At 70.2% G+C, this 56922-nt stretch carries 52 protein-coding genes, 1 tRNA gene and 3 pseudogenes (1 of these 56 running past the window's edge); 40 read left to right on the top strand and 16 right to left on the bottom strand.

The features are described from left to right. The 5 genes and pseudogenes from ssd to ACIA73_RS12760 form a co-directional block, all read left to right on the top strand. Positions 1 to 857: the 3' portion of a septum site-determining protein Ssd gene (gene ssd, locus ACIA73_RS12740; protein WP_399438437.1), read on the top strand. The gene continues 247 nt to the left of window position 1, outside the view; only the last 857 of its 1104 coding nucleotides appear in the window; its start codon lies beyond the left edge, outside the window; its stop codon occupies positions 855 to 857. Next, a complete protein-coding gene (locus ACIA73_RS12745; protein ID WP_399438438.1) occupies positions 854 to 1876 on the top strand; it encodes a TadA family conjugal transfer-associated ATPase in 1023 nt (340 codons plus the stop codon). The genes ssd and ACIA73_RS12745 overlap by 4 nt, the downstream gene beginning before the upstream one ends. After that, a pseudogene (locus ACIA73_RS12750) lies at positions 1873 to 2325 on the top strand (TniQ family protein); the annotation flags it as partial. The gene ACIA73_RS12745 and the pseudogene ACIA73_RS12750, both read left to right, overlap by 4 nt. 126 nt (positions 2326 to 2451) lie before the next feature. Continuing rightward, on the top strand, positions 2452 to 2940 hold the full coding sequence (locus ACIA73_RS12755; RefSeq protein WP_399438603.1) for a hypothetical protein: 489 nt from the start codon (positions 2452 to 2454) through the stop codon (positions 2938 to 2940). A 165-nt stretch (positions 2941 to 3105) separates the two neighbouring features. After that, positions 3106 to 3669: a hypothetical protein gene (locus ACIA73_RS12760; protein WP_399438439.1), complete on the top strand. Its 564-nt coding sequence runs from the start codon at positions 3106 to 3108 to the stop codon at positions 3667 to 3669. Between the two features lie 16 nt (positions 3670 to 3685). Here the strand turns inward: ACIA73_RS12760 and ACIA73_RS12765 are convergent, their stop codons facing one another. The 3 genes from ACIA73_RS12765 to ACIA73_RS12775 all read right to left on the bottom strand — a co-directional run bounded on the left by ACIA73_RS12765 (position 3686) and on the right by ACIA73_RS12775 (position 6176). Beyond that, positions 3686 to 4177, bottom strand: a complete 492-nt coding sequence (locus tag ACIA73_RS12765) for a hypothetical protein (RefSeq protein ID WP_399438440.1) — start codon at positions 4175 to 4177, stop codon at positions 3686 to 3688. Between the two features lie 150 nt (positions 4178 to 4327). Continuing rightward, positions 4328 to 4618 (bottom strand): hypothetical protein, encoded by a 291-nt coding sequence (locus tag ACIA73_RS12770; protein ID WP_399438441.1) that lies wholly within the window; start codon positions 4616 to 4618, stop codon positions 4328 to 4330. A 229-nt stretch (positions 4619 to 4847) separates the two neighbouring features. Then, entirely contained in the window at positions 4848 to 6176 is a 1329-nt protein-coding gene (locus ACIA73_RS12775) for a tetratricopeptide repeat protein (RefSeq protein ID WP_399438442.1), read from the bottom strand. A gap of 119 nt (positions 6177 to 6295) precedes the next feature. Between ACIA73_RS12775 and ACIA73_RS12780 the strand changes: the two genes are divergently transcribed. The 11 genes from ACIA73_RS12780 (at position 6296) to ACIA73_RS12830 (ending at position 15046) form a co-directional block, all read left to right on the top strand. Beyond that, complete coding sequence (locus tag ACIA73_RS12780; RefSeq protein WP_399438443.1) at positions 6296 to 6592, top strand: hypothetical protein; 297 nt, start codon at positions 6296 to 6298, stop codon at positions 6590 to 6592. Then, entirely contained in the window at positions 6589 to 6780 is a 192-nt protein-coding gene (locus ACIA73_RS12785) for a hypothetical protein (RefSeq protein ID WP_399438444.1), read from the top strand. Before ACIA73_RS12780 ends, ACIA73_RS12785 begins: the two co-directional genes overlap by 4 nt. Then, a complete protein-coding gene (locus tag ACIA73_RS12790; protein ID WP_399438445.1) occupies positions 6777 to 7934 on the top strand; it encodes a hypothetical protein in 1158 nt (385 codons plus the stop codon). Before ACIA73_RS12785 ends, ACIA73_RS12790 begins: the two co-directional genes overlap by 4 nt. Before the next feature lie 17 nt (positions 7935 to 7951). Continuing rightward, positions 7952 to 8845, top strand: coding sequence for an NAD(P)-binding domain-containing protein (locus tag ACIA73_RS12795; protein ID WP_399438446.1), 894 nt, complete (start codon positions 7952 to 7954; stop codon positions 8843 to 8845). Next, positions 8842 to 9963 carry a hypothetical protein gene (locus ACIA73_RS12800; RefSeq protein ID WP_399438447.1) on the top strand — a complete coding sequence of 374 codons (1122 nt, stop codon included), beginning with the start codon at positions 8842 to 8844 and terminating at the stop codon, positions 9961 to 9963. The genes ACIA73_RS12795 and ACIA73_RS12800 overlap by 4 nt, the downstream gene beginning before the upstream one ends. Before the next feature lie 115 nt (positions 9964 to 10078). Then, positions 10079 to 10243, top strand: coding sequence for a hypothetical protein (locus tag ACIA73_RS12805; RefSeq protein WP_399438448.1), 165 nt, complete (start codon positions 10079 to 10081; stop codon positions 10241 to 10243). Positions 10244 to 10306: 63 nt separating this feature from the next. After that, positions 10307 to 11878 (top strand): asparagine synthase-related protein, encoded by a 1572-nt coding sequence (locus ACIA73_RS12810; RefSeq protein WP_399438449.1) that lies wholly within the window; start codon positions 10307 to 10309, stop codon positions 11876 to 11878. A gap of 31 nt (positions 11879 to 11909) precedes the next feature. Then, on the top strand, positions 11910 to 12446 hold the full coding sequence (locus ACIA73_RS12815) for a GNAT family N-acetyltransferase (protein WP_399438450.1): 537 nt from the start codon (positions 11910 to 11912) through the stop codon (positions 12444 to 12446). A gap of 576 nt (positions 12447 to 13022) precedes the next feature. Beyond that, the gene (locus tag ACIA73_RS12820) at positions 13023 to 13913 is read left to right on the top strand and encodes a hypothetical protein (RefSeq protein WP_399438452.1); all 891 of its coding nucleotides are present in this window, start codon (positions 13023 to 13025) and stop codon (positions 13911 to 13913) included. 72 nt (positions 13914 to 13985) lie between these two features. Further along, a complete protein-coding gene (locus tag ACIA73_RS12825; protein ID WP_399438453.1) occupies positions 13986 to 14456 on the top strand; it encodes a hypothetical protein in 471 nt (156 codons plus the stop codon). A 131-nt stretch (positions 14457 to 14587) separates the two neighbouring features. After that, positions 14588 to 15046, top strand: coding sequence for a hypothetical protein (locus ACIA73_RS12830; protein WP_399438454.1), 459 nt, complete (start codon positions 14588 to 14590; stop codon positions 15044 to 15046). Positions 15047 to 15292: 246 nt separating this feature from the next. Here ACIA73_RS12830 and ACIA73_RS12835 read toward each other — a convergent pair whose 3' ends face one another. Together ACIA73_RS12835 and ACIA73_RS12840 are read right to left on the bottom strand one after the other, a co-directional pair. Continuing rightward, on the bottom strand, positions 15293 to 16360 hold the full coding sequence (locus tag ACIA73_RS12835; RefSeq protein WP_399438455.1) for a hypothetical protein: 1068 nt from the start codon (positions 16358 to 16360) through the stop codon (positions 15293 to 15295). A gap of 82 nt (positions 16361 to 16442) precedes the next feature. Beyond that, positions 16443 to 16682, bottom strand: coding sequence for a helix-turn-helix domain-containing protein (locus tag ACIA73_RS12840; RefSeq protein WP_399438456.1), 240 nt, complete (start codon positions 16680 to 16682; stop codon positions 16443 to 16445). Positions 16683 to 16713: 31 nt separating this feature from the next. Here ACIA73_RS12840 and ACIA73_RS12845 point away from each other — a divergent pair. From ACIA73_RS12845 to ACIA73_RS12895, 11 genes and pseudogenes are all read left to right on the top strand, one after another. Further along, a pseudogene (locus ACIA73_RS12845) lies at positions 16714 to 17256 on the top strand (TniQ family protein); the annotation flags it as partial. A 156-nt stretch (positions 17257 to 17412) separates the two neighbouring features. Next, on the top strand, positions 17413 to 18549 hold the full coding sequence (locus ACIA73_RS12850) for a hypothetical protein (RefSeq protein ID WP_399438604.1): 1137 nt from the start codon (positions 17413 to 17415) through the stop codon (positions 18547 to 18549). Further along, entirely contained in the window at positions 18546 to 19313 is a 768-nt protein-coding gene (locus ACIA73_RS12855) for a TnsA-like heteromeric transposase endonuclease subunit (protein WP_399438457.1), read from the top strand. Before ACIA73_RS12850 ends, ACIA73_RS12855 begins: the two co-directional genes overlap by 4 nt. Next, positions 19310 to 21400 carry a Mu transposase C-terminal domain-containing protein gene (locus ACIA73_RS12860; protein WP_399438458.1) on the top strand — a complete coding sequence of 697 codons (2091 nt, stop codon included), beginning with the start codon at positions 19310 to 19312 and terminating at the stop codon, positions 21398 to 21400. Before ACIA73_RS12855 ends, ACIA73_RS12860 begins: the two co-directional genes overlap by 4 nt. After that, a complete protein-coding gene (locus tag ACIA73_RS12865; RefSeq protein ID WP_399438459.1) occupies positions 21400 to 22518 on the top strand; it encodes a TniB family NTP-binding protein in 1119 nt (372 codons plus the stop codon). The genes ACIA73_RS12860 and ACIA73_RS12865 overlap by 1 nt, the downstream gene beginning before the upstream one ends. Before the next feature lie 26 nt (positions 22519 to 22544). Further along, positions 22545 to 22933 (top strand): annotated as a pseudogene (locus ACIA73_RS12870) (pilus assembly protein CpaF); the annotation flags it as partial. Then, entirely contained in the window at positions 22933 to 23793 is an 861-nt protein-coding gene (locus ACIA73_RS12875) for a type II secretion system F family protein (protein WP_399438460.1), read from the top strand. The pseudogene ACIA73_RS12870 and the gene ACIA73_RS12875, both read left to right, overlap by 1 nt. Next, positions 23790 to 24575, top strand: coding sequence for a type II secretion system F family protein (locus ACIA73_RS12880; RefSeq protein ID WP_399438462.1), 786 nt, complete (start codon positions 23790 to 23792; stop codon positions 24573 to 24575). The genes ACIA73_RS12875 and ACIA73_RS12880 overlap by 4 nt, the downstream gene beginning before the upstream one ends. Positions 24576 to 24654: 79 nt before the next feature. Next, positions 24655 to 24843 (top strand): DUF4244 domain-containing protein, encoded by a 189-nt coding sequence (locus ACIA73_RS12885; RefSeq protein ID WP_399438592.1) that lies wholly within the window; start codon positions 24655 to 24657, stop codon positions 24841 to 24843. 88 nt (positions 24844 to 24931) lie between these two features. Then, positions 24932 to 25264 carry a TadE family type IV pilus minor pilin gene (locus ACIA73_RS12890; protein ID WP_399438464.1) on the top strand — a complete coding sequence of 111 codons (333 nt, stop codon included), beginning with the start codon at positions 24932 to 24934 and terminating at the stop codon, positions 25262 to 25264. Between the two features lie 143 nt (positions 25265 to 25407). Further along, entirely contained in the window at positions 25408 to 25686 is a 279-nt protein-coding gene (locus ACIA73_RS12895) for an Rv3654c family TadE-like protein (RefSeq protein ID WP_399438593.1), read from the top strand. 145 nt (positions 25687 to 25831) lie between these two features. Here the strand turns inward: ACIA73_RS12895 and ACIA73_RS12900 are convergent, their stop codons facing one another. After that, entirely contained in the window at positions 25832 to 28333 is a 2502-nt protein-coding gene (locus ACIA73_RS12900; protein ID WP_399438465.1) for a DEAD/DEAH box helicase, read from the bottom strand. A 40-nt stretch (positions 28334 to 28373) separates the two neighbouring features. Here ACIA73_RS12900 and ACIA73_RS12905 point away from each other — a divergent pair, with 40 nt between their 5' ends. The 11 genes from ACIA73_RS12905 to ACIA73_RS12955 all read left to right on the top strand — a co-directional run bounded on the left by ACIA73_RS12905 (position 28374) and on the right by ACIA73_RS12955 (position 45171). Then, complete coding sequence (locus ACIA73_RS12905) at positions 28374 to 28727, top strand: STAS domain-containing protein (protein ID WP_003967428.1); 354 nt, start codon at positions 28374 to 28376, stop codon at positions 28725 to 28727. Between the two features lie 166 nt (positions 28728 to 28893). Beyond that, entirely contained in the window at positions 28894 to 29343 is a 450-nt protein-coding gene (locus ACIA73_RS12910; RefSeq protein WP_399438466.1) for an ATP-binding protein, read from the top strand. Between the two features lie 191 nt (positions 29344 to 29534). Then, positions 29535 to 31961: a sodium-translocating pyrophosphatase gene (locus ACIA73_RS12915; RefSeq protein WP_399438467.1), complete on the top strand. Its 2427-nt coding sequence runs from the start codon at positions 29535 to 29537 to the stop codon at positions 31959 to 31961. A gap of 212 nt (positions 31962 to 32173) precedes the next feature. Continuing rightward, complete coding sequence (locus ACIA73_RS12920; protein ID WP_399438469.1) at positions 32174 to 32698, top strand: small secreted protein; 525 nt, start codon at positions 32174 to 32176, stop codon at positions 32696 to 32698. Between the two features lie 210 nt (positions 32699 to 32908). Next, on the top strand, positions 32909 to 34513 hold the full coding sequence (locus tag ACIA73_RS12925; protein ID WP_399438471.1) for a methyltransferase: 1605 nt from the start codon (positions 32909 to 32911) through the stop codon (positions 34511 to 34513). Positions 34514 to 34842: 329 nt separating this feature from the next. Continuing rightward, positions 34843 to 35049, top strand: a complete 207-nt coding sequence (locus tag ACIA73_RS12930; RefSeq protein ID WP_399438473.1) for a hypothetical protein — start codon at positions 34843 to 34845, stop codon at positions 35047 to 35049. A gap of 397 nt (positions 35050 to 35446) precedes the next feature. After that, entirely contained in the window at positions 35447 to 38281 is a 2835-nt protein-coding gene (topA, locus tag ACIA73_RS12935) for a type I DNA topoisomerase (RefSeq protein ID WP_399438474.1), read from the top strand. A 275-nt stretch (positions 38282 to 38556) separates the two neighbouring features. Then, complete coding sequence (gene tmk / locus ACIA73_RS12940; RefSeq protein WP_399438475.1) at positions 38557 to 41805, top strand: dTMP kinase; 3249 nt, start codon at positions 38557 to 38559, stop codon at positions 41803 to 41805. A gap of 207 nt (positions 41806 to 42012) precedes the next feature. Beyond that, positions 42013 to 43218, top strand: coding sequence for a DNA polymerase III subunit delta' (locus tag ACIA73_RS12945; protein ID WP_399438476.1), 1206 nt, complete (start codon positions 42013 to 42015; stop codon positions 43216 to 43218). Between the two features lie 166 nt (positions 43219 to 43384). Beyond that, the gene (locus ACIA73_RS12950) at positions 43385 to 44977 is read left to right on the top strand and encodes an alpha/beta fold hydrolase (protein WP_399438477.1); all 1593 of its coding nucleotides are present in this window, start codon (positions 43385 to 43387) and stop codon (positions 44975 to 44977) included. 120 nt (positions 44978 to 45097) lie between these two features. Then, positions 45098 to 45171: transfer RNA gene (locus ACIA73_RS12955), tRNA-Thr, on the top strand. A gap of 77 nt (positions 45172 to 45248) precedes the next feature. On the opposite strand, the gene ACIA73_RS12960 is transcribed toward ACIA73_RS12955, so the two are convergent. The 10 genes from ACIA73_RS12960 to ACIA73_RS13005 form a co-directional block, all read right to left on the bottom strand. Next, on the bottom strand, positions 45249 to 47288 hold the full coding sequence (locus tag ACIA73_RS12960) for a collagenase (protein WP_399438478.1): 2040 nt from the start codon (positions 47286 to 47288) through the stop codon (positions 45249 to 45251). Positions 47289 to 47568: 280 nt separating this feature from the next. After that, complete coding sequence (locus tag ACIA73_RS12965; RefSeq protein WP_399438479.1) at positions 47569 to 47997, bottom strand: VOC family protein; 429 nt, start codon at positions 47995 to 47997, stop codon at positions 47569 to 47571. A 119-nt stretch (positions 47998 to 48116) separates the two neighbouring features. Continuing rightward, on the bottom strand, positions 48117 to 48968 hold the full coding sequence (locus ACIA73_RS12970) for an ANTAR domain-containing protein (RefSeq protein WP_399438480.1): 852 nt from the start codon (positions 48966 to 48968) through the stop codon (positions 48117 to 48119). Positions 48969 to 48979: 11 nt separating this feature from the next. After that, positions 48980 to 49837 carry an ANTAR domain-containing protein gene (locus tag ACIA73_RS12975; protein ID WP_399438481.1) on the bottom strand — a complete coding sequence of 286 codons (858 nt, stop codon included), beginning with the start codon at positions 49835 to 49837 and terminating at the stop codon, positions 48980 to 48982. 22 nt (positions 49838 to 49859) lie between these two features. Continuing rightward, on the bottom strand, positions 49860 to 51725 hold the full coding sequence (locus tag ACIA73_RS12980) for a CheR family methyltransferase (RefSeq protein WP_399438482.1): 1866 nt from the start codon (positions 51723 to 51725) through the stop codon (positions 49860 to 49862). Between the two features lie 7 nt (positions 51726 to 51732). Beyond that, positions 51733 to 52332, bottom strand: coding sequence for a chemotaxis protein CheB (locus ACIA73_RS12985; RefSeq protein WP_399438483.1), 600 nt, complete (start codon positions 52330 to 52332; stop codon positions 51733 to 51735). Between the two features lie 174 nt (positions 52333 to 52506). Further along, positions 52507 to 53112 (bottom strand): GNAT family N-acetyltransferase, encoded by a 606-nt coding sequence (locus ACIA73_RS12990; protein WP_399438484.1) that lies wholly within the window; start codon positions 53110 to 53112, stop codon positions 52507 to 52509. A 64-nt stretch (positions 53113 to 53176) separates the two neighbouring features. Continuing rightward, positions 53177 to 53806, bottom strand: coding sequence for a DsbA family protein (locus ACIA73_RS12995; protein WP_399438485.1), 630 nt, complete (start codon positions 53804 to 53806; stop codon positions 53177 to 53179). A 104-nt stretch (positions 53807 to 53910) separates the two neighbouring features. Beyond that, positions 53911 to 54432, bottom strand: coding sequence for a DNA starvation/stationary phase protection protein (locus ACIA73_RS13000; protein WP_399438486.1), 522 nt, complete (start codon positions 54430 to 54432; stop codon positions 53911 to 53913). Positions 54433 to 54513: 81 nt separating this feature from the next. Beyond that, entirely contained in the window at positions 54514 to 54819 is a 306-nt protein-coding gene (locus tag ACIA73_RS13005; RefSeq protein WP_399438487.1) for a DUF6479 family protein, read from the bottom strand. A 155-nt stretch (positions 54820 to 54974) separates the two neighbouring features. On the opposite strand from ACIA73_RS13005, the gene ACIA73_RS13010 reads away from it, so the two are divergent. Further along, positions 54975 to 55487, top strand: coding sequence for a SigE family RNA polymerase sigma factor (locus ACIA73_RS13010; RefSeq protein WP_399438488.1), 513 nt, complete (start codon positions 54975 to 54977; stop codon positions 55485 to 55487). Between the two features lie 110 nt (positions 55488 to 55597). After that, positions 55598 to 56890: a hypothetical protein gene (locus ACIA73_RS13015; protein WP_399438489.1), complete on the top strand. Its 1293-nt coding sequence runs from the start codon at positions 55598 to 55600 to the stop codon at positions 56888 to 56890. Positions 56891 to 56922 lie beyond the last annotated feature (32 nt).

Here is a 56922-nt window from a genome sequence, read left to right on the forward strand (position 1 = left end):
TGCTCGTCGGACACGACCAGGACGACCCGTCGGTCTGGCAGCGGGCCGTCGAGATCGGCGCGGACCACGTGCTGCGGCTGCCGGACGCCGAGTCCTGGCTGACCAACCGTATCGCCGACGCGGCGGAGGGCGTCGGCCGTCAGGCGCTCACTGTCGGAGTGATGGGCGGGCGTGGCGGGGCCGGGGCTTCCACCCTGGCCTGCGCGCTGGCCGTCACGGCGGCCCGGGCCGGCCGGCGGGCGATGCTCATCGACGGCGACCCTCTCGGCGGCGGGCTCGACGTCCTGCTCGGCGGAGAGTCAGTGGAAGGCATGCGGTGGCCGGATTTCGCCGGTTCGCGGGGGCGGGTGGCCAGCGCGGCGCTGGAGGAGGCGCTGCCCCGGCTGCACGACCTGAGAGTGCTCAGCTGGGACCGCAGCGACGCGGTGGTGATCCCTCCGGAGGCCATGCGAGCAGTGCTGGCGGCGGCCCGCAGGGCGGGCGGGGTGGTGGTCGTGGACCTGCCGCGCCGGATGGACGAGGGCGTGGCGGAGGCGCTCGCCCAGCTCGATGTGGGGCTGCTGGTGGTGCCGGGGGAGCTGCGGGCGGTGGCTGCGGCGAAGCGGGTCGCGCTGGCCGCCGGGATGGTGCTGGGGGATCTGCGGACCGTCGTACGGGGGCCGTACTCGACAGGGCTGGACGAGGAGTGGGTGGCGAAGGCGCTGAACCTGCCCCTGGTGGGTGAACTGCCCGCCGAGCCGGGGCTGTTGCAGGCGCTCTCGGACGGGGATCCGCCGGGCGGCAGCGCGCGGGGGCCGCTGGCCCGGTTCTGCACCGCGTTCTGGGACCGGGCACTGGTCAAAGGTGCGGCCCGATGAGCGCGAACGTACTGCTCAACGCCGTACGGCAGCGCCTCGCGGAGAGCGGCGCCGAACCGACTCCGGCCAGGGTGGCGGCGGCACTGCGGGCCCAGGGGCGGCTGCTCGGGGACGCGGAAGTGCTGGGTGGCGCGCAGGAGTTGAGGTCCGAGCTGGTCGGGACCGGGCCGCTGGAGCCGTTGCTTGCCGATCCGACGGTGAGCGATGTGCTGGTGTCGGCGCCGGACCGGGTCTGGGTGGACCGGGGTGCGGGCCTGGAGCTCGCCGGGGTGACCTTCCGGGACGCGGCGGCCGTGCGCGGTCTGGCGCAGCGGCTGGCAGCTGTAGCGGGGCGGCGGCTGGACGACGCCCGGCCGTGGGTGGACGCGCGGTTGCCGGACGGGACGCGGATGCATGCGGTGCTGCCGCCGGTGGCAGTGGGGTCGACGTGTCTGTCGTTGCGGGTGGTGCGGCCGAAGGCGTTCCGGCCGGAGGAGCTGGTGGCGGCCGGGACGGTCCCGCCGGGCGGCGACGTACTGCTGCGGGCCCTGGTTGAGGCGCGGCTGTCGTACCTGATCAGCGGGGGTACGGGGGCGGGCAAGACCACTCTCCTGTCGGCGTTGCTGGGGCTGGTCGGGGAGCACGAGCGGATCGTGCTGGCCGAGGACTCGGCGGAGTTGCGGCCCGACCATCCGCATGTGGTGCGGCTGGAGTCACGGCCACCGAATCAGGAGGGCGCGGGACAGGTCACCTTGCAGGACCTGGTGCGGCAGGCGTTGCGGATGCGACCCGACCGGTTGGTGGTCGGGGAGGTGCGGGGGGCGGAGGTGACGGAGTTGCTGGCGGCTCTCAATACCGGCCATGAGGGTGGTGTTGAGCGACGCCGAAGATTGCACTTGCGCGGAGAAGGTTGCACTGGTCTTGCACCTGCGCAGCAAACATTGCACCTGAGGTGTCGGACGGGTCTGAAGAGTTCGTTTCTACCCGTGCCGTCGATCAAGCAAGAGATCATGACGGCATGGCTAAACGGATGCCGATGACCTCCGGCGGCCCGAAGGCACGCCTCCCAGCTGTCCCCTGGCCACTACCCGGTGAAGCGCTCTTCAGCTGGGTCGAAGCGGTCGCCAGGACGTATGACATGGACCTCCGTCGTGCGACTGACGTTCTGGGGCTGCATGTCCGACCGACCCATGCCGTGCACCTCGCAAAGCTGACGTTTTGGCTGCCCGACGTTCAAGCGGACAGGGTCAGGGAGGCCAGCGGGTTACCTCTCAGCGTCATCCATGACATGACTCTCCGGCGGTTCCTCAAAGCAGGAGTGGACCACGGCGGCGGCAGTGGAAGACCGGCGGCAAACTCCGAGCTGGCCCGTACGCGGGCACGGAGCCTCTACGTCAGGAACTCACCTGCCTACTGCCCGAGCTGCCTCAACGAGAACGGCATGAGATGGCCACTCACCTGGCTGCTGAAGTCGACGTCGACATGCCCCGCTCACCAAGGCGGCCTCTGGCCGGGAAGTCCCGGCCGGTGGAGTACCTACCGATACCCGACCGCTCGACCGGCATTCTCTGCGAGCAGCGAACTCATCGCCCATCAGGAAGAGTTGAATTCCCTGTTGATCTCCGACAACGGAGCCTGGGCCACCAAGCGTCACACCTTCGGAGACCTCCACGCCCTCGCATACCTGGCGTGGATCTACGGCGACGCACATGCTCACCTTGCGAACGCAGAACCGCCGCTCCGCCGAGCATTCGCCGCCTTCGTAGCCTTGGCTGACCTCGAAGGGAAGCGCGGGACACGAGACATGCAGGGCCCTGGAAGGGCGCTCGAAGCCTTCTCTCTTGACGACCACTACCGCCACCTCGCGCAGGCAGCGGCTTACCGCATCGCGGCCCGCCTGATGAAGGAGCCCTCCGGGAAGTGGGACTTCGAGCCCGTCGTGACAGATGGAGGCGAGGAGTGGCCGCTCCAGCACACTCCCTACAGCCACCGGCATCTAGTCCAGGCCAGCCCGACGATCCACCCATTCCTCAGACGTCATCTGACTCCCGAGTGCTTCGAGCGTGTGACAACGTATCGAGCTGCCCACAGCCCACGGTGTTAAAGGATCAGGGCGTAGCACCAGATGGAACGCGGCCCTGCAAGGGGCGCTGGTCGTTGCCGCAGGTACCGAGCCGGGAAGCCCACTACATGGCAGTCGCCTGATGGTCCACCGGCACGTCGCGTACGCCCATGGCCTGTGGGTCGACCTGAAAGAAGGTGAGCCCGGGTGAAGTTCGCGTCGGGGCCCGAGCGGCACACCGTGCGCCTGCGGGCGGATCTGGCAGCTCTCGGGTGGGCGGTGAGCGTGGTGGAACCGGTCGCGCCGTCGACTACGGTCAGAGTCGAAGCGGTCCATCCCGGCGGGGCGGTGATTGTGCTCCTGACCCGGCCGACGATCCGCCCGCCCGCGCCGGTCCGCTGGAAGACGAAGAACGTGCGGATCTCCTGCCGGACGGCCAGGGGTGCGACCTGGTACCGGCTGCCGAACACCACGTGGACACTGCGGTTCGCGGCCGAACCGGACATGGTGCTTCCGCCGGAGTCCGGGGCGTATCCGGTCCACGGACCCACTGCGGCGACCCGCCGCGCATCGCGTCCGATCGCACCGACATGCCCATGCGACAAGGTGGCGTTCCCCAGCCAGGAACGGGCCGTGGTCGCCCTCGGAGACGTCCAGCGCAAACGGCTGGCCACGACCGGGCACATCACAGAACGGCGCGTCTACCTGTGCCCGGACGTCCCCGGGATTTGGCACATGACGTCCAAGAAGGGCGGCGGCCGGAGCCCGTAGAGACCCCTGCCGGGGGCTAGTTGTCGTCCTCGTCGATCAGGAACCCGCGCTGGGGCGAGGGGGCCGCCGCCGTGCGTACAGGGGCCAACCGTGGACCGGGGCCGGGTGCGGCCGGGGAAAGGGCACCGTGGCCCCCTGCGGGTCCTCCTGGGCGGCGGGAGACCGTGACGGCCTCGTCGAGAACGACGTCGACCTGGTAGCGGTCCTGGGCAGCCGCGAGGCTGCCGATCGTCTGGTGCATGAACCGGCGGGCGTCCCGGTGCAGCCGGGAGGCCGGACCACACGGGCGGGCCTCGTGCTGCTCGACGGCGGCGGCCTCTCGGGTCGCGACAGCCGCGAACCACTCCACGGTGGCCCGGTCGTCGCCATGGGGGGTGATCACGAAGCCGACCGCGCGGGCCCGCTCCGTGGTGTCGGCTGCGGAGAGGCCCACACCGGCCAGCAACCGGCGCAATTCCGAGGGCAGAGACTCAGGTTGGGGGTTGTGGCGGCGAAGGGTGGCGTTCATGCGGTGCGAGGCTACCGGCACGGCCGGAGCCCCGGGCCTCGGACCCGGAATGTACGGCGGCACCGTCTGCTCGCGGAGGGCGAGACAGAGCACTCGGGCCGGCGAAGGTGCTTCTCCTCACCTGCCGCGGACGGACGGTGCCATGCCCTGCTACCGGGTGGCCGGGCTCCGGTGGTCGTGAGGGCACCGCCAGCAGTCCTCCACGACCCACCCGTCAGTCTGGAATCTGATCCAGCCAGCGGCTACGAGTTCGTCCAGGAGACGCCACAGATCAGCGGTGAAAATCCGTCGGTTCGCTGCCTTGATGGCGAATTCCGTGACGGGTGAAATGTCCTGGGCGAGTGTGGCCAGCACCATGAACATGCCGCCCGCTTCCCAGCTGAGCTGCCCCTCCATCATCGCAGCGGTCAAGGCGTCGGGGATGCACGTGACCTCGTGCATCGCCGGTGGTTCCGGAGATGTCCGGCCCCGCACCACCACTGCCGTATCCAACCCGTCCACGCTGCCTCCAAGTTCCAGTCATCCCAACGTCGAATGGCCGACCGTAGGGTCTGGGAGGAACGGGCAGGCAGCGCCACCCACGACAACGCGTATCTGTCATCAGATCGGGCGTGCACCGCTGTGTGTGGCGCACGGTCGGGTCCCGACGACCGGCGTGTGCTCGATGCAGTCAGGTGGCGATCTGTGAGGCTCGCTGGCGGAGTTCTTGGGCGGCCGGGATGCCGTCGAAGCGCCGCAAACGTACGCGGAGGTCTCGCAAGGCAGCTTCGACCTTCACAGAGCGGATGCCGTCCGCGCAGTCCAGGAAGTCGCCCCAGGTGGCCATGGCTCCGTCGACGTCGCCGCGTCGCAGGCGTACGCCGCCCAGGTCGGCGAGGACGATCGCACGGGTGCGGCGGCGGTCCAGGCCGTGGATGTCCAGTGCCAGGTGAAGATGCTCTTCGGCGGCGTCCAGGTCGCCGAGTCGGGTGAGGATCATGCCGGACTCGTGGGCCCACCGGCCGGGCGAGTAGTGGGCGGCCCAGGATTCCCCGGACACGGCCGCCCCGCTCTTCCCGATCGCCGACTCCGACATGGCCAGGTGCCGGGTGGCCAGGTGCCGGTCGTCGTCCTGTGCGGCGGCGTTCGCCAAAGTGGCCTCGTAGTAGGCCACGGCGCGGGGATTCTCCAGATGGCGGCCGTACTGCACGCAAGCCTCGCCGAGCTGAACCGCTTCGGCCCGGTACCCGAGGTCGATGCTCTGTACGGCGAGGCCGCGTAACGCGGTCGCGGCCAGCTCGGGGTCGTCCGCTTCGGCGGCGAGCCGGAAGGCGTGCGCGTAGTACCCCTGGGCCAGGCCCCGCAGCCGGGGGGTGTCGCCTTCGTCCTGGGCCATCCACCCGGCGAGGTGGACCAGTTGAGAGGTCGCGGCGAACAGGTCGCGGCCGGTGGCCTCGGTGAACGAACCGTTGAGCCAGGGTGCCACGTCGTTGGCGAGGTAGCGCACGGCGAGATGGCGTGCGTGACCGCCGCCGAGCTCGGAGGCGGCGTCGCCGAGCACCTTGACCATCTGCCGCACGGCTGCGACCTCGCCGCTGCCGACACGGACGGCCCCGGCCGGGGCGGTCTTCGTGCGGCGAGTGATCGACTCGGGGTCGGGCAGCCCGAGGGCCGTGAGGGCATAGCCGCTGGACGCGGTGATGAAGTTCCTCCGGTCCACGTCCAGATCGTCCTTCCCGAGCCCGATGACTGATGCCACGGTATCGCCGCTGATCGTGGGGGGCCCGCTGGATTTGGGGAGACCTTCGGGAACCCGGTCCAGGCCAAGGACGGCCACCACGTAGGGCCGCCAGTAGGTGGGTGCCCGCCCGCCGGTCATCCACCGCCAAGCGGACTTGCGGTCGACTCGGTCGGCACGGCCGCACTCCGCCATGCCGACTGCGCGGGCGAGCTTGGCCGGGCCCCACCCACGGCGTTCGCACTCGGTGCGGATGAGCTGTGCGAAGTCGTCGTCGCTCATTCCCGCCCCTCCTCACGGCTGGCCCACGCTGGCCCACACTGGCCCACAGTCTGGCCCCTCCCCACGGTCTGTGCCCGGTCGTTGACTGAACATCACCTTCCGGACCATGGAGAGAGGCGATGACGATGCAGATCAAGACGTGCCCCCGCGAGGTGATGCAGAGCACCGAGGCCGGCGGGGTGCTGCCGGTCACCTCGGCGCCGACGGCCCCGTTCGTGAGCGAGGTCGTCCCGCAGCGGCAGGACATCGCGTACGACCACCGCACCGGTCTGGCTTCCCTGCCCGTGGACGTGTGGTTCCGGGACGGGACGACGGCGGCGGCCGTGATGTTGATGGACCCGGGGCAGCTGGAGCGGTCCTACGCCCAGATCGGTCGGGCCCTGGACGCTCGCGAGAAGGGCCAGGGGCTGACGTGAGGGTCCGGTTAGCCGACCCGGTCGGCACTGTCCTGACGTGGCTGTGGGCCGTCGGCTCGGTGACGGCCGTGGTCGGGCTCGGTGCCCTGGTCCACGACGAGCTGGCCGCCGACCGCGACGGCCTCGCCTCACCGGCGCTGACCGCACCGGACACCAGCCCGGACGACATGCAGGGGGCCGCATCATGACCGTGTCCACGATGACCACACCGGCCGGGACGCTGTTCGCTTACGCGGACGAGCTGGTGGAGAAGGCGGCGGCCTCCCAGTGGCCCGGTGCCCCGGTGACGCTCGGTGCCCATGTCCCGAGCGTCACCGGTTACGTCCGCCGCATCGAGGTGGGACGGCGGACCCTGTTCGCGAAGGTCTCGTTCCTGGGCGTCTCGCTGGTCTCCGCGCTGCGGGGCACGTGCGGGTCCTGGGAAGCCGTCCAGGCCGCACAGGCGGCATACACGGCTTCCCCCGGTGCCCTTCTGGAACGGGAGGCGGCACAGCTCGGACTCCTCACAGCGGCGGGCCTGCGGGCCGCCCACGTCGCCGCCTACCGGGGCGGGGTGCTGTTCACGGAACCGGTGGAGGGGCCCACGCTCGGGGACCTGGTGGCCGACCAGCCGCACCGCACCGCCGACCTGATGACCGCCGTCCGGCGCGAACTGGCCCTGTTGCAGCGGCCGGACATCGCGGACCGTGCCGACGCCCTGGCGATACGGGAGAGGTCGATCGACGCGACGTTCGGCCGGAAGTTCAACGGGATCAGCGGCACCACCTATCTCGCCCAGGCCGGAGAGCTGGGGCCAGTACTGACGGCCGTTGTCTCCCGGCTGCGGCGACTGCGGCTGGCCCCGGCCGGGCAGCGAGTCGTCGCGTTCGGCGACCTGAAGCCCGAGCACGCCGTGTTCCCCGACGGGGCCGGGGGGCGGCCGGTGTTCCTGGACCCCGGCCTGTCCCTCACCCACCCCTGTGCGGACGCCGCGAAGCTGATCTCCCGCATGGTCCTGGGGCTGATCGCCCGGCCGCCGCAGGCGGCCGGGGTGGCGGCCACCGTGACCGGGATCGGGACGTTCGCCGACACCGCGACGGCCGGACTCGGGCCCGAGGCACGGGCGGCCTGGCTGCGGCACCTGGTCGTCCTGTGGCTGATGGACACCACGAACATCGTCACGACCTACCTGACCGCCCCCGTCTCGCTGCCGCTGCCCGAGCGGGCGGTGGCCGTGGTCGCGAAGGCCGGACCGGTGTGCACGCTCCTGGACCGGGTGTCGGCCTGTCTGACGACGGGCACGGACCCGCGTGCGGTGTGGCGGCTGGCCCTGTCCGACGTTGTCACGGCGGCCCGGCCATGAGGGGGCAGGTGCGGTCGGTGGGGATCATCGGGGCCGGGGCCGTCGGTCACACCGTCGCCACCCTCCTGACCGCCGCCGGGTGGTTCCCGAGGCTGCGGATCGCGTCGGGGAGCGAACGGTCGGCCGCCGCGTTGCTCGCCGATCTGGAGGACATGCAGCAGGTCATGGGGTCCCCCGTCCGGGCGGAGATCTCGGACGTGTCCGCCATGGCCGACTGCGACGCCGTGGTGGTCTGCCCCCGGGCGAAGTTCACCAACACCGCCGCCCGCGACGTGCGGATGGCCGGACTCGCGGTGAACGCCCCCGTGATCGCTGCCCTGGGCCGTCAGCTGTCGGGATATACCGGGACGGTGGTCGTGGTGACCAACCCCGTGGACGTCATGACCCGCGTGTTCGCCGAAGCCAGCGGCACCGGCCGGGTGTTCGGGGTGGGCTCCAACACCGACACGGCCCGCTACCGGCTCACCCTCGCCCGCCTCCTGGCCGTCCCCGTCGAAGCGGTGCACGGGCACGTGATCGGCGAGCACGGGGACGACGCCGTGGTCTGCGCCGCCGACACCCGGGTCGGCGGGCTGCCCGTCGCGGTCCCGCTGCGGGCCGTCCACGACGAGCTGACCGAACGCCCCCGCCGCATCAACCTCGGGCTCGGGCGGGCCCGCTCCGGCCCCGCCGGGGCCGTCATGGCAGCCCTTCGGGCCGCCCTCGGACTCACCGACACCGTCGTGGAACTGTGCACCCTCCATGACGGCACCTGGGCGGGAATGCCGGTGCGGTTCACCGCCGGAATCCCCACCGTCACTCCCCCCGGCCTGGACCCGGCGGAACGGCGGCTGCTGGCCGCCGCGAGCACCAAACTGCACACCGCCTACAACACGTTGCCCCGCTTCACCGAAGGAGATCCAACACAGTGACTGCGCACGCCACCCGCATCACGACCGCCGACCACCACGTGACCGTGACCAGCCCCCGTCAGCCGGTCACGGACTGGGCTCTGCGGTATTTCGGCCCCTGGTGGAACGCCGCCGACGTCACCGACTCCGACGAGCCCGAGGCCGGGCCGGTGGTGGCCGCCGACGTGGACGACCACCAGCTGGCCGCCCTCACCGATCAGGTCAACTCCCGCCCAGCCGTGAGCGAGACCGTCTACGCGAACGCCCCGCTGCGGTACATGCGGGACGGCGACGTGGTCGTGGCCTGCCAGCCCAGCGAACCCCTGGCCTACCGGTACGAGCCCGGCCGCCTGCGGATCGTCGGCGGCGAGGACACCCCCGTCGCGCTGGCCACTGCCCGCTTCGCCCGCGAGATCCTGCGCGGCCAGCTCCTGGCCGACGGCTGGTCGATCCTCCACGCCTCCGCCGTCACCAACGAGGCCGGGGACACCGTCCTGACCCTGGGTGGCAAGGGCGCGGGGAAGACCACCACCGCGTTGTTGCTGGCCCGCTCGGGGTGGGGGCTCCTCGCCAACGACCGCGTCTTCGTCCGCCCCGACAACAACGGCGGGGTACGGGTACTGCCGTGGCCCTCCGCAGCCGCCGTCGGCCTTGGCTTCCTGGACGCGGCCGGGCTCTACGACGGCGTACGCGAACGCGTCCTGGCCGGGGAACAGCTCCACCCCACCCAGCACCAGCGGGTCACCGACGCCCTCCACCACGGCCGCCGAGCGGCCCTTCGTAACGACGCGGGCAAGGAGCTGAAACCGCAGTTCTTCCCCGACCAGCTCGCCTCATGGCTCGGGCTGACCCTGGCCACCGAAGGCCGGGCCGCGCGGGTGCTGTTCCCCACCGTCAACAAGGCCGCCAACCCGGCCGTGGTGGACGACACCCGCGCGCTTGGCGACGCGGACCTGTTCACCGCGTCCACGGAGGACCGCTACCCGGACGTCTTCGGCCTCGCCCCCGCCCCCGGCAAGGCGGCTTCCGCCGCGTCCTCCACGCTCGCCCTCCTGGCCGAACTGCCCCACCAGTCCATCACCCTCGGGCACGACGTGAAGACGAACGCCGAATTCCTCGCCCTGATCACCACGCAGTGAACCCGCGGCAGGTGACCCGAAGCACCTTCGCCGGCCCGCGTGCTTCGGGTCACCTGCCGCCCCACAACTTCGGCGAACCCTCGCCGAGAACCGACGAACAGAAAGGGCTCCTCCCATGGACGACCTCCTGCCGCCTGCGAAGCGCACCACCACCCGCGCAGAGCGACTGTTCACAACGAAGGCCAACCGGCGGGTGCAGAACCCCGGCGAATGCCACGAGTACAAGAAGACGTCCGGGTCCTCCGACGGCGCGAAGACGTACGACACCACCGCCACCTGATCCGCCCCGTCCGCCGGGGGATGCGCCTGCGGCGCATCCCCCGGCCCCTTTCGGAAGGCTGACATGATCAAGCTGCGTCTGACCCCGTACGCGAACACCGCCTGGACCTGGGACAACTCCACCGGCACCTACCGGACCGAAGACCGCCGGAGCGAGATCACTCCGCTGTCCCACCCGATGCTCGAACACCTCGCGCTCACCAACGGCACCCGCCACCTGGTCGTCGTCCGGGAACGCACGGCAGACAGGGCCGCCGCCCGGCCCGAACCCCGCACGCTCACCGGTGCCGACTTCGACGCTGCCCGCACCGCCGCCGAGACGTGGCCGCTGGACTACGTCCTCGTCGAGACCGCCCCCGGTGTGCCGGTGCGGGTCACCGCCGGGCCGTGCGGCATCGCACCGCTGTACGTCGCGCACGACACGACGACCCTGTTCGGGTCGTGGGACATGGCTGACCTCGCCCAGCACGCACAGGCGTTGAGCCCGCGCGAGGTCGCCCGCCTGCTGATCTACCGGCCCCGCTACAGCAGTGAGACCGTCTTCCAGGGCATCCGCCGGGTCACCGAACGCGCCACCGCACACTTCGGAGGACACCTGCACGTGCAGTACCCCGAACCCGCCCTGCACAGCGGCCCCCGTGAACTGGACGACGACGCCGACGTCCTGGGCGCGTTCGTGGCCGTCATGGACGACGCGCTGGACGCCCGCCCGCTGGACCCGGGCACCACGGTCTTCCACCTCACCGGCGGCTTCGACTCCGGCACCGTCGCCACCCGGGCCGCCGAACGCCGCCCCGGCCAGTACGCAACGTCCACCCTCCTCATCGCCGGGCCCGGACGTAGCTCCCAGATCCGCCGCCGGGGACAGATACGCGACGCCGTGTCCTTCGCCGACACCGATCTCGTCGTGGACGCCGCCGAGAACGGCGTCCTGGCCCCGGGCTGTGCCCGCAGGTGCGGCGCACGGATCAGCCCGTACGAGGAGCCCCTGCACCACCCCTTCACCCTCATGACCGACCGCATCGCCCAGCACGGGGCCCGCACGGTCGTGACCGGGCTGGGCGGGGACGAGATGGTGGCCCTGTCCCAGCAGGAGTACCCGCACAAGCCGATGGGCGAGATCAGCGACGCCCTGCCCTGGATCAGTGCACGGGCCCGTGCCGCCCTGGAGTTCGCCGACGACGCCATCGCCCCGCCCGCCCGCGTGAACTCCATGACCCTGCTGTCCCTGGAGACGACCGCCCCGGTTCTCCTGCGGGCCGGGATCTGGCCCGTCCACCCGTTCACCGACCCCGACATGATCCAGCTCGGCGAGTGGCTGCCCTACGACTGGCGCGAGTTGAAGCAGCTCCAGCGCCGCCGTCTCGCCGCCCTTGGGCTCGGACCGGACGTCACCCAGTCCCGCACCCGCGAGTCCTTCGCCGAAGTCGTCCAACACGCTCTGACCACTGAAGCCCGTCCCATGTTCGACCTGATGCTGACGGACGGTTCGCCCCTCTTCGAAGAGGGTCTGGTCGACCCGGATGGCCTCCGCAAGGGGTTGCAGCAGCTCGACGCGGGCCCCTACCGGGAGGACGGCGACGCCCAACTCCTGGAAGTCGTTGACCTCCACCTCGCCGCCACGGCGTTCCTGTAGACCTGCCCCCCACCCGCCCCGGAGGAAACCGATGTACCTGATGCGCCCGGCCACACCCGCCGACCAACCCGCCGTCCGCACCCTCATCCTGGCCCGCTCCGCCTGGCTTGAGGAACGGCAGATGCCCTCGTGGCGGGCCAGCGCGGGCGACGTCGCCGGGCAGACCGAGAACACCGACGGCTCCATGTGGCTCCTCACCGACCAGGCAACGGGCCGGATCATCGGGTGCACCACCGTCCAGCAGGAAACCCCGCAGTGGGGCTGGACCGAGCAGGAACTCGCCGAACCCGCCGACTACCTATACACAACGGTGACCGACCCCGCCGACCGCGCACACCGGCCCGGAACACTCATCGCCCAGTGGGCGGTGGACAGGGCAGCACGCACCGGCAAGGCGTGGGTACGCCGGGGGTGCATGTTCACCGGCCTGGTCGCCTACTACGAGACCCAGGGCTTCGCCCTGATCCACGAGGTCCAGCGCACGACCAACCGCGTCTACCTCATGGCCCGCAAGGCCGAAGAACTGCCTGCCATCGGGATGCGTGTCCGCACGCAGGAACCGACCTGACAGAACGCAGCGTGTCCGCCCGCTCTTCGAGCGGGCGGACACGTGGTGCAAAGCACCTTCGCCGGCCGCGGTGCTCTGCGTCACCTTCGGCCGACCTGAGTTACTTCGTGAAGGCGATGATCAACCCTTCCAGCCCCATCAGCATCGTGACCAGGTAGGGGTGGGCACTGAGCCAACGCTCACAGCGGCGCGCCCAGTTATCGTGCTCGTCCGACATCGCGGTACCTTCCGCCGTAGCACAGCCCACGAGCCAGGCCCGGGACTGGACCCCCCTCTACGGGGGTGCAGCGTATGGAGTTGGGACGTGGGCTAGTCGGTCGTCTCTCTGGTCCTGCGTCATCGGGTCCTCCGAAGTGCGCGGTAGATCGGCCTACATGCCTCTGCCTCGGTTGTACTGGCCTGGACGAGTGCACACATCGAATTGGATGAATGTGCTGACTGGGCCTGCCGGATGAGGTACTGATGCCTTCGGGGTCACCCAATCGGCCGCTGCTCCGGCCCGCGCCGTCTGAGATGGGGCGGCGACACAAGCGAAGCAGAGTCCGTCTCTGTTACTCAGAGCGCCACCATGTGCCTGTGATCCTTGAAACTGCCCATGACGATCGCCTCTCCGACGAGTTGGCCACGATCGCCACTGTCATCCATTCCCTTCGCGATGCTCACGCGGCATCGGAGCCGGAGCAGGAGCGCGCCGAGACATGGGCCCTCCGGTACCGGGAGACCAATGAGAAGGCGGGACCTCTGAGCGCTCAGCGGGTGGCCGAGGGGGCTGCCCAGACAGTCACTTACCTCCGGTGGACCCTGTTGTCGCTGGCCGACGTCCTGTCCACGACCTACGGGGCGTTGGCGACCAGCCACGTGACTCGGGTGAACACCAGCGTCGTCTGGCGTCATGTTGGCCTGCATTACCGGCTGTTCGCACAGGCGGCGATGCACCTGTGCGTGGCATACCGGCCACGTGAGCATCGTCCTTCGATGGTGATGCCGTTGCCAGTTCTTCGGCATCACATCGACGTGATCCGTCCGACGCTCGAAGCGCTTTCCCCCCTCATTCGGCAGCTCGACGGGGAAGACGAGCTGCCTGTCGTGGGACAGAGGTATGCCGACCTGCTTGCCTTCGTCACGGAACTCGAAGTGGCCACCGCCCAGCCGGTCGTGCCCGAGAAGCAGGGGATTGGGCTCCAGCCGACTCCGGCGCAGGTCGGCTATCTGGACGCGATCAACAGCGCACTCCGTGGTGCAGGAATCGACGGGCTGAGCGTCGGGGACGTGCAGACGCGTACGGGGCTGGGGCGCAACACGGTCTACGACATGCTCGGCGTCTTGCTCGGTGAGGGCCTGGTGACGAGGTCCTGCGGCAGGTACTCGGCCATCCCCGCGCGTCCGACTGACAAGGAGACGTGGTGCAAAGCACTTTCGCCGGCCAGAGTGCTTCCCGTCACCTTCGGCCAACTGGCGACCGGTTGACCAGCGTCGGGTCACCCGATCGGCCGCCAGCCGCACGGTCTCTACCGAGCGTCGAGGCTAGGGTCCGGTGCGATGGAGACCATGACGTGCGAGTACCACCAGACCACCGACATCTGCCACTTGATCGTTGAGCTGCACCAGGCCGTCTCCGTACCGGCGCAGGCCCGACCGGACAAGGTCGTGGAGCCGACGGCCGAGCTCCCCCCGGTCCCGACGACGGAGGAGTCGCTGTGGGTGGTGGTCAACCGCATCGAGACGTGGGGCCACGACATGATCGACCCCGACGTCCCCATCCCTGACGGCACGGATCTGTACTTCCTGGTCCTGGCCCTTCAGACCCTGGCCGGTGCCGTGCGCGAGCCGTCCCCCGCCTGGGGGCAGGTCGCGTCGCTGCTGCGTCATGCGGCCTCCCTGGCGTCAGCGGCCCACCACAACGACTCTGGCAGCGACGCCGACTTCAGCTGGTTCATCGTCGCGCTGTACGTCGATCGGGCCCGGGCTGTGTGGCGGCAGAAGATCGGGAACCCGCTTCCGCGTCGCTGACGCAGACGGTGCGATCTGGGACACTTCCCCTCGAAGACGCCCCGCCCCGGAAGCGGTCGGGCCCGCCGACCGCCTCCCGGGAGGCCCCCCTTGGCCATCGCCCCGCCCTCGCGTTCCACCGCGTCAGCACCTTGGATGAACCGGCCCGCAAGGCGATCCACACCGTCCACGCCGCCGCCCGACCGCACCTGAAAGACCCGTACTACGAGGCCGATGTGCACGCCGCCCGCCTCGCGGACACCGCCGAGAGAGCTGGGGGCAGTTGGCGGGCCGTGATTGCGTTCGCCGGACAGGCCCCCATCGGCTTTGCCCACGGCTGCCTCCTCCACCAGGCCGACCCGTACACCGTGCCTGGCGGCACGTTCCGGATCTTCGACCTCGCGGCCGTCCCCGACTGGGAGGACGGTCAACGGCACATCCACGATGCTCTCTTCAATCACCAGCGGGCGGCTCGCGCCGTTCTCCACGTTGATCACGCCGACCACGACTTTCGCGAGCTGGCTGAAGCCTGGGGATACGAGAAGAAGAACCGCTCTCAGCCGTACGGAGGAGCGCCGGTCTTCACGGTCATGACGAGGGAGAAGGGCTGATCGGAACACTTCCGTGTTCTCCGACCGCAGAGACTCTATGCTGAGGGCGGCCCGCAAACAGGCGGGTCGTCCCGCATGGGCATACGGGACGACCAACCCGTCAGGGCTTCCGGGCCTCAGAAGGGCCGCGTCTCCGTTCCCGCTTCATCCGGGAGCGGCGGCGTCACTTCGTGATCAGCCCGAGGACCACTGGGGTGATCACCCCCAACAGCCCCAACACCACCTTGACGGTGGTCTCGTGTGCCTTCAGCCAGCGCTCAACCGGGACCAGACGGCCCGGTACCTGCGGTTCTTCCACGTGAGTGTCCTCGATGCTCGTTGAACGGGCGCGCTGTTCTCGGCGGCTGCCCGATGGCCCGATGGGGCGACAACGGCGAGGGCCGTCCAGCCCCGGGTGGGAGGGGGCGGAGCGGCTGTGAGGACGACTCGGACGAGGTTGATGAGCTGCGGCGTCTTCGGTTCGGGGGGAGGGCGCGCGGTGTGCGGCGGCAGGCTCGGGGGGAGCACCCTGAGCCAGTGCCACAGCTGGGGGAACAGTTCCGCGATGTAGGCCGCGAGTTCAGCGAGTCCAGTCAGCTCGGCAGCCCGTCTCCTGCCCGTACAGCGGGCAGTGTCGAACAGCGCCTGGGCACCTACGAGGACCCAGGTCTCGGTGGCCAGCTGCACGATGACGTCCGTCACACGCACGTGTTCTCGCAGGAGAAAGGCCATGTGACGGGTGCTTGGTGCGTCCAGCAGCCGCTGTGCGTAGTCCCGTTCGTCGTCCAGCAGCGCGGCTTCGAAGCGCGAGAACCCGAGCCGCAGGGCCCCTGTGAGAAATGAGGTTCGCTGGTTGATGCGTGACTCAGGGGCCAAGGCGTAGCCGACGGCTAGTGCGTCGTTGATCAGCTTGGCGAAGCGGGGGAACTCCGTGCCGGTGCGGTTGTTCTGGACGCGGTCGGTCAGCAGGATGCCGGTACGCGTGTCGCTGCCGAGAATCGCGCGCAACTCGTCCCAGCACTCGTCCGGGGGAACAGCCTCTGGGGGGTTTGGGTGAGTGCCGTTGAGCAGCTTGTGACCAGCTGCGGCGAGAGACGCCGCCTCAGCGGCGTAAATGGCATCCGTCTTGGCCTGCTTCGCGCTGGTCTCTGGAAGGGCGCGGAGCGCGTAGCTGAGCAGTCGGCCGCTGTGAATGGCGTCCAACAGTCGTTCACACGCGCTGGAGTCGGGGTCGACTGAAGCGCTGGCATCCCAAGGTGCCAACAAGCACGTAACCTCGTGTTCGCAGTTAGTTGAGACGCCGTCGACCGGTCCAATGGAGGCGGCGTCTCGCATTGCCAGCACCAGTTGTACCACTGCGCAGTGTGATCGGTTGAGCCCTTTGGGTTACCGGGAGCGGATCGCTGCGGCCCGGAGCCTAGTCGTCCGTGAAGAGCTGGTGGACTTCAATGCCGAGGGTTTCGGCGAGTCTGGGCAGCCGGTCCACAGCGATGCTGTGACGTCCCGCTTCGACTCCTGCGTAGAACGAGCGGTTGAGTCCGGAGCTGGCGGCGGTGGCGGTCTGCGTGAGTCCGGCGCGCTCGCGAAGAGTCCGCAGTCGTCGCGCAAATGCCGCACGACCGGCCGGGCCGTCGGATGCGTCTTCCGGAGTCTCCACGGGGAGAAGTTAGCGGTGCCCTGCGCTCTGTATGATATTTCATACAACGAGGGGGAGGGGTACTGCTGTGGAGGCGCTAGAGCAACTGGACGTCCACGCCGTCTCGTTGCCCCGCCCCAGCCTGCGACCCGTACCTCGTTCTTCGCGCCTGCCGTTCGTCCCGCTGCCCGCCGAAGGCGAGGCGTTCGCTTCATGGGTCGACCGCACGGCTACCGCGCTGGACATCGCGCCGGGGGAGGCCGCCCGCGCGCTCGGACTGGAGTGCCGACCCGGTGCGTCCGCCACACGCCCGAGGTTCTACGGCGTCACCCTCACCCCCGCCACCGTGGACGGGCTTCGAGAGACCACCGGACTCCCCGTTGAAACGCTCAAGAGGATGCAGCTAGCGCGGTACGACGGCACGGTGCTGGACCTGTCCGGGCTGGAGATGGGACGGGAGGCATCCCTGACACCCGTTGCAGTCCACGAATGGATGTTGCCGACGTCTAGCCGGGCCTGCCCCTATTGCCTTGCGGAAAGCCTCGTGTGGCCCTTGTGGTGGCGTTTGGGTATCGCGGCGGCCTGTCCCGTCCACCGGTGCCTGTTGATCGACGTGTGCCCCGCCTGCGGGCTCCGGCTGCGGCGCGGAGGCCGGACCCACCCGCGAGGCTTGCTGACCCGCCCTCCGCTGCCGGGCCCGAGAGAGTGCGGGAACCGGCTTTCCGGTGCCCCGAGCGGGCTCTGCCCACAGGTGGTCGCCGACATCCCCACCACTCCCGCCACGGACGCACTCGTGGACCTCCAGAAGGACACGCTCGCCATCGCCGACGGAGGGCCTGCTCAGGTCGCGGGTGAACACGTCTCCGGCGCCGAATGGTTCACCGCCCAGAGGATCGTCACGGCCATGGCCCGCCTGGGAGCCCAGCCAGAAGACCTCGACCGCCTGCCCGCACCTGCCGTATATGCCCTGCGCGACGAACGCCGTCGCCGCGAGGAAGCTCCGCGCGGCGGCGGTGGCAGCCAGCTTCGGGCCATGCCCGCGACCGCCGCCCACGCTGCGGCCAGCCTCCTGCTCACCGGGCCGGTCCTGCACGCGCCCGACCAGGCCACCGCCATCGAGATCCTGGCTCCCTGGCTGCACCACATGACGGCTCAGAGGCGCCCAGCCGGCGAAGGTGCTCTGCGTCACCTCCGCGGCTCAGCAGTGCTCGACCGGGTCATGGCCGAAGCCGCCCCGCGCACATCCCGTGTTGCCGGAGCAATCCCCTCCCATCGGGCAGCCGTGCTCGAAGCCCGGCACGTCCCGCACCTCGTGGACCTTGCGGACTACGCCGAACTGCTCCGGCCTCTGCTGCCTGGAACCGCCGAGGTCTCCGGGCGGCGGTTCGGTTCCCTCGCCCTTGCTCGGCTCGCGGGAGCCGGGAGTTGGGCAGAAGCCTCGACCGACCTTGGGATGGACCCCCTCCGGGCGAAGCGGGTGGCGAACACGCTCGTCCAGCGCATCGGCAGCCCGGACACACTCTGGGCAGCCATCCAGGTCATGGCCGACCGGATGCGAGACCGAGGGCTGATCGACTACGCAGCGCGCAGGAACGCGATGGCTGAGCTTCGCGAGATTCCGCACCGCGACCTGTTCCGCATACTGCGGCCCCTCGACCGCGACGTGACCTGGCAACGGCAACGCCACGCCGCCGCTTGGGTCTGGCAGCAGTTCACCAGCGGAGACGCCCGCGAAGCCCCCGCCTACCTGCACGGTTGGGAAGACGGCACGTCCACCGAGTCCATCCGTGAAGGGTGGCGCAGGTTCCACACACGACTCCCCGCCCCTGGTGCCGAAGCCCTCACCGCCTGGGGCGCAGCCCGCCTTGTCCAGGAAGGAATCCAGTGAGTCCAGCGCGACCGCGCACGCTGCGGCCCGTCCACACCAGCCAGCATCCGGCCCACATCCACTACTACGACGCCGAGGGCGTCGAACGCCTCATACCCGCAGTTCACGCCGCGCACGTTCGCTTCGAGGATGCCCTGCCCGCACGGGACATCCCGTCCCGGGTCGGCCAGCGGCACACGCCTGGCAAGCTGTGGTCGTCCACCACAGGCCGGATGGTGGGCTACGAATCACACCTCGAATCCAAGTGGATGAAGCTCTTCGACTTCGACTTCGAGGTGGTGTCGTTCAGCGCCCAGCCCTTCACCATCGACGCCGTCGACGGCCACGGGAAGTGGAAGCACACCCCGGACCTCTTCGCCCGCCGCCGCGACGGATCGGCACTCCTGCTGGACGTGAAGGCAGACGACCGGCTCGCAGTCCCGGCCGTGGCCCAGCAAGCACAGCGAACCGAAGACCTGTGCGCACAGCTCGGCTGGGACTACGACATGGTTGGCGAACCCGACCCTCAGCTTTGGGCCACCGTCCAGTGGCTCGCGGGATACCGACGCCCCTCAGAGGTCGTGGATCACCTTGCTGGCCAACTGATGGCTCTGGCCCAGGAACCGGTCCCCTTGGGGGACTTGGTGAGCTTCCAGCCCTCGCCCGAACTCGCGCGTCCCGTCGTCTTCCACCTCATGTGGCACCACCAGCTCGCCTTCGATCCCGCCCACCCGCTGAGCGACCGCACCACCGTGTGGGCCGCCGAACCACGGAGCAACGCATGAACTCCCACCGCATCGCCGTCACGGACTGGATCGAGTTCGAGGACGAACGGCATCAGGTCGCCGGTCTGGACGGCGCGACCGTCCGCCTGCGGTCGGAGACAGGGCGAGTGCAGACGATCATGCTCTCCGTCATCCTCGCCGACCCGTCCTTCCGGGCTGATGCGAACCCACCGCCGGAGCCCCAGGCAGACGCTTCAACCAGACTCGACCCCGGGGGAACTCTGGCGAGTCTCAAGCCCGAAGTCCGAGACGCCGCCCTGGACCTAGAGGGCCACCTGCGGGAGGTGGAGTCGGGGTTCCGATCCGGGAACCCGCTCGACGCCGCCCCCGGTGAGCCCCGTCCCGAGTACGCACCCGACCAGACGATGACCACCCGCGTAGAAGCCAAGGCTGCCGAGCTGGATCTGAGCAAGCGGAGCATCCACCTGCTGCGGCAGAAGTACGCCGAACAGGGCCTGTGGGGCCTCGTGGACCAGCGCAAGGCCCGCATCAGCAATCCCCTCAGGAACGTCGACCACCGCGCCGTGCAGGCCATACGCGACCAGGCCGCCGCCGAACGCAATGACAGCTCAGCGACCGTCGGGGGCCGCTTCTACCGAAGGGTTCGTAACCGGCTCGATGCCGAACACGGTCTCGGTGTTGTGCCGCTGCCCGGCCGTGACAGCTTCCGGCGAATAGTGGGGCACATCCTCAACAAGAGCCCCGCAGCGCCCGCGTACCAGCGGGCCTCGCTGGCGAACCAGCCCGACCGTCCCTTCGGGACCGTCGTCGCCCGCCGCCCGGGTGAAGTCGTCATGCTCGACACCACTCCGCTCGATGTCATGGCGTACGACCCCGGATCAGATGCCAAGATCCGCGTTGAGCTAACCCTCGCTCTGGACGTAGCAACCCGATCGATACTCGCCTGGCGGCTTACTCCTGAGGGCACCAAGGCCATCGACATCGGTCTGTTGCTGGCTGACGTAATGACCCCGGAGCCGATGCGGCCTGCCTGGCAGGACGCCCTTCGCTACCAGATGCTGCGCGTCCCCTACGAACGCGTAATGAGCGTTGACGAACGACTGGCTGAAGCCGCCGCCCGCCCCGTCATTTACCCCGAGACCCTGCTGTACGACCACGGAAAGCCGTACGTCTCCGACGTCGTGCAACGAGCCTGTACTCGTTGGAAGATCGACCTTCAAGACGCTCGGAAGCTGAAGCCCACCGACAAGCCCCACGTCGAGCGGGTCTTCAAGACCATCCGGGAGCAGTTCGCCGAACACGTCGCCGGATACAAAGGGTTCAACGTGGCCCACCGTGGCCTCACGGTGGACGAGCAGGCCCGCTGGACGATTGATGAACTCTGCGAATTCTTCGCGGAATACGTAATCGCCGTCTACCAGCGCAGGCACCACCGAGGGCTCTCCGCTCACGGGTTCCCAGACCTGCACGTCTCCCCGAATGAGGCATACGGGATGGCGATCGGCTGGGCGGGCTACGTGGTCTGCCCCCGTGATCCGAACATCTATTTCGAGCTGCTGCCCATAGCTCCCCGGGTGATCCACCCGTACGGAGTTGAGCTGAATCACCTCACCTACAACGCTGACATCCTCTACCGCTACCGCGAGTCCAAATCGGTGTATCCGGATGGGCGTTGGCCGGTCCGATACGACCCTCGGAACCTGCTCCACGCCTACTTCCTGGACCCGGCCGACGGTCAGTGGCACGTCCTGCGGTGGACTCATGCGCTCAGCCAGCACCAACCGTTCACGGACATCACCCTCCGCGAAGCAAAACGGCTCATCAGCCTGCGCGGCATCAACCCCGCCGACCAGGACGAAGTCGCCGCCGCACTTGTGGACCTCCAGAACCGCACCGACGCGCCGGAGACCTGGACACGGACCGATCGAAAGCGCCTGTCCCGCGACAGTCACCGAGGCTCCACGCAGGCCCGGGACATCCAACGAGGAGCCGCCCCCGTGGACGAGCACCCCCCACTGGCTGCCGTGCCCGACCTGGAAGAAGAGGCGGAGGACTGGAGCGAGATCGATCTCGCCTCCATCCAGCCCGCCGAAATCTGGAACCCCCACACCAGCCAGGAGGGCTGATGCAGAACTTCGCACACCCCGGACTGGCGGAACCCCGCACGAAGGCCGAATGGCGCGGGTACCTGGACAACAGGCCGCCCGAACGGCCAGTCATGCCCCCGCACGACGTCTACGAAGCCCTGTCCGATGACGAGCGCGAGACCTTGAACGACACGAGGCTCGACTATCACAGCGCGCTCGCGATCATCAGAACGCCGCAGATGAAAGACCTGCACAGCGCGATCGACCGCAAGATCCGTCTCAACGCGTACCAGGCTCCCGGAGCTCGAAGAGGCGTCGTCCTCGACGGGCCACCCACCGTGGGCAAATCCACACTGGTGAAGATGTTCGCCGCCGACCACGAACGCCGACTCCGCCGCAAGCACCCGGAAAGATTCGCCGACGGCTATCAGGTGGATGACATGTGCGTGGACTACACACCCGTCGTGTACCTCAACATCCCGGCCCAGGCCACGCCGAAGGACCTGTCAGTCCTGCTGGCCGATTACCTCGGAATGCCCTACCGGGCAGGAGCCACGAAGACGGACATCACCAAGAACGTGCTCAACGTGATGCGAATATCCGGCGTCGAGCTAGTGATCATCGACGACGTCCACTTCCTCGATCTCTCGGCGAAGGAGGGCAAAGTCGTCAACGACCACCTGAAGTACATCGCGAACCACACCGCCGCCACGTTTGTGTACACCGGGGCTGACCTCAAGAAGTCGGGGCTCTTCCTCGAAGGGCGGGGCAGTACCAGGGCTACGCAGACCTCAAACCGGAACACCCTTTACGCGGTCACCAGGTTCGGCTTCCAGACAGCGAAGCAGCAGCAGGAGTGGGCAGGCGCGGTGATGAGCCTGGAAGGGACCCTAGAGCTCTACCGGCATCGCCCGAACCACCTCGTGAAGCTCTCGTCCTACCTGTACAAGCGCACGGGCGGCAGTATCTGCGCTCTCTCGGACCTCATCCGAGAGTCGGCCATCGCAGCGGTTCTGAACGGCGAGGAAGCCATCACCCGGCGGCTCATGGACACGATCCAGATCAGCGAGTTCTCCGAAGCCGCCTATCGCGAGTCTGTCCGCCGTCCCGTGGTTGGGCGGGGCAATTCGCAGAGGCAGGCAGCCGAGGCTGTCTGACGGGAACTGCGCTGTGCAAGGTTCACCGCGCAGTTCCCGTCCGCGCAGTGCGCGGTGAACTTTGCACCACGCAGGTCACAGCAGTACGGGGTGCAATCTTTTCTGCCGTTCAACAGGTGGCTCAGGAACGCTCCACGCCAATGCGGCGGCGCATGTTCCGGCGCGGCTGGAGGCGTTGGGGACGGCCGCGGGACTTGACCGGGCAGCGCTGCACAGCCAGTTGGGAGCGGCACTGTCGGTGGTGCTGCATCTCGTACGGGACCGCGACGGGCGGCGTCGGCTGGCCGAGATGCATGTGCTGGAGCGGGATCCGGCCGGGCTGGTGGTGACGGTTCCCGCGCTGAGCTGGGGCGACGAGGGGTTCGTACGGGAGCGGGGCTGGCCGCGGCTGCGGGAACTGATCGGGGGTGCGTGATGGGGACGGTGGGGGTGGCCGGGTACGCGGCGATGCTCTGCGCGGGGCTGGCGGCATGGCTGCTGGTCGGGTGGGAGCAGGAGGTGCGGCGGGCGCGGTGGGTGGTGGCCGGAGGACCGGTGGAGGAGAGGGTTCCGCCGTGGGAGCGGTGGTGGGAGGTGGTGCGGGCGAGGGTGCGGCCCGAGTGGGGATGTCTGCCGGTGGCGGGGGTGCTCGCCGTGCTGGGGGAGTCGGTGATTCCGCTGGTGCTGGGGGCGGTGGCGGTGCCGGTGGTGGGACGCCGGTTGCGGGCGCGGGAGTTGGCGCGGGCGCGGTGGCGGCGCGGGGACCGGGTGATCGCTCTGTGCGGGGCGGTGAGTGGGGAGTTGCGGGCCGGTGGTCAGCCGGGGCAGGCGCTCCGGGTGGCCGCGGTGGACACCGGCGGGCTGGGGGACGCGGAGGCGGAGGTGCTGGCGGCGGCCCGGTTCGGGGGCGATGTGCCGGAGGTGCTGCACCGGGCGGCGGGTGCGCCCGGGGCGGAGGGGCTGGTGGGGATGGCGGTCTGCTGGCAGGTGTCGGTGGGCAGCGGGGCCGGTTTGGCGGCCGGCCTGGACCGGTTGGAGGCGGCGCTCAGGGACGAGCGGGACCGGCGCGAGGAGTTGCGGGCCCGGCTGTCCGGGGCCTGGTCGACGGTGGGGCTCCTTGCCCTGCTGCCGATGGTGGGGGTGCTGATCGGGAGCGCGATGGGCGCCGATCCGCTGAAGGTGCTGCTGCATACGCCGCTGGGGCTCGGGTGCCTGCTGGCGGGCGGGGTGTTGGAGGCCGGGGGCCTGGTGTGGGCCAGGCGGATCGTACGGAGCGGAGAGGGGGAGGGCGTGTGAACGGGGACGTTGTCCACAGGCTGGGGGTAGTGGTGTCGGCCGGTGCGGCGGTGGGGTGTCTGGCCTTCGCGGTGGCGGGCCGGCGCAGGGAGCGGGAGGCGAAGCGGCGGCTGGCGACGCTGCTGGCGGTGGAGGCCGCGATGTACGGCGAGCGGCGGGGGCTTCGTGGCTCGGTGGGGTGGGCGCGCGGCTGGGGTGGCCCTCTGGCGGCCGTGGTCACCGGGTATGTGCTGGTGGGCGGGGTGTGGGGGTGCCTGGCCGGGGCGTTCGCGGCGGTGGGGGTGCGGCGGTGGCAGCGGGGCCGGCCGTCGCGGGGTGGGGTGGCTGCGGAGGAGGCGGCCGTGGGTCGGCAACTGCCGCTCGCGGCGGATCTGCTGGCGGCCTGTGTGGCGGCGGGGGCGGGGCCCCGGGAGGCGGCCGAGGCAGTGGGGGAGTCGCTCGGTGGCCCGGTCGGGGAGCGGCTGGCCGGGGTGGCGGCCGAGTTGCGGCTCGGGGGTGAACCGGCGGAGGCATGGGGGCGGTTGGGGGCAATAGCCGGTGCCGAGGGGCTGGCCAGGTGCCTGGAGCGGGCCGGTACCACCGGTGCCCCGGCGGCCGGTCCGGTGGCCCGGGTGGCGGACCGGCTCCGGGCGGAACGTGCGCGCAGGTCCGAGGCCCGGGCGAACCGGGCCGCCGTACTGATCGTCATGCCGCTGTCGCTGTGCTTCCTGCCCGCCTTTCTGGTGGTGGGCGTCGCGCCGGTGGTGATCGGACTGGCGGAGGGGCTGCTGGCGGGCGGTTGAGACGAATGCTGACGAACTGATCCTGGAAAAAGGGGGAGTTGACATGAAGAAGTGGATGCAGGGCCGGGTGGGACGAGGGATGCGCGGGGTGTGGGCGAGAGGGCGGGCACGGATGGCAGCCGACTCCGGAATGACCACTTCCGAATATGCGGTCGGAACCATCGCGGCGTGTGCCTTCGCGGCGGTGCTCTACAAGGTCGTCACGAGTGGCGCGGTTGCGGGGGCGTTGCAGGCGGCGGTGGGGAGGGCGCTGGATGTGCAGTTCTGAGAGCGGGGGTGCTGGGTGTGGAAGCGCTGGGCGTGTGTGGGCCCGGGGCGGTGGGGGTCGGGGTTGGTGTGGCGGGGATCGGGGGTTTGTGACGGCGGAGGCGGCGTTGGTGCTGCCGGTGCTGGTGGTGTTCGGGATGGCGCTGGTCTGGGCGCTGATGGCGGCTGCCGGGCAGATCCGGTGTGTGGACGCGGCGCGGGTCGGGGCGCGGGCGGAAGCGCGGCAGGAGACACGGGCGGCGACCGAGGCGGCGGTGCGGCAGGCGGCGCCGGCCGGGGCACGGGTGGGGTTCAGGCGGGAGGGGGATCTGGTGCGGGTGCTGGTGGAGGCGCCCGCACCGGGGCCCGGCGGGTTGGGGGTGACGTTGCGGGCGGAGGCGGTGGCGCTGGCGGAGGAGACGGTGGGAGTGGAGGGGGTGTGAGGTGAGTGGGGGGTGTGGGGGAGGTGGGAGAAGTGTCGATTGTGAGGCGGGAGGGAGGTGTGGGAGGGGTGCCGGGTGTGAGAGGTGGGGAGCGGGGGTCCGCGACGGTGTGGGCGTTGGGGGTGATCGCGGTGTTGGGGGTGGTGTTTGCCGGGGTGTTGGCGATGGGGCAGGCGGTGGTGGTGCGGCATCGGGCGGGAGGGGGTGCGGACTTGGCGGCGTTGGCGGCGGCGGGGGAGTGGGCGAAGGGGGAGGCGGTGGCATGTGGGAGGGCGGGGGAGGTGGCTCGGGCGCAGGGGGTGTGGCTGGTGGGGTGTGTGGTGCGGGGGGAGGTGGCGGATGTGGTGGTGGGGGCGGGGGTGGGGCCGTATGAGGTGAGGGCGCGGGCGGGGCCGGGGGTGGTGGGGCGAGGTGGGGTGTGAGCGGGGCCGGGGCCGGGGTGGGCCGGGGGTGGGGGTGCGACTGCGTGGGGGGCCGCCCCCTTGCCCGCCCGTTCCGCCCCCCGGGGGGCGGCCCCGCCGCCCAAGCGAGCTGAGGCAACGTGGCAGTGCGGTGGGGAGGCGGTGGTCAGTTGTGCGGCGGTGGGGAGGCGTTGAGGAGGGTGGTGAGGAGGCGGAGGGCGCCTCGTTTGTGGAGGGGGTCGTTGCCGTTGCCGCATTTGGGGGACTGGATGCAGGAGGGGCAGCCGGCGTCGCATTCGCAGGAGGCGATGGCTTCGCGGGTGGCGGTGAGCCAGGCGCGGGCGGTGTGGAAACCGCGCTCTGCGAAGCCCGCGCCGCCCGGGTGCCCGTCGTAGACGAAGACGGTGGGCAGCAGGGTGTCGGGGTGGAGCGGGATGGAGACGCCGCCGATGTCCCAGCGGTCACAGGTGGCGAAGAGCGGGAGGAGGCCGATGGCGGCGTGCTCGGCGGCGTGCAGGGCGCCCGGGAGGATCTCCGGGGTGAGGCGGGCGGTGTCGAGGTCGTCCTCGGTGAGGGTCCACCAGACGGCACGGCTGCGCAGGGTGCGGGGCGGGAGGTCGAGTTTGGTCTCGCCGAGGACCTCGCCGGTGATGAGTTTGCGGCGGAGGAAGGAGACGACCTGGTGGGTGACCTCCACGGAGCCGTAGTGGAGCTGGGCGGTGCCCCAGGGGATGGTCTCGTCGGTGGCGAGGATGGAGATGGCGGTGGTGTCGCGGGCGGTGGTCGAGTAGGGCGGGTTGGCCTCCTCGACGAGGGCGGCGGAGTCTTCGAGGTCGAGACGCCGGACCAGGTAGGTGCGGCCCTGGTGGAGGTGGACGGCGCCTTCGTGGACGGCGGTGTGGGAGGCCTCGGCGTCGACGGTGCCGAGCAGGCGGCCGGTGGATTCCTCGACGATCTGGACCGGGGTGCCGCCGCCGCCCCGGATGTCGGCCAGGTCGGCCGCCCGCTCGCGGCGGGTCCAGTACCAGGACTGGGCGCGCCGGCGCAGCAGGTTCGCCGCTTCGAGGGACGGGAGGAGGGGTGCGGAGGCCGGGCCGAAGAGGGCGAAGTCGGTCTCGGTGAGCGGGAGTTCGGCGGCGGCCGCGCAGAGGTGGGGAGCCAGGACGTACGGGTTGTCGGGGTCCAGGACGGTGGACTCCACGGGCTGCTGGAACAGCGCCTCCGGGTGGTGGGCGAGGTAGGTGTCCAGCGGGTCGTCGCGGGCGACGAGGACGGCGAGGGCGCCCCCGCCGGAGCGGCCCGCGCGGCCGGCCTGCTGCCAGAGGGAGGCCCGGGTGCCCGGGTATCCCGCGATGAGGACGGCGTCCAGCCCGGAGACGTCGATGCCGAGCTCCAGGGCGGTGGTGGCGGCGAGGCCCAGCAGTTCGCCGGAGTGCAGGGAGGCCTCCAGCGCGCGGCGCTCCTCCGGGAGGTAACCGCCCCGGTAGGCCGCCACCCGCGCCGGAAGCGACCGGTCGATTTCGGCCAGTCGCTCCTTGGTGATCAGCGAGATCAGCTCCGCCCCGCGCCGGGAGCGGACGAAGGCGACTGTGCGGGTGTTGTGCAGGATCAGATCGGTGAGGAGGTCGGCGGTCTCTGCGGTGGCGGTGCGCCGGACCGGGGCGTTGTTCTCGCCGTGCAGCTCGGTGAGCGGGGGCTCCCACAGGGCGAAGACCAGCTCGCCGCGCGGCGAGGCGTCGTCGGCCACCTCCTGCACCGGGAGGCCGGTGAGGCGGCTCGCGGCGACGGCCGGGTCGGCGGCGGTGGCCGAGGCGAGGAGGAAGACCGGATCGGCGCCGTACCGCGCACAGAGCCTGCGCAGGCGGCGGATCACCTGGGCGACGTGCGAGCCGAAGACGCCCCGGTAGGTGTGGCACTCGTCGATGACGACGTACCGCAGGGCCTTGAGGAAGGAGGACCAGCGGGGGTGGGAGGGGAGTATCCCGCGGTGCAGCATGTCGGGGTTGGTGAGGACCAGGTTGGCGTACTGGCGCACCCACTCGCGTTCCTCGACGGGGGTGTCGCCGTCGTAGACCGCCGGGCGGATCGCGTTGCCCAGCGGGGCGGCCAGGGATTTCACCGCGCGGCGCTGATCGGCCGCCAGGGCCTTGGTGGGGGCCAGGTAGAGGGCGGTCGCCCCGCGGCCGTTCGGGGCCTGTGAGCCGTCCAGGAGAGCGCTGAGGACCGGCGCGAGGTACGCCAGGGACTTGCCCGAGGCCGTGCCTGTGGCGATCACCACGGATTCGCCGTCCAGTGCGTGCTCCGCCGCCTGCGCCTGGTGGGTCCAGGGGTGCTCGATCCCGGATTTCTGGATCGCCGAGATCACTTCCGCCCGGATGCGGTCGGGCCACACTGCATGGCTGCCCTCTCGCGGGGGCAAGTGCTCCGTATGAGTGACGCGAGCGGCCCGGCTCCCCCCTGCGGTGAGACGGGCGAGGACCTCACCGGGAGACGGGGCGTCGGCCCTGCTCTGGGGAGGTCGTCCGGGACGGGGATTCTTGGCCACAACCGCCGAGTGTGTCACTGGCGTGACGGACAATGGTCCCAAGGCGTCGTGCTCGCCTGCTGGTAAGTGATTGAATGCGTTTCGCGGCTGGCGTTCCGTCCTCTGGCTCCGCCGGGGAGACATCAGGGGGACGGCCGCTCGATAGCAAGGTGCTGGAGGATCCGTGGACCTGTCCCTGTCGACTCGCAATGTGTCCGGACCTGGTGGCGACCGTACGGTCGTCGAGGTCGGTGGCGAGATTGATGTGTATACCGCGCCCAAGCTGCGCGAGCAGTTGGTCGAGTTGGTGAACGACGGCAGCTATCACCTGGTTGTCGACATGGAGGGCGTGGACTTCCTCGACTCCACCGGCCTCGGTGTGCTCGTGGGCGGACTGAAGCGCGTGCGTGCCCACGAGGGCTCGCTGCGCCTGGTCTGCAACCAGGAGCGCATCCTCAAGATCTTCCGGATTACCGGGCTGACCAAGGTGTTCCCGATTCACACCACGGTCGACGAAGCCGTCGCGGCCACCGACTGACGGCTTCTCGGATCGCGAGGGAGTGAGCGAGCTTCTGCTGGAAGCGAGCGAGCTCCGTTCCGGAAAAGCAGAACCGAAGAGCAGAACAAGCAGTACGACGTGGGGTGCCGGGCTTCATCGCCCGGCCCCTGCGGACGCACGCCCGTAAAGCCTAGGGGGAGCGCACATGGCCACCGTGGAACTCCGTTTCAGCGCCCAGCCCGAGCACGTCAGGACGGCCCGCCTCGTGGCGGCCGCCGTGGCTCGCCGGGCCGGGGTCGACGAGGCGGTGCTGGACGAGGTCCGGCTCGCGGTGGGCGAGGCGTGCTCCCGGGCCGTGGGCCTGCACCGTACGAACAACATCGCCGCGCCGGTCCGGGTCGCGCTGACCGAGGAGGAGAAGTCCTTCTCCATCGAGGTCGGCGATGAACTGCCCGGTCCTGCCGGTGCGGTGCCGGGGGCGCGTGCGTCGTCGGACACCGCGGCGGGTTCGGTGGATCTCGACTCCGACGTCGAGGACGACATGGGTCTCGCCGTGATCAGCGGGCTCGTCGACGACTTCCAGGTCATCGACGGGGAGCACGGCGGAGTCATCCGGATGAGCTGGCCCACCACCGCGGCGATCGTAATGCCCTGAAAGCATTGCGTGAATTGATTTTCGAAAGGCCCTGCTCGGCCCCGGCTGAGCAGGGCCTTTCGTTTTTCTCGATCATTGGCGCGACATTCGGAGCGATCAATCCCAGTGATCCAGTAAACGGCACTCTGTTGAGATCAGCTTCCGCTACCTACAATCCGTCCACATCTTGAGCTCTGCATCAAGGAGGACGAATGGCGGGACTTCTCAACTCCCCACAGTCCGAACACTTCTTCAATCTGGCGGTGTCACTCACCGACGACAACCGGCTCATCGTGATCGTCATCGCGGCCGTCGCGATCGCCGCGTTGATCGTCGCCCAGCTGCTGGTACGTCAGGTGCTGGCGGCCGACGAGGGCACCGACTCCATGAAGGAGATCGCCGCCGCCGTACAGGAAGGCGCAAATGCCTATCTGACCCGGCAGTTGCGCACTCTGGGGATCTTCGCGGTGGTCGTGGTCTTTCTGCTGTTGCTGCTTCCGGCCGACAACACCTCGCAACGGATAGGGCGTTCACTGTTCTTCCTCGTCGGCGCGCTGTTCTCGGCGGCGACCGGATACATAGGTATGCGTCTCGCCGTACGAAGTAATGTGCGGGTTGCGGCGGCTGCGCGGGAAGCGACTCCTGTGGAGGGGGAGCCGGAAAAGGATCTGACGACTGTTTCGCACAAAGCGATGAAGATCGCTTTTCGTACGGGCGGCGTCGTCGGCATGATCACGGTGGGTCTCGGCCTGCTGGGAGCGGCCGTCGTCGTCCTCGTGTACGCCGAGCACGCGCCGAAGGTCCTGGAGGGCTTCGGGCTGGGCGCGGCCCTCATCGCGATGTTCATGAGGGTCGGCGGCGGCATCTTCACCAAGGCCGCCGACGTCGGCGCCGACCTGGTCGGCAAGGTGGAACAAGGCATTCCGGAAGACGATCCGCGCAATGCCGCCACCATCGCCGACAACGTGGGCGACAACGTCGGCGACTGCGCGGGCATGGCGGCCGACCTCTTCGAGTCGTACGCCGTGACCCTGGTGGCCGCACTGATCCTGGGCATGGCCGCCTTCGGCGACGCGGGTCTGGCGTTCCCGCTGATCGTCCCCGCGATCGGGGTGGTCACCGCCATGATCGGGATCTTCGCCGTCGCACCCCGGCGCAGCGACCGCAGTGGCATGTCCGCGATCAACCGGGGATTCTTCATCTCCGCGGTGATCTCGCTGGTGCTGGTCGCCGTGGCCGTCTTCGTACACCTGCCGTCGTCGTACGCGGAGCTGGAAGGCGTCGCGGACAAGGCGGTGCTCGGGCACAGCGGGGATCCGCGGATGCTGGCGCTGGTCGCCGTCGCCATCGGGATCGTGCTGGCCGCCCTCATCCAGCAGCTGACCGGGTACTTCACCGAGACCACCCGGCGGCCCGTCCGCGACATCGGCAAGTCGTCGCTGACCGGACCGGCGACCGTGGTGCTGGCCGGCATCTCCATCGGCCTGGAGTCCGCCGTCTACACGGCGCTGCTGATCGGGCTCGGTGTGTACGGGGCCTTCCTGCTCGGCGGTACGTCGATCATCCTGGCCCTCTTCGCGGTCGCGCTGGCCGGGACCGGGCTGCTCACCACCGTCGGGGTCATCGTCGCGATGGACACCTTCGGACCGGTCTCCGACAACGCGCAGGGCATCGCCGAGATGTCCGGCGACGTGACCGGCGCGGGCGCCCAGGTGCTCACCGACCTGGACGCGGTGGGCAACACCACCAAGGCCATCACCAAGGGCATCGCGATCGCCACCGCCGTACTCGCGGCGGCCGCGCTCTTCGGTTCGTACCGGGACGCGATCTTCCGGGCGGCCAAGGAGGCGGGAATCGTGACCGGCGGCGAAGGTGCGCCGGTCAACATCGTGATGGACATCTCGCAGCCCAACAATCTCGTCGGGCTGATGCTGGGTGCCGCGGTCGTCTTCCTCTTCTCGGGGCTGGCGATCAACGCGGTGTCGCGGTCGGCCGGAGCCGTGGTCCACGAGGTGCGAAGGCAGTTCCGGGAGCACCCCGGGATCATGGATTACACCGAGAAGCCGGAGTACGGGCGGGTCGTCGACATCTGCACCAAGGACGCGCTGCGGGAGCTGGCGACGCCGGGTCTGCTCGCGGTGATGGCGCCGATCGCGGTCGGCTTCACCTTCGGTGTCGGAGCGCTCGGCGCGTATCTGGCGGGCGCGATCGGGACGGGCACGCTGATGGCCGTCTTCCTCGCGAACTCGGGCGGGGCCTGGGACAACGCCAAGAAGCTGGTCGAGGACGGGCACCACGGCGGCAAGGGCAGCGAGGCGCATGCCGCGACCGTGATCGGGGACACCGTCGGTGACCCGTTCAAGGACACCGCCGGGCCCGCCATCAACCCGCTGCTGAAGGTGATGAACCTGGTGGCGCTGCTGATCGCGCCCGCCGTGGTGCAGTTCAGCTTCGGCGTGGACGCGAATCCGTGGGTACGGGCCGTGGTCGCCGTGATCGCCTTCGGTGTGATCGTCGTCGCGGTGTACATCTCCAAGAGGCGCGGCATCGTGATGGGTGACGAAGGCAACTCCGGTGGGGTTCCGAAGCAGGTCAAGCCGCCCGTGACCTCGAACGCGGGGGTGCGGCCGATGCCGTAGACGATCACGTACGCGCAGGTCGAAAGGCGGACGGCCGACGGGTGTTGACGCGTCGGCCGTCCGTTTGCGCGGGGGCGCGAGCCGGGGCACGTGACCCGGCTCTCTTTTGGTGCAAATGGCTTCAATGCCTGGTAAACCGGATGACCGGCGCAAGGGGACGGGCCGCTTGGCGTGTATGTTCCGGGGCCGAGAACCTTGAAGGGACCAATCCGGTGAACAAGAAGCTTGCAGCCGCACTGTCCGGCGGTGCGGTACTGGTGATGATGACCACGCTGACGGCCTGTGGGGACAGCCCCGAGGAGAAGGCTCAGAAGGAGGCGGAGGCCTGGTCGAAGTCCTACTGCCCCAAGGAGAAGGCGTCCCTGGACAAGCGGCAGAAGGCCGACAAGACCATCGCCGACACGACGGCGGACGGTGAGCCGGAGGACATCAAGAAGGCCGACTCCGCGGCGATCCAGCAGATGGTGGACGCCGACAAGGAGTGGATCACCGCTCTCCGTGCGGCGGGTGCGCCGCCGGTCAAGGACGGTGCGGCCAGCCACAAGCGGATGATCCAGGACCTGGAGAAGGGGATCACCGCCTTCACCGAGCTGAAGAAGCAGTCCGACGCGCTGGACACCAAGGACCTGGGCAAGTTCTCCAAGGGCCTGGACAAGCTGGGCGCGGACCTCGGCAAGGCCACCAAGGTCACCAACCAGCGGGTCTTCTGCCCGTCGAACGCCGGCAAGACGCAGTAGCGGCAGCGGTACGGGGCCCCTGGGACCGGGAGAGGTCCGGGGGCCCGGATTTCCGGGGCCGGGAGAGGCCCCTGGGCCGGGACGCGGGTGCCGGGAAAGGGCCTGGGCCGGGACGAGGGTGGCGTTGTCCCGGGACCCCGCCTGTCCCCGTGCCCCACCTGCTGACCCGGCGGTACCGCGATTGTCAGTGGCAGCGGTGACAATGGCCGGGTGAGCCAGACCAGCCTTTCCGCGCCCCTGCCCGAGTCCCTGCCCACCCCCGAGCACGCGGGCCGTCTGCGCGACGCCCTGCTCGCCGCGGCCTTCACCGCCGACGGGCTGCTCGATCTGCTCGGCGCGCCCGCCTACAGCGCGCTGGCCCGGGGCGAGAGTGTGCCCGCGCTGCGGGCGACCCGGGGGGACAGTCCGGCGGCGACGCTGGTCCGGCTGTTCCTGCTGCGCGAGACCGTGCCCGCCGAGCGGGTCGCGGCCGTACTGCCGGTGGAGATGTGCCTGGCCGACGGATGGCTGGTGGCCGACACGGTGGCCGCCACGGTGACCGCTGGGACGGCGGGCGGCGACGGAGCGTCCGGCGAGGGCCTGCGGGCGACCGGTGGCGGTCTGCGCGCGAGCGTCGACGTGCGGCCGTACGGCGGGGACGACGGCCAGGACTGGTTCATCGTGTCCGACCTCGGGCGCGCGGTCGGCGGCGCCGGTGGTGCGGGTACCAGCCAGGAAGGCGTGGTCCTGGGCGTCGGCGGCGCTTCCACCACACTCGCCGGAATCACCGTCCGCACTCCTGTCGGGTCCGCCCTCGACCTCGGCACCGGCTCCGGCATCCAGGCGCTGCACGCCGCCCAGCACGCGGTACGGGTCACCGCCACCGACCTGAATCCGCGCGCCCTCGCCTTCACCAGGCTCACCCTCGCCCTGTCCGGGGCGGCGGCGGCCGAGCTGCTGGAGGGCTCGCTGTTCGAGCCGGTCGGCGCGGCGGCGTACGACCTGATCGTCTCCAACCCGCCCTTCGTGATCTCGCCCGGCGCCCGGCTGACCTACCGGGACGGCGGGATGGGCGGCGACGACCTGTGCCGCACGCTGGTCTCCGGGGCCGGGGAGCGGTTGAACGAGGGCGGATACGCCCAGTTCCTGGCCAACTGGCAGCACCTAGACGGCGAAGACTGGAAGGACCGGCTCCGGTCCTGGGTGCCGCAGGGCTGCGACGCGTGGATCGTGCAGCGCGAGGTGCAGGACATCACGCAGTACGCCGAGTTGTGGCTGCGGGACGGCGGCGACCACCGGACGGATCCCGCCGAGTACGCGGCGCGGTACGGGGCGTGGCTGGACGAGTTCGAGGAGCGGAAGACGACCGGGGTCGGCTTTGGCTGGATTACGTTGCGCAAGCGGCCGGCCGGGGCCGTGGGCGAGCCCTCGGTGACCGTCGAGGAGTGGCCGCACCCCGTCGAGCAGCCGCTCGGTGCGGTGATCCGGGAGCACTTCGAGCGCCAGGACTATCTGCGCTCGCGCGACGACGCCGGGCTGCTCGCCGATCACTTCGTGCTGGCCGGGGAGGTCGTGCAGGAGCAGATCGGGGTGCCCGGCGAGGAGGACCCGGAGTACGTGGTGCTGCGTCAGCACCGGGGCATGCGGCGGGCGATGAAGGTCGACACGGTCGGCGCGGGCTTCGCCGGGGTCTGTGACGGTGCGCTGAGCGCCGGGCAGATCCTCGATGCGATCGCCCAACTGATGGACGAGGACGCGGTGTTGTTGCGGGATCGTACGCCGGAGGCGATCCGGGCCATGGTGGAGGAGGGGTTCCTGGTTCCGGTGGAGAAGTAGCGCAAGCAGGGGTCCAAGTCACTGGGATCATCCGGTGGGGGAGGCGGCCATGACGGATGCGCCGGTGCACTCCGGGCGCATTTCGGTACGCCGGGCTCGCGCGGTTTCGCGGACGACGACCCGTAAGGCACTCACCGCGCGCCCGGCACCCCCCCCGTCGCAAGCCGCGCCGGGCCGTCGTGAGCGCGGCCGTGGCGGGCAGTGCCGGTCGCGATCGGTGGCGGCACCTGGGCGCTGAGGAGCAGAAGGACGCGTATCACGCCCCGCTGACGGATTGTGTGGATCGGCACACGGATCGGGTGATCGGCGTGGTGGGGTAGCCGGCCGGAATGACGTACCGGAGGACGTTCGACGACCGGCACAAGCTCTGCGCCAGCAGGTACGAGGCGGTCTGGGCGCCCGACGCCAGGACGGCCGTGTTCGGCAGGGGCGCGGAGGACGAGTGGAGGGTGGGCTTCACCAAGGTCGTCCGCACGGTCGGGCGCCTGGACGGCAAGGCGGAGCCGGGAAGGGTTGCGCCGGTCGGCGGCGGCTGAGTGCCGCCGACCGGGGTGTTGCCGGGGTGCCGGGGAGGGCCGGTGACCTGGACGTGGACCGGTGGGAGCGGCAGGCGTCCTGGCCGTCGGACAGGCCGTGGTGCAGCGGTGTTCCGCCGGGTCGGCGAGCCTGCTCCGGCCGCCCGGGCCCGGTGTCCGGCCGGGCCCGGGCGGCCGGACCCGTAAGGGGTGGTGTGTCGGTCCGGGCGGCAGGAATGGCGATTGTCGGGTTACCGTCTCTCAAGTGGCCGTTGCGGGCTTTCAGGCTTTTGCCGTTTGACACGGGGGCGGGTTGTACCGTCACACTCCGCAGCGTTGCGCGTCGGCACACCCCGTGTCCGGCGCGGACCGACCACCGCTTGTGACCAACGAGTGTCGACCGGAGAGAAGAGCCAAGTTGTCCCCGACCAGCGAGACCGCACAGGGCGGCCGCCGACTCGTCATCGTCGAGTCTCCTGCCAAGGCGAAGACGATCAAGGGCTACCTCGGCCCCGGATACGTAGTCGAGGCGAGCGTCGGGCACATCCGCGACCTCCCCAACGGCGCCGCCGAGGTGCCGGACAAGTACACCGGCGAGGTGCGCCGCCTCGGGGTCGACGTCGAGAACGACTTCCAGCCCATCTACGTCGTGAACTCCGACAAGAAGGCGCAGGTCAAGAAGCTCAAGGACCTGCTGGCCGAGTCGGACGAACTCTTCCTCGCCACCGATGAGGACCGCGAGGGCGAAGCCATCGCGTGGCACCTGCAAGAGGTTCTGAAGCCCAAGGTCCCGGTCCACCGGATGGTCTTTCACGAGATCACCAAGGACGCGATCCGCGAGGCGGTGTCGAACCCGCGCGAGCTGAACAAGCCGATGGTCGACGCCCAGGAGACCCGCCGCATCCTCGACCGCCTCTACGGCTACGAGGTCTCGCCGGTCCTGTGGAAGAAGGTCATGCCGAAGCTCTCGGCGGGCCGCGTCCAGTCCGTCGCGACACGTCTCGTGGTCGCCCGGGAACGCGAGCGCATCGCTTTTCGTTCTGCTGAGTACTGGGACCTCACCGGTACGTTCTCCACCGGACGCACCGGGGACGCCTCCGACCCGTCCACCCTGGTCGCCCGCCTGACCACGGTCGACGGCCGGCGCATCGCCCAGGGCCGCGACTTCAACGCGGCCGGACAACTGAAGAGCGACGTCCAGCACCTCGACGAGGTGAACGCCCGCGCCCTGGCCGCGGCGCTCGCCGACTCCACCTTCGCCGTGCGCTCGGTCGAGTCCAAGCCGTACCGCCGCTCGCCGTACGCCCCCTTCCGTACGACGACCCTCCAGCAGGAGGCGTCCCGCAAGCTCGGTTTCGGCGCGAAGTCGACCATGCAGGTGGCCCAGAAGCTGTACGAGAACGGCTTCATCACCTATATGCGTACGGACTCCACCACGCTTTCGGACACCGCGGTGCAGGCCGCGCGTGCCCAGGTGACGCAGCTCTACGGCGCCAACTACCTGCCGGACAAGCCGCGCACGTACGCCGGGAAGGTCAAGAACGCGCAGGAGGCGCACGAGGCGATCCGCCCCTCGGGTGATCGTTTCCGCACTCCGGCCGAGACCGGTCTGACCGGCGACCAGTTCCGGCTCTACGAGCTGATCTGGAAGCGGACCGTCGCCTCCCAGATGAAGGACGCGGTCGGTAACTCGGTCACCGTGAAGATCGCGGGCACGGCGTCCGACGGCCGGGTCGCCGAGTTCTCGGCCTCCGGCAAGACGATCACCTTCCACGGCTTCATGAAGGCGTACGTCGAAGGCGCCGACGACCCGAACGCGGAGCTGGACGACCGCGAGCGCCGGCTGCCGCAGGTCGCCGAGGGCGACGCGCTGGGTGCCGAGGAGATCACCGTCGACGGCCACGCCACCAAGCCGCCGGCCCGCTACACCGAGGCCTCGCTGGTCAAGGAGCTGGAAGAGCGCGAGATCGGCCGCCCGTCGACGTACGCCTCGATCATCGGCACCATCCTGGACCGCGGCTACGTCTTCAAGAAGGGCACCGCGCTCGTCCCGTCGTTCCTGTCGTTCGCCGTGGTCAACCTGCTGGAGAAGCACTTCGGCCGGCTCGTCGACTACGACTTCACCGCCCGGATGGAGGACGACCTCGACCGCATCGCGCGGGGCGAGGCGCAGTCCGTGCCGTGGCTGCGGCGGTTCTACTTCGGCGAGGGCGAGGCCACGGGCGTCGCCTCCGACGCGGGCAACGGCGACGGGGACCACCTCGGCGGCCTCAAGGAACTGGTGACCGACCTCGGCGCCATCGACGCCCGGGAGATCTCCTCCTTCCCCGTCGGCGACGGGATCGTGCTGCGGGTCGGCCGTTACGGGCCTTACGTCGAGCGCGGTGAGAAGGACGCGGAGAACCACCAGCGCGCCGACGTACCGGACGACATGGCTCCGGACGAGCTGACGGTGGAGTACGCGGAGGAGCTGCTCGCCAAGCCGAGCGGTGACTTCGAGCTGGGCGCCGACCCGGAGACGGGCCGGCAGATCGTCGCCAAGGACGGGCGCTACGGCCCGTACGTCACGGAGATCCTGCCCGAGGGCACCCCGAAGACCGGCAAGAACGCGGTCAAGCCGCGTACCGCTTCCCTCTTCAAGTCGATGTCCCTGGACACGGTCACCCTGGCCGACGCCCTGAAGCTGATGTCGCTGCCGCGAGTGGTGGGCACGGACGCCGAGGGCGTGGAGATCACCGCGCAGAACGGCCGCTACGGCCCGTACCTGAAGAAGGGCACCGACTCGCGCTCCCTGGAGACCGAGGACCAGCTCTTCTCCATCACGGTGGACGAGGCCCTCGCGATCTACGCCCAGCCCAAGCAGCGCGGGCGGGCCGCCGCCAAGCCGCCGCTGAAGGAGCTCGGCACGGACCCGGTCAGCGAGAAGCCGGTAGTGGTGAAGGACGGCCGCTTCGGCGCGTACGTCACCGACGGCGAGACCAATGCGACGCTGCGGTCCGGCGACAGTGTGGAGGAGATCACTCCGGAGCGCGGCTACGAGCTGCTGGCCGAGAAGCGCGCCAAGGGCCCGGCCAAGAAGACCGCGAAGAAGGCGGCGAAGAAGGCACCGGCGAAGAAGGCGACCGCGAAGAAGACGGTGGCCAAGAAGACGGCCGCGAAGAAGACGACGGCTTCGACGGCGAAGAAGGCGGTGGCCAAGAAGGCGCCGGCGAAGAAGGCGGCGACGGCGGCTTCCGCGGAGGCGGCCGAGTAGTAGCCGGGTAGACAGGTGTGATGACCGGCCGTTGACCGGCCGGGGTGGCTCGGGCCTCGCTTCCCTCTGTGGGAAGTGGGGCCTCTGCCGTGGGTACGGAGTCGGGGTCCGGGTGGGCCGGCGACGGTGGGTGCGACTCCGTGGAGGGGGCCGCCCCCTTGCCCGCCCGGTCCGCCCCCCCCGGGCCCCGCCGCCCAAGGGGGCTACCGGGGGCGGCCGTGCATACGTTCGGACACCCCCGCATGCATCCCCCTTCGGCCGGATAGGCTGGCGGGATGACGCGAGCCGAGCAGCCAACGGTCGTGAGCCCCACCTCCGACGCACTAGCCGCAGACTCCCGCGAGCGGGCCGTCAAGGCTCTTCTGCGCCATCAGCCGCTCCGGCGACTGTGGAGCGCACAGCTCGTCGGCGGCATCGGGGATGCTCTCGCCCTCCTTGTCCTTCTCCTGCTGACCCTGGAGGCCGCGGGCCCCCGAGAGGTCTTCGGCGGGGACTATCGCGGCGCCGCCCTCGTCGTCGCCGCGGTCTTCGGCGCGCGCCTGCTCGCCACCCTCCTCTTCGGCGCCGTACTGCTCGGACCGATGTCCGCGCTGGTGGCGCCCGGCGGGCCGCTGGACCGGCGGTGGGCGATGCTCGCCGCCGACGGGGTGCGGCTCGCGGTGCTGGTGGTGGCCCCGCTGTGGGTGGTCTGGCTGCCGGCCAAGGCGACCGCGATGCTGCTGGTCAGCGTGTTCGTACTGGGGGTCGCCGAACGGTTCTGGGCGGTGGCGCACGAGAGTGCCGCGCCGTCCCTGCTGCCGACCGCGCCGCTGGAAGGCGATGCGGTACGTCCGCTTCCGGATCACCTCGGGGCGCTGCGCCGCCTGACCCTCCGTACCAACTTCGCGGCCATCCCCGTCGCGGCCGCCACCCTCCTGCTCGCCACCCTCGTCGGGCGGCTGCTCGGAGTCGGTCTCGACTGGTTCTCGCGCCACCAGGCAGCCCTCGGCTCCTATGTGGCGGCCGGGCTCTTCGCGGCCTCCGTTTCCACCCTCGTACTCCTCGAACTTCCCGACGCGCACACGCCGCGTCCGCGCTCCCCGCTTGAGGGACTGCGCCGCCCGAGCACCGGGAACGGCCCCGACAAGGGACGTACCGGAGCCATTCCGCTTCTGGTCCTCTCCTGCGCCGCGGTGACCGGCGCGATCGCCGCCGCCGGGGCCGTCTCGGTCCTGCACGCGGACGACCTCGGACGCGGCGCCGCGATCTTCGCCCTGCTGGTACTCGGCCTGACGGCCGGTACCGCGCTCGGTATCCGCAGCGCCGCCAAGGTCCTGCCCACCCTGTCGCGCCGCCGCCTGCTGGCCCTCGCGATCACCGTCACCGGTATCGCGCTGCTGGCCATGGGCCTGGTCCCGGACACCACCACCGTGCTGCTGCTCGCCCTCCTCGCGGGCGTCGCGGCGGGCGTCGCCGCCAGCACCGGGCACACTCTCCTCGACCTCGAAACCGAGGACTACCGCCGGGCCCGCACCACCGAACACCTTCAGGCGGTGGTACGTCTCACCGCCGCCGTCGGCCTGATCGCCGGCCCCCTGCTGGCCGCCGCGATCGGCTTCCACCGACTCCAGGGCGGCAGCTTCGTCTTCGTCCAGGGCGGTGGCGCCGGATACACGCTGATGCTGGTCGGAGCCCTGCTGCTGCCCGTCGCCGCGCTCGTACTGGCCAAGGCGGACGACCGTCAGGGCGTACCGCTGCGCCGTGATCTGCGCGAGGCGTTCCGCGGCGGCGAGCCCGAGCAGGCGCCGTCAGCGACCGGGTTCTTCATCGCCCTGGAAGGCGGCGACGGTGCCGGAAAGTCCACCCAGGCCAAGGCGCTCGCCGACTGGATAAGGGCCAAGGGCCATGAGGTCGTAGTGACGCGTGAGCCGGGTGCGACGCCGATCGGCAAGCGGCTGCGCTCGATCCTCCTCGATGTGTCGAGTGCGGGTCTGTCCAACCGTGCCGAGGCGCTGCTGTACGCCGCCGACCGTGCCGAGCACGTCGATTCCGTCGTACGTCCGGCCCTGGAGCGCGGCGCTGTCGTCATCACCGACCGCTACATCGACTCGTCCGTCGCGTACCAGGGCGCCGGGCGCGACCTGGCCCCGACCGAGATCGCGCGGATGTCGCGGTGGGCCACCCACGGCCTCGTACCGCAGCTGACCGTTCTGCTGGATGTCTCGCCGGAGACCGCGCGGGAGCGTTTCACCGAGGCGCCGGACCGGCTGGAATCGGAGCCTCCGGAGTTCCACGCCCGTGTCAGGGCCGGATTCCTCACCCTCGCCGCGGCCGATGCCAGCCGCTACCTCGTCGTTGACGCGGGTCAGGAGCCGGAGGCTGTCTCCACCGTCGTACGGCATCGGCTCGACCAGATGCTCCCCATGTCCGAGCAGGAGATCGCCGCCGCGGCGGCCGCCCGCAAGGCCGCCGAGGAAGAGGCACGGCGCCTCGCCGAGGAGGAGGCCGCGCGCAAGGCCGAGGAGGAGCGGATCGAGCGCGAGCGGCAGGAACAGCTCGCCCGCCTCCGTGCCGAGGAGGAGGAGCGCAAGCGCCGCGAGATCGAGGAGGCGCGGCGCCGCGAGGAGGAACGCCAGGCGGAGGAGGCCAGGCAGCGCGCCGAGGAGGCCCGCCGTCTCGCCGAGGAGGAGCGGGTACGCCGCGAGGCCGAGGCCAAGGCCCGCGCCGTCGAACAGGAACGCCTCCGCAAGCAGGCCGAGGAGGAGTCCCGGCTCCGTGCCGAGGCCGAGGAGCGCCGCCGCGAGAAGCAGCGCAAGGCGGAGGAGGCCCTGCTCCGCGCCGAGGAGGCCCGCCGCGCGGCGGAGGCGGCGAACGCGGCCTCGGCTGCGGCGGCTTCCGCGTCCGCGGCTTCGGCCGCCGTCGCTTCGGCCGGCGTTGCTTCCGGATCCCGCGCCTCCGCAGTGCGGAAGCCGGAGTCCGACAGCGAGACCACCCTCCAGACCCCGGTCGCCCGCCTGAACCTGACCAAGCCGGAAGACACCCCTCCGCCCGCCCCCTCCGACATGGAGGAGACAACGGTCCTCCCCCAGTCCCCACCGGGCGCGACCGACGAGACGTCGGTGATTCCGGCGGTGCGTCCCGGGCAGCAGGCTCCGGCAGGCGCGACCGACGAGACCTCGGTGCTTCCTCCGGTACGTCCGGGGCGGCCGGCGTCGCCGCGTGGTGCGGAGGACGAGACGTCGGTCATTCCGGCGGTACGTCCCGGGCAGGCGGGGGCCGGTGATACGGCGGACCGCGTTCCGCCGGGGTACTTCCGTGACGAGGCCGCTGGGGAGAGCGGGCCCCGAAGCACCGGCGACGGCAATGACCGGACCCGCGAACTGCCCCAGTTCGATCCGGACAACCTCCAGCCGGAACGTCCGCGCCGCCGTTCGGACTGGGCGGAGGAGACCCCCCTGGACGACTTGCCGTCACTGGCGGACGAACTGCTGGGAGGCCCGGACGACGCGGACGGCGGCGGCCACCGGGGCAACCGAAGGTCCTGACGACCCAGCCCTGCCCCCCTCCCGGGGGGGCAGGGCTGTGTCACCGGGCGGACCCTGCCACTCCTGGCGGCCTCCCCAGGGGGCCGGGGCTGTGTCCCTGTGCGGCTACCACCGCGCGGCCGCGGCTTCCAGGGGCCCGGGTCCGTTGTCAGTCCCCTCCCGCACAATGGAAACCAGCGACACCGGCAGACGCCGAAAGGGCACCGCATGACCGTATGGGACGACCTGGTCGGACAGGACCGAGTCCAGGAGCAACTGTCCGGCGCGGCCAAGGACGCCGACACCCAGGTCACCCTCCAGACCGCCGGTGAGCAGAGCCCCGACGCCTCGAAGATGACCCACGCCTGGCTCTTCACCGGCCCCCCCGGCTCCGGCCGCTCCACCGCCGCCCGCGCCTTCGCCGCAGCCCTCCAGTGCGTCAGCCCGGACCGCGCCCTCGGCGGCGCCCCCGGCTGCGGCTTCTGCGACGGCTGTCACACCGCCCTCGTCGGCACCCACGCCGACGTCGAGATCGTCCGCACCGACCTCCTGTCCATCGGCGTCAAGGAGACCCGCGACCTGGTCCGCCGTGCCCAGCTCTCCCCAGCCGTCGGCCGCTGGCAGGTCATCGTCCTCGAAGACGCCGACCGCCTCACCGAAGGTGCCGGAAACGTCCTCCTGAAGGCCGTTGAGGAGCCCGCCCCCCGCACCGTCTGGCTCCTCTGCGCTCCCTCCCTCGAAGACGTCCTCCCCACCATCCGCTCCCGCTGCCGCCATCTCACCCTCTCCACCCCCTCCGTCACCGCCGTCGCCGAGGTCCTGGTCCGCCGCGACGGCATCGACCCCGAAGCGGCCATGACCGCGGCCCGCGCCACCCAGGGCCACATCGGCCGCGCCCGCCGCCTCGCCACCGACGAGCGCGCCCGCAAGCGCCGCGCCGCCGTCCTCCGTCTCCCCCTGCGCACCGACGACATCGGCGGCTGCCTCAAGGCCGCCCAGGAACTGGTCGACGCCGCCGGCGAGGACGCCAAACAGGTCGCCGAGGAAGTCGACGAGAAGGAAACGGAAGACCTCAAGGCCGCCCTTGGTGCCTCCTCAGGGGGCCGCATGCCGCGCGGCACCGCCGGCGCGATGAAGGAACTGGCCGACCGTCAGAAGCGCCGCTCCACCCGCACCCAGCGCGACAGCCTCGACCTCGCCCTCACCGACCTGACCGGCTTCTACCGCGACGTACTCGCCCTCCAGCTCGGCTCCTCGGTCGCCCTCGCCAACGAGGACGTACGCGACTCCCTCGATCGCATCGCCCGGGACTCCACCCCCGAACGCACCCTGCGCCGCATCGAATCGATCATCGCCTGCCGCCAGGCCCTCGACCGCAACGTCGCCCCCCTCCTCGCCGTCGAAGCCATGGCGGTATCCCTGCGCACGGGCTGACCAGGACCCTCGGCGACTCCTCCTCCCCCTCCCCCTCCGCAGAGCCACCCGCCCAGCCAGTCACCCCTGCACTCACCCCGGCACCCCAGGTTGACCGCCTCACTCGTACGAGCAGCTACGCGCACCTGACATGCACTCCACGTCACCGTCCCACTACGCTCCGGGCATGGATACCAGGCGCCTCCTCCGTACCTCCGCGACCCTCTTCGCCGCTACCGGACTGCTGGTGGGAGGCTCCTCAGGCTGTTCTTCCGGTACGTCGGCGGAGCCGAACCGGGCCGTGTCGCCGGCCACCGGGGGCGACACCCAGGGGGCGGGCGGGGTCGCGAGCCGGGCCGCCCTCGCCCCGTACTACTCCCAGAAGCTGTCCTGGAAGGAGTGCGGCGTCCCCGGTTTCGAGTGCGCGAGCATGAAGGCGCCCCTCGACTACGCCAAGCCCGGCACCGGCAACGGCGGAAAGGGCGACATCAAACTCGCCGTCGCCCGCAAGAAGGCCACCGGCCCCGGCCCGCGCATCGGATCGCTCCAGGTCAACCCGGGCGGACCCGGCGGTTCCGCGATCGGCTACCTCCAGGCGTTCGCCGCCCTCGGCTACCCCGCCCCGGTCCGCGCCCGCTACGACATGGTCGCCATGGACCCCCGCGGCGTCGCCCGCAGCGAGCCCGTCGAGTGCCTCACCGGCCCCGAGATGGACGCCCACACCCAGGTCGACCAGACCCCCGACGACGCCGCCGAGGTCGCCACCCTCACCACCGCCTACAAGAAGTTCTCCGCAGGCTGCGAGAAGCGCTCCGCCCGCGTGCTCCCCCACGTCTCCACCGTCGAGGCGGCCCGCGACATGGACCTGCTCCGCGAGGTCCTCGGCGACAAGAAGCTCCACTACGTCGGCGCCTCCTACGGCACCTTCCTCGGCGCCACCTACGCCGAACTCTTCCCCGACCGCACCGGCCGTCTGGTCCTGGACGGCGCCATGGACCCCTCCCTCCCGTCCCGCGAGATGAACCGCGACCAGACCGCCGGTTTCGAGACCGCCTTCCAGTCCTTCGCCGCCGACTGCGTCAAGCAACAGGACTGCCCCCTCGGCACCGGTACCCCCGCCCAGGCCGGCACCCGCCTGAAAGCCCTCTTCACCTCCCTCGACGCGCGCCCCGCTCCCTCCGGCGACAAGAACCGCCCCCTCGGTGAGGCCCTCGCCACCACCGGTGCCATCGCCGCCATGTACGACGAGGCCGCCTGGCCCCAGCTCCGCACCGGGATCAAGGCCGCCCGGAGCGGCGACGGCGCCCCCCTCCTCGCCCTCGCCGACACCTATTACGAGCGCGACTCCAACGGCCGCTATGCCAACCTCATGTACGCCAACACCGCCGTGAACTGCCTGGACCTCCCCCCGGCCTTCGCCACCCCCGAGGACGTCCGTTCCGCCCTCCCCGCCTTCGAAAAGGCCTCCCCGGTCTTCGGTGAAGGCCTCGCCTGGGCCTCCCTGAACTGCGGCTCCTGGCCCCTTCCCGCCACCGGCAAATCCCACCGCATCGAAGCCAAGGGCGCCGCCCCGATCGTCGTCGTCGGCACCACCCGAGACCCCGCCACCCCCTACAAGTGGGCCAAGTCCCTCGCCGCCCAGCTCGCCACCGGCACCCTCCTCACCTACGACGGCGACGGCCACACGGCGTACAACCGGGGCAGCGACTGCATCGACACCGCCCTCAACACCTACCTCCTGGAAGGCACCCCTCCGCCGACCGGCAAGCAGTGCTCCTGACCCCACCCCCCACCCCCTGACCTGCGGCAAGTCCCCCACCCGAGGGGTGTGCGAACCACCCCTCGAAACTGTGTAGACTTGTCCACGCTGCTGATCGCACCATGGTGTGACCGCAGCGGCGCCGCCTTAGCTCAGTTGGCCAGAGCAACGCACTCGTAATGCGTAGGTCTCGGGTTCGAATCCCGAAGGCGGCTCGGATCAGCCCCAGGACTCACTCGCCGTGACCTGGGGCTTTTTCATGTCCGGGGGTGGAGGGGTGGGCCGGGGGCGGTCAGCCGGTGGTGAGGGTGGGGAGGGTGCCGCAGTCGCCGGTGGAGCAGTTGGTCAGCCAGTTGGCGAAGTCGGTGTCGTAGCGGGTGGCGATGGTGTGGGTGAGGAAGGTCTGGGCTGCCTCGTACTCGCCCGCGCGGTAGTGGCCGAGCAGGGTGGCCACGTCGTTCGGGTGTGACTGGAGCAGGTAGCGGACGGCCAGGTAGCCCCACTGGTAGACGCGGGTGGAGTCGGAGTTGGAGTAGGTGTTGGTGAAGAGCTGGCTGAGGGTGTAGGTCTTCTTGCCGGCTTCTTCGATGGCGCGGGTGTAGGGGACGTCCCGGTAGGAGTAGGAGAGGTACTCGGCGAAGCCCTCGACCCACATCACGGTCGCGGTGGTCTGGCCGGCGGCGAAGTCGCCGTGCATGTTGTAGCGGCCGTCGAGGTAGTGGGTGTACTCGTGGTTGAGGTTCCAGATCTGGAACGCGCCGCCGTCGCCCGGCTGTTCGTAGGCGATGAAGCGCGGCTGGTTGCCCTGGGCGGCCGGGTCGCCCTCCAGGTACATGCCGCCGTTGTTGGTGTCGATGCCGAAGACGACTCCGGCGTAGGTGCGGTAGTCGTTGCTGGAGTTGAAGGCGACGATCTCGATAGTGGTGTTGTTGTCGTCCTTGACCGGGCCGGGGTCCTTGACGACGTTGTGGAAGACCGGATCCTGCTTGAGGACGCTTTCGCAGGTGGCCGCAAGTTCGGCCGCGGTCAGCTGCTGGCCGAGGATCTTCGCGCCGGGCCCGCAGGAGTGCCGAACCGTCAGTACGGCGTCCCGCACCCGGTTCTGCAGGTCGCAGGTGCCGTACTCGGCACAGTTCGCCTTGTCGAACGCGTCGGTCATGCCGGCGAGGGAGATCCAGAGCGGTGCGGTCCGCCCGGTGATCCGGCTGCGCGCGAGCAGTTCCTTGACCAGTGGTTTGACGGTGTTCCTGAGGTCGTCGTGCTGCAGGAATCGGCCGAGTTCCAGGCCGGCGTTACTGACCAGGTAGGACTTGTCGGTGCCGAGGAGGGCGTCGTGGGCGACGGCGAAGTCGCGCAGGCCGGTGAGGACGCTCGGGTCGGCCTTCACCGCTGCCGCGAAGTCGGGCAGTTGGTGGCCGCGGAAGAGCACGGTGTAGGTGTTGTTGACGGCCGCGACCATCCAGTAGAACGCGTCGTACGACGCGTCGTAGTCCTTCAGCATGCGCTTGACCACGTGGAGGAAGCGGATGTTCTCGCCGGAGCTGTCGATGAGGATGACCGCCTCGGCCAGCGTCTGGCCGTTGGCTTCGGTGACGTCGTAGGCGTGTGACGAGGCGAAGAAGCTGTCCAGGGCGCCCTGGATGGCGCTCTTCAGTGCCGGGCCGTACTCGCCGACGGTGTCCGGCTGGTAGTACTGCACGAAGTAGCCGGCCCGCAGGAAGAGCACCAACTGGGCGGCGAAGGTGCTGTTGTCGCCGGGGTAGTTGGCCGAGACGTCTCGCAGGGCGTTTGCCACCGTGACCATTTGTTCCTCGCGGAAGATGGCCTTGGCGTCGCCGCCGGTCACCTGGAACAGCGTGTTGACGCAGCCGGCTTCCGACTTCTTGATCTGGTCGACCAGGGCGGCGCCGGTCTTCGAGGTGAAGTCACTGACGTCGCACTCCGCGGCGGCCTTCTCCTCGGCGAGGGCCTGCTTGCGGGCCGCGGCGTTCTGGGGTGCGGGGCGTGGGGGGTTCTGCGCGGGGCTGGAAGCCGTTACGCCCGGACGTGTGGGGGTGGTGGCGTGTCCCGGTGCGAGATCGGCGGCAAGCACCGTGGCGGTGGCGGGCTGGGGGGCGAGGTGCGGCTGTGGCGCGAAGGCTGATCTCTGTACGGGCTTGGGCGCACCGGCGTCGACCGGGGCCGGGGCCGCGGCTCCGGTGGGGGCGAGCAGGGTGAGTCCCAGGCCGGCGGCGGTGACGGTGGGTATCAGCAGGCGGGAGAAGTTCCGGAGGGTGGGGGGTTTGCGCATGGCGATGGCCTCCAGGCCGGTCAGCGGCCGTGCGTGGGGCACGGCGGTGGGGGGTGCGAACCGTTGGGGCACAGGGGAGTTGGGCATTCCTGAGCCGGTCCGGCTCGCGAAAGTGTGACCGTACAATTTCACAGTTCACATGGCAGTGAAAGAGGGTTGCGTGCGTCAGATGCGGCTGATGGTGCGCCAAGGGGCGTCTGGAATAAGGGAGTTGCGGTGCAGGCCGGGTCGGGCTTCGGGCCAGGTGCACCGGTGGTGGAGCGGGCGGGTGATGGGTGGGGCGGCCCCTGGAAGGTGGGCCGCCCCGGTGGTGGGGTGAGGGCTAGTTGGGGAGGTCCTGGGGGTACCAGCGGAGCTCGACGGTGTTGCCGTCGGGGTCCTGGATGTAGAGGGACTGGGCGTCGCCGCGGGCGCCGAAGCGGGGGACGGGGCCGTCCAGGACGGTGAACCGGCCGGATTCAATGACCTGTTGCCAGTCCAGGGGGTCGACGGTGAGGCAGATGTGGTCGACGTTGGACTCGCCGCGGGGGCGGCTGAAGAGGTCGATGATGGTGGAGGGCGTGATGCGGACGGAGGGGAAGGGGACCTTGCCGGCTCGCCACTCCTCGACGCGGACGGGTTCGAGGCCGAGGGGGCCCGTGTAGAAGGCCAGGGAGCGCTCGACGTCGGTGACGTTGAGGACGAGGTGGTCGAAAGCCTTTACGCGGAAGGTGGGGACGGGCAGTGAGGAAGGTGTGATGGGCAGCGTCATGGGGCGACTGTCGGACGGGGGTTGACGCCCTGTCAATGGGGTTTGGGCCCAGGCTCTGAGGTGGGGGCGGGGTGCGGGCGAGGGGGCAGGTGGGGGATGAGGTGAGGGTGGAGGCCCGGTCAGCGTTCGATGGTGAGGCTTCCCTCGATGACTTCGTGGGCGATCTCGTTCAGTAGGCGGCCGTGGGTGCGCGCGTGGCCGCGCAGGAGGTTGAAGGCCGTGTCCATCGGTACCGCGAGGCGGGTGGCGAGCACGCCTTTGGCCTGTTCGATGGTGACGCGGCTGGTCAGCGCGTGTTCCAACTGGGCGACGTGTGCGTGGCTTCGGCGGATTTCCGCCGCGCGGAGCAGTGAGTGCGCGGTCACCTCGGCCAGCGACCGGCCGAGGTCGAGTGCCTGTGGGGGCAGTGCGGTGTCACCGGTGCTGAGCAGCACGAGGGCGCCGAGCGGTTCGTGCTCCCCGGGCAGCAGCAGGACGGCGGTCCGGGTGAACCCGGCCTCCCTCGCCCGCGCGGCATAGCGCGGCCAGGTCGCCCGCGCGGTCTCTCCGTCCAGGGGGACGTCGGGCAGGGCCTGCCCACTGCGCAGGCAGGCGTGGGCCGGGCTGTCGGCCTGCCGGCCGGCTTCCTCCTCCAGCTGTCGCAGCCCGGGGTGAGAGCTGATCACGCGGGCGGCGTCCTGCGCCGGGGCGGTCCGCTGGGCAGGTTGCGGGGCGGTCTCACCAGCAGGTTTCCGGGATGGCTCACCGGCGGGCCGGGAGGAGGTCGCGGACTTGCCGTTCCTCGGCCTCGTCCGGGGTTTCTGTTCGGGTGCGGGTGGCAGTACGACTCCGCAGGCGTCGGCGCCGACCACGGAGGAGGTGTGGTCGGCGAGCTTCGAGAGCAGTTCGGCGCTGTCGAAGGATTCGGTCGACTCACCGACGCCGACCAGTGCCACCAGCGCGTCCGCCACCCGCTGCTGCGGCGTATCCATGAAGATTCCCCTCAGGCGATTTTCAGTTGTCCGGAATTGATGGCCTTGGCCAGCTGCTTCAGGGACACCCCCTCGGAGAAGGCACGGGCTTTGATGAGTGCGAGCGCGTCGGCGATGGAACAGCCGGCCTGTACGGAGGTGACGCCCGCCGCCTGATTGACGTTGTCCCGGTGGTCGATCCCCCCGTACAGCGTCGGATCGGCGTCCGGGTCGAGCAGTACGGTGCGTGCCAGTGCACCGCCGATGGCAGTGAGCGCCCCGGACTCCACCAGGCCGGGGCGGGGGTCGAAGGCGGCCAGGGCCCCCAGGCACGCCTCCGGCAGGTCGGCCGTCTGCAGGGGTACGGCGGCGACCTCGCCGATGCCCAGTGCTCTGAGCGCGGGGCCGTACCCCGGCCAGCGGGCCACCATCTCGGGGCCCGAGAGATGGACCGGGCGCTGCTGTTCGGCGGCGTCCTTGCAAGGCCCCTCGCCGAGAATGAACTCAAGGTCCTGGGCGGTCTGTGAGGGGGTGTCGGAGGCTGCGAAGGCCAGTTGGGTGTGATCGGAACCCAACAGGGCGAGGGTGGCACTGGAAGTGCCGCAGGCCTCCGCGACGCCGCTCATGAACCGCGGACTGCCACCGTCCTCGGCCGCCCAGCTGGCGGCCCGCCGGGCGTAGGACTCCTGGAGTATCGCGGTCGAGAGGTGGCAGGCCGCCATGCGGCGGTGTGTCTCGGCGAGCCGGAGGTGGACCGAGGATCCGGTCTTCGCGGCGATCACTTCGTTCTGTTCGGCTGTGGCGGCTTCGCGACGCGAACGCTCATGAGCTCGGGTGGCGCGGCCCCAAGCCGTCGCCGCCCAAGTGGAGCGGTTCTCCACAGGCTTCATGGGTTCAGCGTACGGGCGTTGATTACCCCGCGTCCCCTGTTCGGCCTTCCTCCATCGTGAGGACCACACCACGGTTGTGCCCCTGGAAGGGCGAACAGAGGACGTTGCAGGTCACGGTCCTGCCGATGCGGTTGACCGCTGGGACGCTGGTCGGTTCCGTGGCCTCTCCGGAATCCAGGCACTGCTGGATGTAGGGCCGCAGGTCGTCGGTGGGAAGGCCGAAGTCGAGCTCCAGGAAGGGTTTGTCCATCACCTCGTCGGCACGCAGGCCCCACAGTTCCACCGCGCCCCGGTTCCAGCTCTTGACCTTGAGATCGCTGTCCAGGACCACCACTCCCGCCGCGATGCTGCTCACGACGCCTTCCAGGAAGGCGCGTGTCTCGCCCAGCTCGTCGGTGCGGATGCGCAGCTCCTCGTTCATGGTCTCCAGTTCCTCGTTGCCGGACTGGAGTTCCTCGTTGGTCGTCTCCAACTCCTCGTTGGTGGACTGGAGTTCCTCGTTGGTCGTTTCCAGTTCCTCGATGCTCGACTGGAGTTCCTCGTTCGTGGTCTCCAGCTCCTCGTTGGTGGACTGGAGTTCCTCGTACGCGGTCTCCAGGTCCTCCCGGATCTGTTTGACCTCGGTCTTCAGCTGTGTGGTCACCGTGACGTCGGTGAAGGTGATGTTGGTGGCGACCAGCAGGCCGTTGGGACCCATCAGTGGCTGGATGAGGATGTCGAAGACCTGGAGGTCCTCGCCGGTCCTGCGCTCCACGCTGTTGACCCGCAGCGTGCGGCGCTCGTGGTTGGACTGCTCGATCAGCGAGCGCAGCTCGACGGGCCGGTAGGAGATCTCCAGGTCCTGGAAGGGGCGGCCGATGTCGTTCGTGGTCAGCCCGAACTGCACCCGCGCCTGGCTGTTGACCATGGCGACGGTTCCGTCGTCGTCCAGGGCGATCGAGGAGGTCGGGGCGGCGTCCAGCAGGAGATCGCGCAGTTGGCGGGAGCGTGCCGCGGAGTGGAGTTCGAGGTTGGCGCCGGGCCGGATCTTCAGGGGGGCGGGGTGGTACGGGGGGCTGGAGCCGCCGGGCCTGCGCCGGAACACGCGTTGGCGCATGCTGGCCACGTCGAACCGCTCCGCGTCGTTCAGCAGCATCTCGGCCTTGCCGAGGAACAGGAATCCGCCCTCGCGCAGTGCGAAGTGGTACCGGTCGACGATATGGGTCTGCGCCTCGACATTGAAGTACATCAGGGTGTTGCGGCAGACCAGCAGGTCGAGCCGGGAGATCGGGGCGTCCCGGGTGATGTCGTGGCGGCCGAAGATGACCCTGCGGCGCAGGTCGGGGCGGAAGCTGTACTGGGCGCCGTTCTGCTCGAAGTACTTCTCGCGCAGTTCGGGGGAGAGCGCTTCCAGGGACCTGGCGGAGTACAGGCCGGACCGTGCGTCCCGCAGCGCCTCCTCGTCGACGTCAGTGGCGTAGATCTTGATCCGGTTCAGGGTCTCCTCGATGCCGAGGGCCTCCGCGAACATCATGGCGAGCGAGTACGCCTCCTCGCCGCTGGAGCAGCCCGCGCTCCACACCCGGATCTCATCCTCGGGCCTGCTCTCGGCGAGCAGTTCGGGTACGACTTCCCGCTGGAGGAACGTCCAGGCGTCCGGGTCGCGGAACATCGACGTCACATTGATCAGAATGGTGTTGAAGAGCGCGCCGAACTCGTCGGAACTGGTTTCCAGACGGTCGCGGTAGTCCGCGTACGAGAGGACGTCGACATCGGACATGCGCTTGCGGATCCGTCGGCCGAGCGAGGATCGCTTGTATCCGGTGAAGTCGAACCCACGGGCATCCCGGAGGAAGCCAAGCAGAGCCTCAAGCTCCTCGTCCACTGCGTCGTCCTGGGGTCCACTCATCGGACTTTCAGTACCTCTTCGTTTCGACGAGACCGCGCACCGCTGCTGCGATCTCCTCCAGAGGTAGCACGAAGTCGACCGACCCCGTACCCACCGCCGACTCGGGCATGCCCTTGAATTCGGCTGTCTCGGGGTCCTGGGCGATGACGGTACCGCCGCGGGACTTCACGGCGTCCACTCCCCGCGCGCCGTCGCTGCCCGTACCGGTGAGGACACAGACGAGGCCCCGCGCGCCGTAGGTGCCCGCGACGGACTCGAAGAGCAGGTCGGCACAGGGCCGCAGAAAGTGGACCTGCTCACTTTTGGAGAGGGCCAGCACGCCGCCGGGGTCGACCAGCAGATGGTGGTCGGGCGGCGCCACATAGACCGTCCCGGGCTGTGCGAGGACGCCGTGTTCGGCCAGCTTGACGGGCAGCCGGGTGCGGCGGGAGAGGACCTCGGCGATGACGGTCCTGTGGTGTGGGTCGAGATGCTGCACCACCAGCACCGGAACGGGGAATTCCGGGCTGAGGTCGTGGAGGAGCACCGTCAGACCATTGATGCCGCCTGCGGACGAGGCGACAGCCAGTACTGCGTAATCCTCATCCGGTTGTTCACCTGCGGTCATCGGTCGAGCGTATCGGACCAGGGACGGTCGGGTCAGGTACGGCAGCAGGCCCTGTCCCTCAAGCGGCCGGTGTGGGTAGGACCCATCGGGGACCATTTCCTGCCGACGTCGGCGTACGGCGTGCTGTGCCGCCGGCGCTCAACCGCCGGCCGGGTGCTGAACCGGGCTTCGGGGTCAGTGGTTCTCCAGGGCGGCGGAGGGGAGCCACTGGCTCCAGACTTCGAGTTCGGGGCGGCCTTGGGCGGCGGGGAGGGTGTCGTCGTGGTTCCAGGACCAGGCCGCGTAGGCGGCCTTCGCGGCGGTGTTGGAGGACTCGATGAGCGTGGTCACGCGGTCGGCGTCGACGCGGACGAGCAGACGCTCCTGGAGGCGGCCGGCGATGTTGCGGCGGCGGTGGGTCGGCGCGACCATCAGCTCGGCGATGGTGAACAGCTTGCCGGAGTCGGGGAGTTGGCCGATCTCCCGCGGGGCGATGTCGTGGCGTCCGTACCACCAGCCGCCCTGGCGGTCGGGGAGGTAACCGTAGATGCAGCCGACCAGGACGGTGCCGGTGGTCGCGATCAGCATGTCGAAGCCGGGGCGCTGTACGTCGTCGGCGAAGCGGGTCAGGAAGGCGCGCCGGTCGTGGAAGGCCGGATCGTACGGGTGGGGTGAAGGGGGCGCGGTCCCTTCGATGTGGTCGCGGTACGTCGCTTCGTACAAGTCCGCGACGGATTCCCGCTGTTGGTCGGCCTGCCACCTGCTCAGCCGACGGAAGAACACCTCTGCCACTGCTGCCATGTCCACAGCGTGACAGTGCGGGGCGGGTTGGGGAACAGCTTGCCGGGGGCGGTCGGCCGAGGGGTTACGCCGCGCCGGCGAGCGCCGCGTCGAGCTGGGCGGCGAGCCGGCGGGCGGGGAGCGGCCGCCCGGTGCGGTCGAGGCCGTGGATCGATGCTCCGTCGAGGCGGAGGGTGGGGGTGCCGCGTACGCCGCTCCGGCCGAAGGCGTCCGCGACGGCGACGGCCCACGGGGCGTACGTCCCTGCGCTCACGGCCTCGCGGAAGTCGGGGGCGGTGACGCCGACGGACTCGGCGACGCGCAGCAGCACCGCCGGGCTGCCGTAGGAGTCGACGCTCTCGTCGGGCTGCTGCGCGTACAGGGCCTCGTGCAGGTTCTTGAAGTCCTGGCTGGACTCGTTGACGGCGGCGCCCGCCGCGCTCAGCGCCATGACGGAACCCTGGCCGCCGAGCATTCCGTCCAGGAACGCGGCGAAGTGGTACTCCAGGCGCAGCCGGCCCTCGTCCGCGTAGCGACGGATCGTGGCGCCCGAGGCCTGCTCCAGGGCCGCGCAGTACGGGCAGCGGAAGTCCTCGTACACGGCCAGCACCGGAAGCGGGCCGGACTCGCCGTACGGGACGACGAGGCCGGACTCGCCTGTGGTGCGGGCGGGTGCCAGGGGCTGCTGTGACGTCTGTGACTCCGGCTGCGACATGGGCGCGGGCTCCTTTTCCGTCCCTCCCAGGTACTCACAGGGGGGCGGGCCGCGCATCTCCAGCAGGGGTCGGTCGAGGCGTCACAGGTTCCGGGATGCGCTGGTCAGTGGTTCTCGGCCTGGAACATCCAGCGGTGCTTCTCCAGCTCGGCGGTCAGCGAGATGAAGATGTCCTGGGTCACCGGGTCGGGCTTGTCGGTGGCGGCGATGCGCTCACGCATCCGCAGGATGGTGCCGCCCAGCGCCTCGACCAGCAGTTTCACCACGTCGTCGTCGGCCAGCCAGCCGCTCGGGGGCTGCGGCAGTTCGGAGCTGCGGCCCACCGTGGAGGCCCGTCCGTCCGGGGCGACGCCGATCGCGGAAGCGCGCTCGGCGACGGTGTCCGCGTAGGCGCGGGCCGTGTCGACGATCTCGTCCAGCTGTAGGTGGAGCGAGCGGAAGCGCGGGCCGACGATTGTCCAGTGGGCCTGCTTGGCGAGCAGCGAGAGGTCCACCAGGTCGACCAGGGCGCCTTGCAGGGCGAAGCCGGTGACCTGGCGGGCGGTCTCCGGGAGGGTGCCCTGGATGGTGGGGGCGGGGGAGGTGGTGGAAGAGGTGGAGGTGGGGTTGAGGGGGGTGGTGGTCATGGTGAGGTGTCCTCCTCTTGTGGGGATGGGTGTTGCGACGGTGAGTGTGGGTGCTCGCGCTTGTCGGGCGTGCGCGAGCGCTCAGGTGCCCGAGTTGCCGGGGCCGCCCAGCTGGTGCGGGGTGCGGCGGACGCCGTCCTGGGGGACCTCGTCCGGCTCGCGGGTCTCCCGTATCTCGCCGGGCGGATGGTCGCGTTCCGGCGCCCGGGGCTGTTCCTCCGGGCGGGGTGCGGCGGGCTCCCGATTCTTGACCCGGATACCCAGCCACACGGCGCCGATGAGGATGGCCACCAGGGCGAGCCCGATCAGGAAGGGCGCGATGCCCACCATCAGGTCGCGGGAGGCGGCCAGTTCCATTTCGGCGTGTTCGATGCTGTGTGCGTGCATGCGTGCCGAGTACCCCGCGAGTTACTGGGGATGCGGGTGAAACATTTCACGGGGGCCATCGCGTCGGTGAAGTGTCGGGCAGCGAGGTGTCAGGCAGTGAGGTGTCGGCGGTACGGGCGTGGCTCGGGGGGCCGGTGCCGAGGGGGAGGGGGCGTATGCCCGGTGGTGGGCGCGACGAGGCGTACCTGGAGTTCGCCAACGCGAGAAGTGGCCAGCTCTTCCGGTCGGCGTGCCTGCTGACCGGCGGCGACACCTATCTCGCCGAGGACCTCACGCAGGAGACGCTCGGCCGGATGTACGCCCTGTGGGGCCGCATCGAGCGGATCGACAACCCGGCGGCGTACGCCCAGACCGTCCTCGTCCGTACCTTCCTCACTCAGCGGCGGCGGCGCGCGGCGATGGAGCGCCCCGTCGGTGAACTCCCGGAGGGGGAAGGGGTTGTGGGCCCCGACGCCGAACTGCGGGTGACGCTGCTCCAAGCGCTGGGCCGGCTCACGCCGAAGGACCGGGCGGTGATCGTGCTGCGGTACTGGGAGGACCGGAGCATCGAGGAGACCGCCGGGACGCTGCGGGTGAGCTCGGCCGCGGTGCGGACCAGGTCGGTACGGGCGCTGGCCAAGCTGCGGGAGCAACTGGGCGGGAGCTTGGTGGAGTTGACGTCGGGCTGAGGGGCGGTGGGGGCTCGTCGTGAGGTTGTGGCGGTTGCGGTGGTCGTAGGTGGCCGTAGGCGGTTTCAGGATTTCCGGGAATTTCGATCAATGACCAGGGGTGGTTTCGCATGCCTTTCGAGGATGAGCTCGGCCCGGCGCTGCGGCGTACCGGCGATACCTTCACCGCCGATCAGCGGCAGCTGGTCGACGGGGGGCGCGACCGTGGGCGGCGGGCTCTGCGGCGCAGGCGGATGGGTGCGGTGACCGGCAGCGTCGCCGCCCTGGCGCTGGTGGGTGTCGGGGGTGCGTGGGCAGGAGGACTGCTGGGCGGAGGGCCCGGGTCCGGCGGGGGTACGGGGCAGGTGGCCGGGCCGGCGCCGAAGGGAGCGGCATCCTCGTCCGCCCCGAGCGAGGTGGCGGAGCCGTCCGCCACGGGCGCCGGGCAGATCACCCGGGACTGGATGATCAACAACTTCCGTACCCGATTGCAGTCGGTCGGTGAACGCGGCGCACTCGGAGAGATCCAGGCGCGCGGTTCCACCCCCGAGGAGCTGCTGTCCGGCAATCCGATGGTGTCCGGCGTCCTTGACGACGGCAGGGGCAAGGCGGCGATCTCGCTCGGCATGTGGCGCGAGGATCCCGGCAGCAGCAACGCCCGCAACCTCGTCACCTGCCCGGCCAGGACGCATGTGCGCTACGACACGTGCCGGACCGACGAACTCATGGACGGGGGCTCCTTCATGGTCCTTCAGGGGTACGTGTCCTCGAACCCGGCCGAGAAGGCGAAGTCCTGGCGGGCGACGATGCTCACGCCTGAGGGGTACGTCATCGATGTGAGCGAGTCGAACTCGCCCGCCGAGAAGGGCGCCCCGGCCAGTCGTGTCCAGCCGCCGCTCAGCCCCGACCGTCTGAAGTCCCTGGTGACGCACCAGACCTGGCGGACGGCGGCGGCCTCGCTTCCGGACAACGGCACCACGGGGGGCGAGAAGCCGGACGAGCCCAGCGAGGAGAAGACCATGGGGACGCTGGTGTCGCTGTTGCCCAAGGGGCTCAAGGTGAGCGGGAAGAGCGGTCAGCAGGGGTACGCGTCCTTGGTCGTCGACGACGGCAAGGGGGCGAGCATGGTGCAGGTCAACGTCCAGACGGGGATGGGGGATGTGGCCGATGAGCTGGCGGGGAAGGGGGACTCGGTGACGGATCTTCCGGATGGCGGGCGGCTGGTGGTGTCCGAGACTTCGGGGGAGAAGGGGGTCGCGGGGATCGTGGTGCTCAATGTGGATGTGATCGCGCCGGATGGAAGGCGGGTGGCGGTGTCGGCGTTCAACTCGGGGAGTCAGCATGAGGGGGCTACTCGGGGGCGGCCGGTGCTTTCGGTGGAGCAGCTCAAGGTGATGGCCACCAGTGGGGATTGGTGGAAGTAGGGGGTACGGGGTCGGGGTGGGCCGGGACAGGG

The sequence above is a fragment of the Streptomyces sp. NPDC051561 genome, from assembly GCF_044454195.1.
Classification (GTDB): domain Bacteria; phylum Actinomycetota; class Actinomycetes; order Streptomycetales; family Streptomycetaceae; genus Streptomyces.

Bases quoted from the DNA above. Each gene is read 5' to 3' on its own strand.
- ACIA73_RS13010 (WP_399438488.1), top strand. From the start codon at position 54,975: ATGCCCGGTGGTGGGCGCGACGAGGCGTACCTGGAGTTCGCCAACGCG.
- ACIA73_RS12825 (WP_399438453.1), top strand. From the start codon at position 13,986: ATGGAGACCATGACGTGCGAGTACCACCAGACCACCGACATCTGCCAC.
- ACIA73_RS12970 (WP_399438480.1), bottom strand. From the start codon at position 48,968: ATGGATACGCCGCAGCAGCGGGTGGCGGACGCGCTGGTGGCACTGGTC.
- ACIA73_RS12765 (WP_399438440.1), bottom strand. From the start codon at position 4,177: ATGAACGCCACCCTTCGCCGCCACAACCCCCAACCTGAGTCTCTGCCC.
- ACIA73_RS12990 (WP_399438484.1), bottom strand. From the start codon at position 53,112: ATGGCAGCAGTGGCAGAGGTGTTCTTCCGTCGGCTGAGCAGGTGGCAG.
- ACIA73_RS12790 (WP_399438445.1), top strand. From the start codon at position 6,777: ATGACCGTGTCCACGATGACCACACCGGCCGGGACGCTGTTCGCTTAC.
- ACIA73_RS12980 (WP_399438482.1), bottom strand. From the start codon at position 51,725: ATGAGTGGACCCCAGGACGACGCAGTGGACGAGGAGCTTGAGGCTCTG.
- ACIA73_RS12915 (WP_399438467.1), top strand. From the start codon at position 29,535: ATGGCGGGACTTCTCAACTCCCCACAGTCCGAACACTTCTTCAATCTG.
- ACIA73_RS12995 (WP_399438485.1), bottom strand. From the start codon at position 53,806: ATGTCGCAGCCGGAGTCACAGACGTCACAGCAGCCCCTGGCACCCGCC.
- ACIA73_RS12805 (WP_399438448.1), top strand. From the start codon at position 10,079: ATGGACGACCTCCTGCCGCCTGCGAAGCGCACCACCACCCGCGCAGAG.
- ACIA73_RS12885 (WP_399438592.1), top strand. From the start codon at position 24,655: ATGCGCGGGGTGTGGGCGAGAGGGCGGGCACGGATGGCAGCCGACTCC.
- ACIA73_RS12860 (WP_399438458.1), top strand. From the start codon at position 19,310: ATGAACTCCCACCGCATCGCCGTCACGGACTGGATCGAGTTCGAGGAC.
- ACIA73_RS12810 (WP_399438449.1), top strand. From the start codon at position 10,307: ATGATCAAGCTGCGTCTGACCCCGTACGCGAACACCGCCTGGACCTGG.
- ACIA73_RS12865 (WP_399438459.1), top strand. From the start codon at position 21,400: ATGCAGAACTTCGCACACCCCGGACTGGCGGAACCCCGCACGAAGGCC.
- ACIA73_RS12945 (WP_399438476.1), top strand. From the start codon at position 42,013: ATGACCGTATGGGACGACCTGGTCGGACAGGACCGAGTCCAGGAGCAA.
- ACIA73_RS13000 (WP_399438486.1), bottom strand. From the start codon at position 54,432: ATGACCACCACCCCCCTCAACCCCACCTCCACCTCTTCCACCACCTCC.
- ACIA73_RS12965 (WP_399438479.1), bottom strand. From the start codon at position 47,997: ATGACGCTGCCCATCACACCTTCCTCACTGCCCGTCCCCACCTTCCGC.
- ACIA73_RS12780 (WP_399438443.1), top strand. From the start codon at position 6,296: ATGACGATGCAGATCAAGACGTGCCCCCGCGAGGTGATGCAGAGCACC.
- ACIA73_RS12900 (WP_399438465.1), bottom strand. From the start codon at position 28,333: ATGTCTCCCCGGCGGAGCCAGAGGACGGAACGCCAGCCGCGAAACGCA.
- ACIA73_RS12835 (WP_399438455.1), bottom strand. From the start codon at position 16,360: ATGCGAGACGCCGCCTCCATTGGACCGGTCGACGGCGTCTCAACTAAC.
- ACIA73_RS12775 (WP_399438442.1), bottom strand. From the start codon at position 6,176: ATGAGCGACGACGACTTCGCACAGCTCATCCGCACCGAGTGCGAACGC.
- ACIA73_RS12975 (WP_399438481.1), bottom strand. From the start codon at position 49,837: ATGAAGCCTGTGGAGAACCGCTCCACTTGGGCGGCGACGGCTTGGGGC.
- ACIA73_RS12985 (WP_399438483.1), bottom strand. From the start codon at position 52,332: ATGACCGCAGGTGAACAACCGGATGAGGATTACGCAGTACTGGCTGTC.
- ACIA73_RS12930 (WP_399438473.1), top strand. From the start codon at position 34,843: ATGACGTACCGGAGGACGTTCGACGACCGGCACAAGCTCTGCGCCAGC.
- ACIA73_RS12950 (WP_399438477.1), top strand. From the start codon at position 43,385: ATGGATACCAGGCGCCTCCTCCGTACCTCCGCGACCCTCTTCGCCGCT.
- ACIA73_RS12815 (WP_399438450.1), top strand. From the start codon at position 11,910: ATGTACCTGATGCGCCCGGCCACACCCGCCGACCAACCCGCCGTCCGC.
- tmk (WP_399438475.1), top strand. From the start codon at position 38,557: ATGACGCGAGCCGAGCAGCCAACGGTCGTGAGCCCCACCTCCGACGCA.
- ACIA73_RS13015 (WP_399438489.1), top strand. From the start codon at position 55,598: ATGCCTTTCGAGGATGAGCTCGGCCCGGCGCTGCGGCGTACCGGCGAT.
- ACIA73_RS12770 (WP_399438441.1), bottom strand. From the start codon at position 4,618: ATGCACGAGGTCACGTGCATCCCCGACGCCTTGACCGCTGCGATGATG.
- ACIA73_RS12875 (WP_399438460.1), top strand. From the start codon at position 22,933: ATGGGGACGGTGGGGGTGGCCGGGTACGCGGCGATGCTCTGCGCGGGG.
- ACIA73_RS13005 (WP_399438487.1), bottom strand. From the start codon at position 54,819: ATGCACGCACACAGCATCGAACACGCCGAAATGGAACTGGCCGCCTCC.
- ACIA73_RS12745 (WP_399438438.1), top strand. From the start codon at position 854: ATGAGCGCGAACGTACTGCTCAACGCCGTACGGCAGCGCCTCGCGGAG.
- ACIA73_RS12910 (WP_399438466.1), top strand. From the start codon at position 28,894: ATGGCCACCGTGGAACTCCGTTTCAGCGCCCAGCCCGAGCACGTCAGG.